We start from the raw sequence: 57671 nt of genomic DNA, 5'->3' as shown, positions 1-57671 counted from the left end.
GGCCTTCGCCCAGCAGGAAAGCGTCGCCAAGCCGCGCCGCGCCACCCGCGAGAAAATTGCCCGGGCCTTTGGCATTCGCGCCGACCAGCTGGAGCTGTAAGCTGCACGCCATTACCGGATCAAAGGAACGCTCATGAGCATCTGTGGCATCGAAATCAAAGGCAGCGAAGCCATCTTCGCCATCGCCTCCCTGCCGGGCGACACCCTGCAGCATGTGGCCATCGCCACCAAGAAAATCGCCCTCGAAGACGACGATGAAGCGGCCAATGTCAAAGCCTTTGCCACCCAGGTCGCGGCCTTTGTCCGTGACAACGGCATCAGCCGCATCGCCATCAAGAAGCGCAGCAAAAAAGGCGAATTCGCCGGCGGCCCGACCACCTTCAAGATCGAAGGCGTGTTTCAACTGCTGGAACACTGCGACGTGACCCTGCTCTCGCCGCAGACCATCAACGCGCAGAACAAGAAGCACAGCTTCGAGCTGCCAGGCACCCTCAACAAATACCAGCACGAAGCCTACAAAGCCGCCTGCTCGGCCCTCCTGAAAAAATAAAGAGGTCGCCGCTGCCGAGCCCGCGAGGCGGCATTGGCCCGAAGCAACAACCTCCCGGCACCAGACACTCCAGGGCGCCTGATCCGGCCAGCGCAGCCTCGCCAGCTCGGCAGCGGCTACTGGTTTTGGCGTATGGGCGTTATGCGCTCTGGTGTTGTCGCCGATCCTCGCGCGGGCACTTGGCAAACCTGGCGCGGTAGCTGCGGGTGAAGTAGGACGGGGATTCAAAACCGCAGGCGATGCTGACTTCCAGCACGCTGAGGTCGGTCTGGCGCAGCAGTTGCCGCGCCTTATCCAGGCGCAGGCCGAGGTAGAAGTTGCTCGGTGTGTCGTTGAGGTGCAGGCGAAACAGGCGCTCCAGTTGCCTGCGGGTGACGTTGATCGATTCAGCCAGGGCCAGGGTGCTCAGCGGCGGTTCGCTGTGCTGCTCCATCTCGCCAATCACCTGCACCAGCTTGCGATTGCTGATGCCGTAGCGGCTGGCAACCTCCATGCGCTGGTGATCCTGGCGCGGGCGGATGCGGCCAAGCACGAACTGCTCGCTGACCTGGACCGCCAGCGGCGCGCCATGGGCCTGGCCAATCAGGTCGAGCATCATGTCGATGGACGCGGTGCCGCCCGCCGAGGTGATACGCCGTCGGTCGATTTCGAACAGCTCCTGGGTCACCCACAGCTGTGGATAAGACTCCTTGAACGCCTCGATGGCTTCCCAATGCAGGGTCAGGCGATGGCCTTCCAGCAGGCCGGCCTCGGCCAGGACCACGCTGCCGGTATCGATCCCGCCCAACGTCACGCCTTCCAGGTCAAGACGGCGCAACCAGTGCACCAGAGGTGCGGTCAGCGACTTCAACGGCTCGAAACCGGCCACCACCCACAGCGTTGCGCCCTTTTTCAAGGGTTCCAGCGCCCCATCGGCATTGACCGACATGCCATTGCTGGCCAGCACCGCCCCGCCGTCGGCGCTCAGCACCTGCCAGCGATACAGCTCGCCGCGAAAGCGGTTGGCCACCCGCAGCGGCTCGATGGCGGAAATAAAGCCAATGGCGGAGAAGCCCGGCATCAGCAGGAAGTAAAACGCCTGGGACATGAAACGCACTCGCAAGACGGGTGGCGTGGGGGCCTGTGATACGCCAATTGCCGTTCCCCGACAAGGGTCCAGGTCGCTGCAGTGCAAGAGCGGGTCGCCGCTGTGCGCTTTCCCTGGGCAGCAGCTGCGTACCTTGGCATCACCGGCGCACAAAGACCCCGGGGCCCACAATAACGACCTGCCGAGGGAACCTCCATGAAACGACTGATCAGCAGCTGTGTTCTTGCACTCAGCGGTACCGCTTTCCTGAGTTCCGGCGCCATTGCCGCGGACGCCGCCAGTTGCCAGAACGTGCGCCTGGGCGTGGTCAACTGGACCGACGTCATCGCCACCAGCGCCATGACCCAAGTGCTGCTCGACGGCCTCGGCTACAAGACCAAACAGACCAGCGCCTCCCAGCAAATCATTTTTGCCGGCATTCGCGACCAGCGCCTGGATCTGTTCCTCGGCTACTGGAACCCGCTGATGACCCAGACCATCGCCCCCTTTGTCGAGGCCAAGCAGGTCAAGGTCCTGGCCGAACCCAGCCTCAAGGACGCCCGCGCGACCCTGGCGGTGCCCACTTACCTGGCGGACAAGGGGCTGAAGACCTTCGCCGACATCGCCCGTTTCGAAAAAGAGCTGGGCGGCAAGATCTACGGCATCGAACCCGGCTCGGGGGCCAATACCCAGATCAAGGACATGATCGCCAAGAATCAGTTCGGCCTCGGCAAGTTCCAACTGGTGGAGTCCAGTGAAGCCGGGATGCTGTCGGCGGTGACCCGCGCGGTGAAGCGCAACGAAGCCATCGTCTTCTTCGGCTGGACGCCGCACCCGATGAACGTCAACCAGAAGATGACCTACCTCTCCGGCAGCGACGATGCCCTGGGCCCGAACGAAGGCATGGCCACGGTCTGGACCGTGACCGCGCCGAACTACGCCGAACAATGCCCGAACGTCAGCCGGCTGCTGAGCAACCTGACCTTCAGCGCCGAAGACGAGAGCCGCATGATGCAACCGCTGCTCGACCACAAGGACGCCCTGGAGTCGGCCAAGCAGTGGCTCAAGGACCATCCGCAGGACCGCGAGCGTTGGCTTGAAGGCGTCACCACCTTCGATGGCAAGCCCGCCGACCAGCACCTGCAACTGACCCGCCAATAACCCCGATGCCCCGCCGCCTCGCAGCCGCTTCCAGGCTGCGAACGGCAGCCTCACGCCCAAACATCACGCCTGCAAGGAACCCGCACCATGAACCACGACGTCATCATCACCTGCGCACTCACCGGTGCTGGCGACACGACCGCCAGGAGCCCCCACGTCCCGGTCACCCCCAAGCAGATCGCCGCCGCGGCCGTGGAAGCGGCCAAGGCCGGCGCCACCGTGGTCCATTGCCACGTGCGCGACCCACAAAGCGGCACGTTCAGCCGTGACGTGGCGCTGTACCGCGAAGTCATGGAGCGCATTCGCGAGGCGGACATCGACATCATCGTCAACCTCACCGCCGGCATGGGTGGCGACCTGGAGATCGGCGCCGGAGAAAACCCCATGGCGTTCGGTCCCAACACCGACCTGGTGGGCCCGCTGACGCGCCTGGCCCACGTCGAGGCGCTGCTGCCGGAAATCTGCACCCTGGACTGCGGCACCCTGAACTTCGGCGACGGCGACACCATTTATGTCTCCACCCCGGCGCAGCTGCGGGCCGGCGCCAAACGCATCCAGGAACTGGGGGTGAAGGCCGAACTGGAAATCTTCGACACCGGGCACCTGTGGTTCGCCAAGCAGATGATCAAGGAAGGCCTGCTGGACAACCCGCTGTTCCAGCTGTGCCTGGGTATCCCCTGGGGCGCCCCGGCCGACACCACCACCATGAAAGCCATGGTCGACAACCTGCCGGCCGATGCGGTGTGGGCCGGTTTCGGCATCGGCCGCATGCAAATGCCGATGGCCGCACAGGCGGTGTTGCTGGGCGGCAACGTGCGGGTCGGGCTGGAGGACAACCTCTGGCTGGACAAAGGCGTGCTGGCGACCAACGGCCAACTGGTGGAGCGTGCTACAGAAATCCTCAGCCGCCTCGGCGCGCGGGTCCTGACCCCGGCCGAAGGGCGGGCCAAGATGGGACTGACCCAGCGCCGCTGACCCGCCTCCCGACAACACCGGCTTGCACAGCCCCTCGCACCCTTTTTTCAGGAATTTGCCATGCGTTTTATCACCGACATCAAAACCTTCGCCGCCCTGGGCAGCGGTGTCATCGGCAGCGGCTGGGTGGCGCGCGCCCTCGCCCATGGCCTGGACGTAGTGGCCTGGGACCCGGCCCCCGGCGCCGAAGCAGCCCTGCGGCAACGGGTGGCCAATGCCTGGGGCGCCCTGGAGCAACAAGGCCTGGCACCGGGCGCCGCGCAACAACGTCTGCGTTTTGTCGCCACCATTGAGGAGTGCGTGAAGGACGCCGACTTCATCCAGGAAAGCGCCCCGGAACGCCTGGAGCTGAAGTTGCAGTTGCACCGCCAGATCAGCGCCGCAGCCAAGCCCGATGCACTGATCGGCTCCAGCACCTCGGGGCTGTTGCCCAGCGAATTCTACGAAGGTGCGACCCACCCGGAACGCTGCGTGGTCGGCCACCCCTTCAACCCGGTGTACCTGCTGCCACTGGTGGAAGTGGTGGGCGGCAAACACACCGCGCCCGAGGCGGTGCAGGCGGCAATGCAGGTCTATGAATCCCTGGGCATGCGCCCGCTGCATGTGCGCAAGGAGGTCCCGGGATTTATCGCCGACCGCCTGCTGGAAGCCCTGTGGCGCGAGGCATTGCACCTGGTCAATGACGGCGTGGCCACCACGGGTGAAATCGACGACGCGATCCGCTTCGGCGCCGGCCTGCGCTGGTCGTTCATGGGCACCTTCCTCACCTACACCCTGGCGGGTGGCGATGCCGGCATGCGCCACTTCATGGCCCAGTTCGGGCCGGCGCTGCAACTGCCCTGGACCTACCTGCCCGCCCCGCCACTGACCGACAAGTTGATCGACGATGTGGTGCAAGGCACCGGCGAGCAGTTGGGCGAACGCAGCATTTCGGCCCTGGAGCGCTATCGTGATGATTGCCTGCTGGCGGTGCTCGATGCGGTCAAGGCTACCAAGGCCAAGCACGGCATGAACTTCAGCGACTGACCCGACGGGGCGGGGCCGCTGCGCCTCGCCCGATTCTCTTCCCCCTGGAACTCAGCCCATGCCCGTACTGATCACCTACAGCACCCCCGTCCTGGCCGAATGGGTCGATTACAACGGCCATCTGCGCGACGCCTTTTACCTGCTGATTTTCAGCTACGCCACCGACGCCCTGATGGACCGCCTGGGCCTGGACAGCGAGAACCGCGAAGCCAGCGGCCACTCGCTGTTCACCCTGGAGCTGCACCTGAATTACCTGCATGAAGTGAAGCTCGGCACCCAGGTCGAGGTGCACACCCAACTGATCGCCCACGACCGCAAACGCCTGCACCTCTACCACAGCCTGCACCAGGTCGGTGACCCGCAGATGCTGGCCGGCAACGAACAGATGCTGCTGCATGTCGACCTCGCCGGCCCGCGCTCGGCACCGTTCAGCGCGGCGGTACTGGGCCGTCTGCAAGCCATCGCTGCCGAGCAATCGGAGCTGCCGGCCCCGGCGTATCTGGGGCGAGTCATGGCCTTACCGGCGGAAAAATGAACCCGGGGCGACGCAACGCCCGAAGCTCCATCAGCAGCTTTCGCCCAGGCAAAAAAAGCCCCGATCAAGCCGTGACAGGATCGAGGCAGGGAGTGCTTTGCCAAGGAGCTGCAGCAAGAGGGTGACCAAACCGTCGTGACATCAGCTGGGCCCAGTCTGCCCACTCTCAGCGGGCGCAAGTTAGCCGAAAACGACCTGTTCATAGGTAATCGGGCCATGGCGACGATTTGCCCTTGCCGACTCCCGGGCGGCCTACCAGAATCGCTCCACCACCCCGCTCCCTGAATAAGGATAAGAGTCATGATGCACGCGGATCTGATTGATCAGGATGACCTGCTCGGCCAACTCCGGGCCCTGGGTTTCGAGATGCCGGCCGGCGCCACCGCCGACCAGGCGTGTGAGTACGCGGTGCGCGGCTTGAGCGAGGCGCGGGTCCGGGCGCTCAAGGGCATGGTCGAGCAGATGCTGACCGGCAACGCGACCATTCTTCCGGCGGTGCGCCAGGCCATCGACCAACAGTTGCTGCCGGCCCTGGCTCAGTACCGCAACAGTCACGCCTGAGCCGTCGCCGGCCAAGGATCCACGGGTGTAGAGTGCGGTTCTTTTCAGCCCTCTGGAACCCGCCTCATGTCGCGAATCGAACCCTGTCAGTCAGCCCAGCAGACGGGCTGGCTGGAGCTGCGCCAGGCGCTCTGGCCGGACAGTTCGCGCCAGGAGCACCTGGACGAAATCACTGATCTGCTGGGTGACCCGCAGCGCTATATCAACCTGCTCGCCTACACCGCCGATGGCCACCCCGTGGGCCTGGCCGAAGCCTCGCTGCGCCGCGATTACGTGAATGGCACCGATCATTCGCCAGTGGTGTTTCTGGAAGGGCTCTATGTGGTCGCCGAGCAGCGGCGCCAGGGCATTGCCGAGCAATTGATCGACGCCGTCGCCCAATGGGGACGGGATCAGGGCTGCGGGGAAATGGCCTCGGATACCGGCCTGGAAAACCTGCTGAGCCAGACCGTGCACAAGGCGCTCGGTTTCGAGGAAACCGAGCGCGTCGTGTACTTCAAGAAAACGCTGTGACTACAGGCGCACGCTGGCGAAGGTCGACTCGTTGCGCGCCTGGCTCAGGGCCGACAGCGGGCCCGACAGCGGCGCCAGCACCAGGGCCTGCGGAATCGGCATCATCGCCACTTGCTGGGTGGTGTTGGAGCCGACGCGTTCGTCACGCGGCGGAATGCCGAAGTATTCGCGGTAGCACTTGGAGAAGTGCGGCGTGGAGACAAAACCGCAGACCGACGCCACTTCGATGATCGACATCGGCGTTTGCTTGAGCAGTTGCCGGGCGCGGATCAGCCGCAGCTTGAGGTAATAGCGCGACGGCGAGCAGTGCAGGTATTTCTGGAACAGCCGTTCCAGCTGACGCCGCGACACGGCGACGTACACCGCCAGCTCGTCGAGGTCGATCGGCTCTTCGAGGTTGGCTTCCATCAGCGCGACGATTTCCTGCAGTTTCGGCTGGTTGGTGCCGAGCATGTGCTTGAGCGGCACGCGCTGGTGATCCTGCTCGTTGCGGATGCGTTCGTAGACGAACATTTCCGAGATCGCGGCGGACAGTTCACGGCCATGATCGCGGCTGATCAAGTGCAGCATCATGTCCAGCGGCGCGGTGCCACCGGAGCTGGTGAAGCGGTTGCGGTCGAGGGTAAACAGGCGGGTGCTCATGGCGACCCGGGGAAAGGCTTCCTGCATCGACGCCAGGCATTCCCAGTGCACGCTGCAATCGAAACCGTCGAGCAGGCCGGCGCACGCCAGGGCCCAGCTGCCGGTGCACACCGCACCCAGGCGCCGTGACTGGCGGGCCTGGCTTTGCAGCCAGGACACGTGCTCACGGGTCACGGTGCGCTGGATACCGATGCCGCCGCAGACAATCACGGTGTCGAGGACGGGCGCTTTGTGCATGGAGGCGTCGGGGGTGATCTGCAGGCCATCGCTGGCCCAGACTTGCCCACCGTCGACGCTGAGGGTGGTCCAGCGATACAGCTCGCGACCGGACAGCTGGTTGGCCATGCGCAGTGGTTCGACTGCCGAGGCCAGGGAAATCAGCGTGAAATTGTCCAGCAGCAAAAAGCCGATGGATTGAGGCGCACGGTTCTGGGGTTGAGCCCCTGAGTTGAACGACGTCATCGCGGTATCTCCTCACACAAAGCGGGTGATGGCCTCAGGCGGAGGCTCTTGTTATTGCCATCATTCTCTTGCAGAGAAGGGCTTTGTCATGACAGAGCAATTGCCATGCCTAAAGTTGAATAGCCATTCAATAACTCCTGAAAACGACATGGCGGGGTGTCTATATAAGCCACGTGCGCAGTAGGGGTTATAAGTACCGAGCATCACCCCCGACGCCCTCGCCCGGGGCCTGTGAGCAGTTCGGTAGCACTTGTGGGAACAGCGTCGCGGGGCGCTGGCGGGGAGTGTCACCACAAGCACGGGGGGCAGGCGGTCAGGGCCGGATTGGATTCCGGCCCCGGGAAAGGGGCTTATCTGTTTGCGACGCGCTAAAAGGTGGCGCAGTGGGGGTGGCGTGTTCCTTTAGCGCGCAGCGGCGACCGGCGAAAAAATGAGCACGCACCCGATATCAGCACTCCACCGCACTCACCGCCAAGCCACCGCGTGAGGTCTCCTTGTATTTGTCGTGCATGTCGGCGCCGGTATCGCGCATGGTGCGGATCACCCGGTCCAGGGAGATAAAGTGCTGGCCATCGCCGCGCAGGGCCATTTGCGCGGCATTGATCGCCTTGACCGCGGCAATCGCGTTGCGCTCGATGCACGGCACTTGCACCAGGCCGCCGACCGGGTCGCAGGTCAGGCCAAGGTTGTGCTCCAGGCCGATTTCAGCGGCGTTGCACAATTGCTCCGGGGTCGCGCCGAGGATCTCCGCCAGCCCGGCCGCCGCCATGGCGCAGGCCGAACCGACTTCGCCCTGGCAACCGACTTCGGCCCCCGAGATCGACGCATTCTTTTTACAGAGGATGCCCACCGCCGCAGCACCGAGGAAATAGTCGACCACGTTGGCCTCGGTCACCACTTCGCTGAACTTCATAAAGTAGTGCAACACCGCCGGGATGATGCCCGCCGCGCCGTTGGTCGGTGCGGTGACCATGCGCCCGCCGGCAGCGTTCTCTTCGTTGACCGCCAGGGCGAACAGGTTGACCCACTCCATGGCCGACAGGGTCGAGCCAATGACATTGGGCTTGTTCAGCTCCTGCAAGCTGCGGTGCAGACGCGCCGCGCGCCGCCGCACATTCAGCCCGCCGGGCAGGATGCCTTCGTGCTTGAGGCCCTGCTCGACGCAGTCCTGCATGGCCCGCCAGAGGGTCAGCAGGCCACTGCGAATTTCCTCCTCGGAGCGCCAGACTTTTTCATTGGCCAGCATCAGTTCCGCGACCCGCAGGTTGTGGGTCTGGCACAGGTTCAGCAGCTCCACCGCGCTGGAGAAGTCGTAGGGCAATTCGGTGCGATCCAGGTCGACCACGCCGCTGCTGGCCTGGGCCTGGTCGACGACAAAACCGCCGCCGACCGAATAGTAGGTGTCGCGATGCAGCTCGGCGTTTTCGCCGAGCGCGACCAGGGTCATGGCATTGGGGTGGAACGGCAGATTTTCGTCGATCAGCTGCATGTCTCGGGCCCAGATAAAGGGGATCGGCAGGCGGCCGTCCAGCAGCAGGGTCTGGGTTTCGCGCAGCCGCTCGATGCGCGGGCCGATCTGCGACGGGTCGATTGCGTCCGGCCACTCGCCCATCAGGCCCATGATCACCGCGTTGTCGCTGCCGTGGCCGATTCCGGTGGCCGACAGCGAACCAAAGAGTTGCACCTCGACCCGCTGCACCTGCTCCAGTAGCTGCTTTTCCCTTAGCGATTGCACGAACAAGGCGGCGGCGCGCATGGGGCCGACGGTGTGGGAACTGGAGGGACCGATGCCGATTTTGAACAGGTCGAAAACACTGATAGCCATGACAGCAAAACTCCTCGAATGAGCACACTCCGGGCGGCGCAGCGCCCGCTGACGGAGCTGCTACGCTCAAGCTGCAATCCGCCGAGATGGGCGCATCATCAGGCTTTTTCCACGGTGCTCGACGTCTGACACCGACTCACCCATGCCCAGCAACGCCGCAACCCGAGAACCTAGGGTTTTGGCCGCTTTTTGCGGTGCAGAGCGGCAAAAAGTCCTGAAAAAAGCTGTAAACGACCTCACTGACACTGGATGCGACCCTCCCTGTACTGGATACGACGCACCCTGTAGGCGTCAGATTTTCACTGGTACATGATCAGTCTCGACTCGATTGCAAGGCACCGTGGCACAGCTGTCCCACGCGCCCCAACCGCCACGCTTATAAGTGCGGTAAGAACGCCGCCTAAAAGAAGACACCCAGGAGTCCCCCCCGATGAAAGGTTCCCCCTCGTTGTTGTTGGCCGCCATGCTGAGTCTGCCGCTTCTGGCACAAGCCGCAGAACCGGCGCAATGCAGTACCGTTAACTTCTCCGATGTTGGCTGGACCGACATCACCGTGACCACCGCCACCACCAGCGTGGTCCTCGATGCACTGGGCTACAAAACCAAGACCACGATGATTTCCGTACCGGTGACCTACAAGTCCCTGGCCGACGGCAAGAACATGGACGTGTTCCTCGGCAACTGGATGCCGACCATGGAAAACGACATCAAGGCCTACCGTGATGCCGGCACCGTCGACACCCTGCGCGCCAACCTGGAGAACGCCAAGTACACCCTGGCGGTCCCGGAAGAGCTGTACAACAAGGGGCTCAAGGATTTCGCCGACATCGCCAAATTCAAGAAGGAGCTGGACGGCAAGATCTACGGGATCGAGCCCGGCAACGACGGCAACCGCCTGATCCAGAGCATGATCGACAAGAACGCCTTCGGCCTCAAAGACGCTGGGTTCAAGGTGGTCGAGTCCAGCGAGGCCGGCATGCTGTCCCAGGTCGATCGTGCCCAGCGGCGCAACACCGCCGTGGTATTCCTGGGTTGGGAACCGCACCCGATGAACACCCGCTTCAAGATGAAGTACCTCACCGGGGGTGACGAGTTCTTCGGCCCCAACTTCGGCCAGGCCACCATCTACACCAACACGCGCAAGGGTTACGCCCAGGAATGCAGCAACGTCGGCCAGTTGCTGAAGAATCTGTCGTTCACCCTGAACATGGAAAGCACCCTGATGGGCAACGTGCTGGACGACAAAATGAAGCCGGATGTGGCCGCCAGGGCCTGGCTGAAAAACAACCCGCAAGTGCTGGATACCTGGCTCGCCGGGGTCACCACCATTGATGGCAAACCCGGCCTTGAGGCGGTCAAGGCCAAGCTTGCACAGGCTGCTAACTGAGTCACTCGCTTACGCCGGGCGGGCCAGTTCCGCCCGGGCTGTTTTTTCCTTGCATGCGGACGTTCACTACCATGCTGACTGATCATAAAATCCCTCTAGGCCAGTACATCGCTGCCTTCGTTGAATGGTTGACGCAACACGGCGCCAGCACATTCGATGCGATCGCCACGACCCTGGAAACGATGATCCACGGCGTGACGTTTGCGCTGACCTGGTTCAACCCGCTGGCATTGATCGGGCTGATCGCCTTGCTCGCGCACGTCATTCAACGCAAATGGGGCCTGACCGCCTTTGTCGTGCTGTCGTTTCTGCTGATCCTGAACCTGGGCTACTGGCAGGAAACCATGGAAACCCTGGCCCAGGTGCTGTTCGCCACCCTGGTCTGCGTGGTCATCGGCGTGCCGTTGGGCATCGTCGCCGCGCACAAGCCGATGTTCTACACCATGATGCGTCCGGTACTCGATCTGATGCAGACCGTACCGACCTTCGTCTACCTCATTCCTACCCTGACCCTGTTCGGTCTGGGGGTGGTGCCCGGGCTGATTTCCACGGTGGTGTTCGCGATTGCCGCGCCGATCCGCCTGACCTACCTGGGTATCCGCGATGTCCCGCAAGAGCTGATGGATGCCGGCAAGGCCTTTGGCTGCTCGCGTCGCCAGTTGCTGTCGCGTATCGAATTGCCCCACGCCATGCCGAGCATCGCCGCCGGGATCACTCAGTGCATCATGCTCTCGCTGTCGATGGTGGTGATCGCCGCGCTGGTCGGCGCCGATGGCCTGGGCAAGCCGGTGGTCAACGCACTCAACACCGCCGATATCGCGTTGGGCTTCGAAGCCGGGCTGGCCATTGTGCTGCTGGCGATCATGCTCGACCGGATCTGCAAACAACCCGACGCCAAAGTAGGGAGCGACGCATGAGCATTATTCGCTTCGATAACGTAGACGTTATCTTCTCCAAGGATCCCCGCGAGGCCCTGAAACTGCTGGACCAGGGCATGACCCGCAACGAGATCCTGAAAAAGACCGGCCAGATCGTCGGTGTGGAAAAAGCCAGCCTCGATGTGGAAAAAGGCGAAATCTGCGTGCTGATGGGCCTCTCCGGCTCCGGCAAATCCAGCTTGCTGCGCTGCATCAACGGCTTGAACACCGTCAGCCGTGGGCACCTGTTCGTCGAGCACGAAGGCAAACAGATCGACATCGCCGCCTGCACCGCCGCCGAACTGAAGATGATGCGCACCAAGCGCATCGCCATGGTGTTCCAGAAGTTCGCCCTGATGCCCTGGCTGACCGTGCGCGAGAACATCAGCTTCGGCCTGGAAATGCAGGGCCGACCGGAGAAGGAACGGCGCAAGCTGGTGGACGAAAAGCTCGAACTGGTGGGCCTGACCCAGTGGCGCAACAAGAAACCCGATGAGCTCTCCGGCGGCATGCAACAGCGTGTGGGCCTGGCCCGCGCCCTGGCGATGGACGCCGATATCCTGCTGATGGACGAACCCTTCTCGGCCCTCGACCCGCTGATTCGCCAGGGCCTGCAGGACGAGTTGCTGGAACTGCAACGCAAGCTGAGCAAGACCATCGTCTTCGTCAGCCACGACCTCGACGAAGCGCTGAAACTGGGCAGCCGCATCGCCATCATGAAAGACGGGCGGATCATCCAGTACAGCAAGCCGGAGCAGATCGTGCTCAACCCGGCCGACGACTATGTGCGTACGTTCGTGGCCCACACCAATCCGCTCAACGTGCTCTGCGGGCGCAGCCTGATGCGCACCCTGGACAACTGCAAACGCATCAACGGCTCGGTATGCCTCGACCCGGGCGGCGACTCCTGGCTCGACCTGGCCGAAGGCAACACCATCAAGGGCGCACGCCAGAACGGCGCCAGCCTCGACCTGCAGAACTGGGCACCCGGCCAGGCGGTGGAAGGCCTGGAGCGCCGGCCAACCCTGGTGGATTCCAATATCGGCATGCGCGACGCCTTGCAGATCCGCTACCAGACCGGCAACAAACTGGTGCTGCACGACAACCACAAAGTGGTGGGGATCCTTGGCGACAGCGAGCTCTACCATGCGTTGCTGGGCAAGAACCTGGGGTAATCCCCCGGACATGAAAACGCCGCGAGGATCGCGGCGTTTTCATTGATGCAGCACTCATTGTGTGTGTGGCGAGGGAGCTTGCTCCATCGCCACAAGGTCACACCGCCCTTTTCAACCCTCAGCTATAGACACGGCCAAGGAGCTGCCGATGGCTTTCAAACTGATCGAGCACGTCCCGGGTGATCTGCTCCGGGGTGAAGCCCATCAGGTCGTATTCCTGGCTGCCGTTGTGCAGGTAAACCTCGGCGCGGTAATAGCGCGTGCGCTCTTCCTCGGCCTCGGTGGACTCGCTCGGCGTGGCCAGATAGCCATCCAGGCTCACCTCGTAGACAAACGGGTTGCCCTCTTCCATCTCGATCCGCACGCCCATGCAGCGCTTGGATTTGCCCAGCAGGGTCTGCACGTCCAGACCTTGGGCACGCAGCAATTGCGCGGCTTCTTCCAGGGCCGGGGTGACTTTCTTGTCCATAAAGCGCTGCACCACCGACTGGGTCGGTTGCAGGTCCAGGGCGGTCAGGCGCTCGCTGAAACCACGACGCCCACGTTCCGCCAGTTGCGCCTGCTCCTGTTCGATCTGCACGTCCTGGCGCATGGCCTTGTGCAAACCGAACATGAAGAAGATCAGCACCACCGAGAACGGCAGCCCCGCCAGCACCACCATGGTTTGCATGGCTTCGAAGTTGCCGGCGAACAGCAGGCCGATGGTCACCAGGGTGATCACCGCCGACCAGAAGATCCGCAGCCAGTGCGGCGCGTCTTCGTCAACATTGCCGCCTTTGCAGGACAAGTTGGCCATCATCACCGCGCCGGAGTCGGCCGGTGTCAGGAACAGCACGAAGCCGACGAAAATCGACACACCGATCACCACCTTCGACGCCGGGTAGTGCTCCAGCAATTGGTAGATGGCCATGGACGGCTGTTCCAGCGCCGTCTTCCCAAGCTCCACCGCCCCATGGTTCATCACCAGGTCCAGGGCCGAGTTACCGAAGATCGACAGCCACGCCAGGGTAAAGCCCAGGGGAATCAGCAATACGCCCGCCACCAGTTCACGCACCGTACGGCCACGGGAAATACGCGCGATGAACATGCCGACAAAAGGTGCCCAGGAAATCCACCAGGCCCAGTAGAACAGGGTCCACAGGCCCAGCCAGCGATCGGACTTGGCGCTGTCGCCCTCGTACACATAGAGGTCGAAGGTTTTCAGCACCACGCCGTTGAGGTAGTCGCCGATGTTCTGCACAAAGCCGTTGAGCAGGTGCAGGGTCGGGCCGAACAACAGCACGAAAATCAACAGGCCGCTGAACAGCACGATGTTCAGGTTGGACAGGCGGCGGATACCGTTTTCCACGCCCGATACCGCGGCGATGGTGGCCACGGTGCTCATGACGATGATCACGATCAGCAGGTTGGTGTTGCTGTGTTCCATGCCGAACAGGTTTTCCAGCCCCGACGACACCTGCATCGAACCGATGCCCAGGTTGGTCACCAGGCCCAGCAGGGTCACGAACATGCCGAAGCCGTCCACCGCGTGGCCCGCCGCGCCCTTGACCCAACGCTCGCCCACCAGCGGATACAGCGCCGAACGCAAGGCCAGCGGCTGGTTATGCCGGTAGGCAAAATAGGCCACGGCCAGCCCGACCAGGGCATAGATCGCCCAGCCATGCAGGCCCCAGTGGAGGAATGTCAGCTGCACCGCCTGGCGCGCGGCCAGGTTGCTGCCAGCGACACCTTCGGGCGGGTTGAAGTAGTGATCCAGCGGCTCGGACGCACCGAAGTACAGCAGCGAGATGCCGATACCGGAAGAAAACAGCATGCCGGCCCAAGCGCCGTAGCTGAAATCCGGGGTGTCGTCCTTGCTGCCCAGCTTGAGCTTGCCGTAGGACGAAAACGCCAGGCCCACCACGAACACCAGGTAGGCGGCGATCACCACCATGTAGTACCAGCCAAAGCTGCGGGACAGCCAGGCCTGGGCAATGCCCAGCATGCTGCCGGCCTCTTTCGGGGCGATGATCAGAATGGTGGTCAACAACAGAATCAACGCGGTAGAGGTGTAAAACACCCAACCGTTGACCCGCACCTTCTCTGGTGGGGTCTTTATAAGGGAGGCAGAACTCATTGCACAGATGCTCCAGGCAGTGCGAGAGAAGAACGCAAGGCAACGCGATACCCGACCAATCGGTTAGTTGGCAGCCGACCGGCGGGTGATATAAAGACACCCCGAAAAAAAACCGAAACCGCAGAAGTCACATTGAGCACCGGTATCCAAGGCTTGCCACGAGCTGTTCGTTCGTCACTGGCCCCAAGAGCGTCCCGCCCCGTCAACACGTCCGTTCCAGCCGGTTCTTGCCATGCCACCTGTCAGTTTTGGAGCTATTTCGGAGGTCGTTTTTCCGCCCTCTACACGCAGGAAAAACCTGTAGGCAGCGACGATTTGTCGCAGATCTTATTCTTTGTTGATTGAACGTTCAATCAAAACAAAATAGACTGGCCCCTACGCCGGTAGCCGTTCTACGTCTGCCGGCAGGCCTAAGGAGAGGTGCAAGATGCCCAAGGTCGGTATGCAACCCATACGCCGCCAGCAATTGATCGAAGCCACGTTACAGGCGGTCGATCAGGTCGGAATGGGGGACGCCAGCATTGCGCTGATCGCCCGTTTGGCCGGTGTCTCGAACGGCATCATCAGTCACTACTTTCAGGACAAGAACGGCCTGATTGCCGCCACCATGCGGTACCTGATGAACGCCCTGATAGAGAACGTCACCGAGCGCCGTCAGGCGCTGAAAGATGACAGCCCGCGGGCCCATCTGCAGGTGATTATCGAAGGCAACTTCGACGCCAGCCAGGTCAATGGCCCGGCAATGAAAACCTGGCTGGCCTTCTGGGCCACCAGCATGCACCACCCGTCTTTGCACAGGTTGCAGCGGATCAACGATCACCGCCTGTATTCCAACCTGTGTTGCCAGTTCCGCCGTGTCCTGCCGCTGGATCAAGCACGCAGCGCAGCACGAGGCCTGGCAGCCCTGATTGACGGTTTGTGGTTGCGCGGCGCGCTGTCCGGAGACGCCTTCGACACCACGCAGGCGCAACAGATCGCTTACGAATACATGGATTTCCAATTGGCTAAGCAGGAGCGCTAGAGCACACAGAGACGCTCGGCCCCCTGAACTGCCGCTGATCCGCGATGCCCCAGCTACAAGGCCCGCCCAGCGGTTAACGCCAACCACTTATGCACTTGCGAGGACTATATGGCCCGTTTCGAACTGCAAAAACTCTACATCGACGGCGGTTATACCGACGCCAGCAGCGACGCCACCTTCGAAGCCATCAACCCGGCTAACGGTGAAGTCCTCGCACAAGTGCAACGTGCGACCAAGGACGACGTCGAGCGCGCCGTGGTCAGCGCCGAAAAGGGCCAGAAAATCTGGGCCGCCATGACCGCCATGGAGCGTTCGCGCATCCTGCGTCGCGCCGTCGATATCCTGCGTGAGCGCAACGACGAACTGGCCGCCCTGGAAACCCTGGACACCGGCAAATCGTTCTCCGAAACCAAATACGTCGACATCGTCACCGGCGCCGACGTGCTGGAATACTACGCCGGCCTGGTGCCCGCCATCGAAGGCGAGCAGATCCCACTGCGTACCACCTCGTTCGTCTACACCCGTCGCGAGCCCCTGGGCGTCGTAGCCGGTATCGGCGCCTGGAACTACCCGATCCAGATCGCCCTGTGGAAATCCGCTCCTGCCCTGGCGGCCGGCAACGCGATGATCTTCAAGCCAAGTGAAGTCACCTCGCTGACTACCCTGAAACTGGCCGAGATCTACACCGAAGCCGGCCTGCCGGACGGTGTGTTCAACGTCCTGACCGGCAGCGGCCGTGAAGTCGGCACCTGGCTGACCGAGCACCCGCGCATCGAGAAAATCTCCTTCACCGGCGGCACCGACACCGGCAAGAAAGTCATGGCCAGCGCTTCCAGCTCCTCGCTGAAAGACGTGACCATGGAACTGGGTGGCAAGTCGCCGCTGATCATTTTCGACGACGCCGACCTCGATCGCGCCGCCGACACCGCGATGATGGCCAACTTCTACAGCTCCGGTCAGGTCTGCACCAACGGCACTCGCGTGTTCGTACCGAGCCACCTGAAAGCCGCTTTCGAAGCCAAGATCGTCGAGCGCGTTGCACGCATCCGCATCGGCAACCCGGAAGACGAAAACACCAACTTCGGCCCGCTGGTCAGCTTCGCCCACATGGAAAGCGTGCTCGGCTACATCGCCAAGGGCAAGGAAGAAGGGGCCCGCGTCCTGTGCGGCGGCGAGCGTCTGACCCAGGGTGACCTGGCCAAGGGTGCGTTCGTGGCGCCCACCGTCTTCACCGACTGCACCGACGAGATGACCATCGTCCGCGAAGAAATCTTCGGCCCGGTGATGAGCATCCTGACCTACGAAACTGAAGAAGAAGTCATCCGTCGTGCCAACGACACCGACTTCGGCCTGGCTGCCGGTATCGTCACCAAGGACCTGAACCGCGCCCACCGCGTGATTCATCAGCTCGAAGCCGGTATCTGCTGGATCAACGCCTGGGGCGAATCCGACGCGAAGATGCCGGTTGGCGGCTACAAGCAGTCGGGCGTGGGCCGTGAGAACGGCATCAGCTCGCTGAATAACTTCACCCGCATCAAATCGGTACAGGTTGAGCTGGGCGATTACGCCTCGGTGTTCTAAGACCCGATTGAGCCTGGCATGGCCCCTGTGGCGAAGGAGCTTGCTCCCGTCGGGCTGCGAAGCAGCCCCATTCCAGGCACCACCGTTCTTTCAGACAGAACTCGAGCGCTGACTTTGCGACTGCTGCGCAGTCGAACGGGAGCAAGCTCCCTCGCCACAAAAGCAGCCTGAACCAACTTTTACGAGGGTGCATTTATGTCCCAAGAATACGACTACATCATTGTGGGTGCCGGTTCCGCCGGTAACACCCTGGCGACCCGTCTGACTGAAGACGAAGGCGTCACCGTGCTGCTGCTCGAAGCAGGCGGCCCGGACTACCGTTTCGATTTCCGCACGCAAATGCCGGCCGCCCTGGCGTTCCCGCTGCAGGGCCGACGCTACAACTGGGCCTACGAGACCGATCCCGAGCCGCACATGGACGGCCGCCGGATGGAATGCGGTCGCGGCAAGGGCCTGGGTGGCTCGTCGCTGATCAACGGCATGTGCTACATCCGCGGCAACGCGATGGACTATGACAACTGGGCGAAACTGCCAGGTCTGGAAGACTGGGATTACCTCAACTGCCTGCCGTACTTCCGCAAGGCCGAAACCCGCGACATCGGCCCCAACGACTACCACGGTGGCGAAGGCCCGGTCAGCGTGACCACGCCCAAGGCCGGCAACAACCCGCTGTTCCACGCCATGGTCGAAGCCGGCGTGCAGGCAGGTTACCCACGCACCGAAGACTTGAACGGCTACCAGCAGGAAGGTTTCGGTCCGATGGACCGCACCGTCACACCTAAAGGCCGTCGTGCCAGCACCGCTCGCGGTTACCTGGACACCGCCAAAAAGCGCTCGACCCTGACCATCGTCACCCACGCCCTGACCGACAAAGTACTGTTTGAAGGCAAGCGTGCAGTGGGCGTGCGTTACCTGATCGGCGCCGCCGAAGAGCGCGTTGAAGCCCGTGCCCGCAAGGAAGTGCTGGTGTGCAGCGGCGCCATTGCCTCGCCGCAAATCCTCCAGCGCTCCGGCGTCGGCCCGGCCAAGCTCCTGGAAAGCCTCGACATCCCGGTGGTCCACGACCTGCCGGGCGTCGGTGAAAACCTGCAGGACCACCTCGAGCTGTACCTGCAATACGCCTGCACCCAACCGGTGTCGCTGTACCCGTCGCTGCTCTGGTACAACCAGCCGGCCATCGGTGCCGAGTGGCTGTTCAACGGCACCGGCATCGGCGCCAGCAACCAGTTCGAAGCGGGCGGTTTCATCCGTACCCGTGAAGAATTCGAGTGGCCGAACATCCAGTACCACTTCCTGCCGGTGGCGATTAACTACAACGGCAGCAACGGTGTGAAAGAGCACGGTTTCCAGGCGCACATGGGCTCCATGCGTTCGCCAAGCCGTGGCCGGATCCAGCTCAAGTCGAAGAACCCGCGCGAGTACCCGAGCATCCTCTTCAACTACATGGCCACCGAGCAGGACTGGCAGGAATTCCGCGATGGCATCCGCCTGACCCGGGAAATCATGCAACAGCCTGCACTGGACGCGTTCCGTGGCCGGGAAATCAGCCCGGGCATCGACGTCCAGACCGACGAGCAACTGGATAAATTCATCCGCGAGCACGCCGAAACCGCGTTCCACCCGTCCTGCTCGTGCAAGATGGGCACCGACGAGATGGCCGTGGTCGATGGCGAAGGCCGCGTGCATGGCATGCAGGGCCTGCGGGTGGTCGATGCGTCGATCATGCCGATCATCACCACCGGCAACCTCAACGCGCCGACGATCATGATCGCCGAGAAAATCGCCGACAAGATCCGTGGCCGCCAGCCTCTGCCACGCAGCACCGCCGACTACTTCGTGGCCGGCGACGCCCCGGTACGTGGCAAGCCGCTGCGTGACGTGAGCCGCACCGCGCAGTAAAACAGCCTGGCGCCGACCGCAACGGTCGGCGCCATCGCGGTCTCCCCGCCTCCCACGCCACACCCCATCCAGCCCATTGCACCGACTGCGTCCTTGATCGCAGCCTTGGGCAGCGGCTACAGTTCTGCACCTGTCTCGCCCATCCCCAGCGCACCGCGGACATTATCCCGAGCCCACCGTCGCCTGTTACCTATCGCGGCCGGTTTGCTGGCGATAGGGCCCGCAGCGCGCCGCGCTTCACCAGGAGGTCACCCATGTTCGACTTTCACCCCCAGCTCAAGCAGCGCTTCGCTGCCTTGCGCACGGGCGGCGAATTTTTCTCGCTGCGCTATGTACGTGAATCCGGCCAGCACCTGTCGGTGCGCAAGAACGTGGCCGAACCGCCCAGCCTGAGCCGTGATGAAGGCGCGATGCTCACCGTGCGGGTCAACGGCGTCGAAGCCTATGCCGCCACCAACGACCTGTCCCAGGCCGGCCTGCAAGCCGCCCTGCAACGGGCCGAACAGCAAGCGCGGCTGATCGCCGGGCATGCCCTGCTCGACTTGCGCCAGCAGGCGGTGTCCAGTGACCGCGCTGACTACTTTTCACCCAACCTCGACCAACCCTTCCCTTCCCTGAGCGATTGCTACCAGATGCTCAGCGAGGAATCCGCCGCCGTGCCCAAAGACGAGCGCCTGGTCAACTGGCAGGTGAGCATCGGCATCACCCAGGTCGAGCAGATCTACCTCAACAGCGCCGGCGCCGAGTTGCGCCAGGCCCAGCGCTTCGTCTACCCGGGCCTGGATGTGACCGCCTACGACGGCAGCGACAGCCAGACCCGGACCCTGGGCCGCGACAACTTCGGCCAGCAGGGCGGCGCCGATGTCATCAGCCGCTGCGGCCTGCTGGGCGCCGGGGCCCAGGTCGCCGACCAGGCGCTGCAATTGCTGCTGGCGCCCAATACCCCCCAGGGCCCGCGCGACCTGCTGCTGATGCCGGACCAGATGATGCTGCAGATCCACGAGTCCATCGGCCACCCGCTGGAGCTGGACCGGATCCTCGGCGACGAGCGCAACTACGCCGGCACCAGCTTCGTCAAAGCCCAGGACTTCGGCAGCCTGCAATACGGCTCGCCGCTGCTCAACGTGACCTTCGACCCGGAGATCCCCGAAGAGCTCGCCAGCTACAGCCACGACGATGACGGCAGCGCCGCCAGCAAGCAGTTCCTGATCCGCGAAGGCTTGCTGCTGCGTCCCCTGGGCGGTGCGCTGTCGCAATTTCGCGCCGGCCTGAAGGGTGTCGCCAACAGCCGTGCCTGTGGCTGGAACCGCGCGCCGATCGACCGCATGGCCAACCTCAATATCGAGCCGGGCGAGCACTCCCTGGAACAACTGATCGGCGGTATCGAGCACGGCATCCTGATGTCCACCAACCGCTCCTGGTCGATTGACGATGCGCGCAACAAATTCCAGTTCGGCTGCGAATGGGCGCAGTTGATCGAGAACGGCCAGCTCAAGGGCGTGGTGAAGAACCCCAACTACCGGGGGATCTCCGCGCAGTTCTGGCGCAACCTCAGTGCCGTTGGCGACCGCAGTACCTTCAAGGTGCTGGGCACGCCCAATTGCGGCAAGGGCGAGCCGAACCAGGTGATCCGCGTCGGCCATGCTTCGCCGGCCTGCGTATTTCACAACATTGATGTGTTTGGGGGAGATGCCTGATGAGCACCGATATGAGTCAGGCCGAACAGTTCAAGGCCCTGGTCGACTGGCTGCGCGACGCCCTGCGCGAGCCGGAGCAGTTCAGCCTGAGCTACGCCGCCGAGTCCTCGGCATTCATTCGTTTCAACCACGCCCGGGTACGCCAGGCCGGGCACGTGCAGCAGGCCAGCCTGGAATTCAAGTTGATCGACCAGGGCCGCCACGCCGACCTCAGCATCACCCTGGCCGGCGACCCGCAGGTGGATCTGCAACGCCTGGCCGAAGGCCTGCAACAACTGCGCGAAACCCTGCCGTTATTGCCTGCTGACCCGTACCTGCTGCTCAACCACAACGGCTGGCACAGTCAGAACGTGCAGGAGCGGCCACTGCCCGACACCGAGCAGGTGGTGGCGGAAATCGGCCGCGCCGCAACGGGCCTGGACCTGGTGGGGTTCTACGCCGCAGGCCCCGTCAGCCGCGGTTTTGCCAGTTCGGCCGGGGCCTTTGGCTGGCACCAGGCCAATAGCTTCAACTTCGACTTCAGCCTGTTCCACGACAACGGCCAGGCGGTCAAGGCCTGCTACGCCGGCGACCTGTGGAACAGCGCCGACTTCGCCAGGCGCTTCGAGCAGGCACGGGAGCAACTGGCGTTTCTCGGGCGGCCGCTGCGCACCCTGGCCCCCGGGCAATACCGCGCGTATCTGGCGCCAGCGGCCCTGGAAGAAATCGTCGGCATGCTCAGTTGGGGCGGCTTCTCGGCCCAGGCCATCGCCAGCAAGCACAGCCCGCTGCAGAAGCTCTACGCCAACGAGGCCAGCCTGAGCCCGCTGGTGTGGCTCGACGAACAGGTCAGCGGCTCCTTGAGCCCGGCCTTCTCCGATGAGGGCTACCCGAGCGAAGACGTGGCGCTGATCACCGCGGGCGCCGCCAGCGGCCAACTGACCAGCTCGCGCAGCGCCGCCGAATACGGCCTGACCACCAATGGCGCCAGCGGCGGCGAATACCCCGGCGCGTTGAGCATGCGCGGCGGGCAATTGCCGCAGCAGGAGATTCTCAAGCAACTGGGCACCGGCCTGTACATCAGTAACCTGTGGTACCTGAACTACTCGGACCAGCCCGCCGCGCGCCTGACCGGCATGACCCGCTTCGCCACCTTCTGGGTGGAAAACGGCGAGATCCAGGCCCCGGTCAGCACCATGCGTTTCGATGACAGTGTCTACAGTCTGCTGGGCACGCAGCTTGAGGCCCTGACCCAGGAGCGCGAGCTGCTGCTGTCGCCCAGTACCTATGGCCAGCGCCAGACCGCCTCGACGCACCTGCCCGGAGCGCTGATCAGTCGCCTGACCCTCACTCTTTGAAAACAGCTGCAAGCGCGAAGCTTCAAGCTTGTGGCTCAACGCTTGCCGCTTGAAGCTGCTCCTTATAGAGGTCCTATGCCCGAACGCCCGGTTCTAGATGCCACCACCGCCCGCTGGCTGCCTTGGGTGGTGGCCATCGCGTTTTTCATGCAGTCCCTCGACGGGACCATCCTCAATACCGCCCTGCCGGCCATGGCCCGGGACCTGGCGGAAAACCCGTTGCGCATGCAGGGCGTGGTGATCGCCTACATGCTCACGGTGGCGCTGCTGATTCCGGCTTCCGGCTGGATCGCCGACCGCTTCGGCACCAAGAAGATTTTCTTTGGCGCCATCTTGCTGTTCAGCGTCGGCTCCCTGCTCTGCGCCATGTCCAACACCTTGAGCCAGCTGATCGGCGCCCGGGTGATCCAGGGCCTGGGCGGCGCCCTGATGCTGCCGGTGGGCAGGCTGGTGGTGCTGCGCGCCTACCCGCGTTCGGAGCTGGTGCGGATCATGGGGTTTATCACCATCCCCGGCCTGCTCGGCCCGCTGATCGGCCCGACCATGGGCGGCTGGATGGTGCAGTACATGACCTGGCACTGGATCTTCCTGATCAACCTGCCGGTGGGTGCCATCGGCTGCTACGCGGTGTGGCGGTTTATCCCCGACCTGCGCGGCAGCGAACGCACGCGCTTCGACGGCCTGGGCTTCCTGCTGTTTGGCGCGGCGATGGTGCTGATCACCATTGCCATGGAAGGCCTGGGCGAACTGCACCTGCCGCACCTGCGGGTGATGTTGCTGCTGTTTGCCGGCCTGGCCTGCCTGGCCGCGTACTGGCTGCGCGCCGGGCATATCGAGAACCCGCTGTTTGCGCCTTCGCTGTTCAAGGTGCGGACTTTTGCCGTGGGCATTCTCGGCAACCTGTTCGCCCGCCTGGGCAGCGGCGCCCTGCCGTTCCTGGTGCCGTTGCTGCTGCAGGTGGCCCTGGGTTACTCGCCGTCCCAGGCCGGGATGAGCATGTTGCCCCTGGCGGCCGCGGCCATGCTCGCCAAGTCCGTGGCCCGACCGCTGATCGAGCGCCTGGGCTACCGCGTGGTTCTCACCGGCAATACCCTGGCCCTGGGGCTGATGCTGGCGAGCATGGGCCTGGTCACCGAGCACACGCCTTATCCGCTGCTGCTGGGGATGCTGGCGGTGCTGGGGGCGATCAACTCGCTGCAATTCACCGCGATGAACACCGTGACCCTGATCGACCTCGACGACGCCTCGGCCAGCAGCGGCAACAGCCTGCTGTCGGTGGTCGCGCAGTTGTCCCTGAGCCTGGGCGTAGCCTGCGCCGGTGCCCTGCTCGGCGGCTTTACTGCCGAAGTCGGCAACGACGGGGTGGATACCGTGCTCGGCGCCTTCCAGCTGACCTTCCTTACCGTGGGCATCATGGCGATGCTGGCCGCCGCCATCTTCCTGCAGCTCTCGCCCAAGGACGGCAAACGCAGCAAACCGGTGGAAGAACATATCGAGCATTGATCGGTAAATAGGCGACACGCTGCGCTGGCCAACAACGCGACAGGCCCGGTATACACCGGCGCCTGGGCCTGCCAGCGCAGCCTTCGGCAGCGGCAACGGCAATGGCTGCTCGTCCAGAATTTGCAGGTTCGGCGAGCGAGGCTGCTACACTGCGCGACATTTTGTTTTGCAGGCCAGTCCCGTGACCACCATCGCCACCGCTTTTAATACTTTGCCGCTGTCCGCCGCCATGCTGGCTAACCTCGACTCCCTCGGTTATGCCCAGATGACGCCGATCCAGGCGCAAAGCTTGCCGGTGATCCTCAAGGGGATGGATCTGATCGCCCAGGCCAAGACCGGCAGCGGCAAAACCGCAGCCTTCGGTATCGGCCTGTTGAACCCGATCAACCCGCGTTACTTCGGTTGCCAGGCCCTGGTGCTGTGCCCGACCCGTGAGCTGGCCGACCAGGTGGCCAAGGAAATCCGTCGCCTGGCCCGCTCCGAAGACAACATCAAGGTCCTGACCCTGTGCGGCGGCGTGTCCCTCGGCCCGCAGATCGCCTCCCTGGAACACGGCGCACACATCATCGTCGGCACCCCGGGTCGCATCTCCCAGCACTTGCGCAAGGGCTCGCTGAAACTCGACGGCCTCAACACCCTGATCCTCGACGAAGCCGACCGCATGCTGGACATGGGCTTCTACGACCCGATCGAAGAAATCATCGCCCACACCCCCGAGCGCCGGCAGACCCTGCTGTTTTCCGCCACCTACCCGGTGGGCATCAAGCAGCTGGCCTCCAAGTTCATGCGCGACCCACAGCAAGTGAAGGCCGAAGCCTTCCATGCCGACAGCCAGATCGAACAGCGCTTCTACGAGATTTCCCCGGAAGAGCGCATGGACGCCGTGGTCAAGGTGCTCAACCACTTCCGCCCGCAGTCCTGCGTGGCCTTCTGCTTCACCAAGCAGCAAGTGCAGGAAACCGTCGACCACCTGACGTCCAAGGGCATGTCCGCCGTGGGCCTGCATGGCGACCTGGAACAGCGCGACCGTGACCAGGTGCTGGCGATGTTCGCCAACCGCAGTACCTCGGTACTGGTGGCCACCGACGTCGCCGCGCGCGGCCTGGATATCGATGCCCTGGACATGGTGATCAACGTCGAGCTGGCGCGGGATTCGGAAATCCACATCCACCGCGTCGGCCGTACCGGTCGGGCTGGCGAGAAAGGCATTGCCATCAGCCTGGTCGCACCGTCCGAGGCCCATCGCGCCCAGGCCATCGAACAGCTGCAGAAGTCCCCGCTGAACTGGGACCAGCTGGACAACCTGCCTTCCCAGGGCGGCGGTCCACTGCTGCCGGCCATGAGCACCCTGTGCATCGGTGCCGGGCGCAAGGACAAAGTGCGCCCGGGCGACATCCTCGGCGCCCTGACCGGCGATGCCGGGATCCCCGGTGCCCAGGTTGGCAAGATCGCGATCTTCGACTTCCAGGCGTATGTGGCGGTCGACCGCACCATCGCCAAGCAGGCCCTGCAACGCCTGAACGACGGCAAGATCAAGGGCCGCTCGCTGCGGGTCCGGATTCTCTGATCCCGGCCCTCTGATAGAGGGTCTAAAGGTGGGAGCTTGCTGTGGCGAGGGAGCTTGCTCCCGCCCGAGCGCGCAGCGCTCGCAAACCCTGCGGCCGCAGCTTGACTGACCCGCCGCGCCGCCCCAGTAAGCTCCCGCGCCACAGACACCCTGCACCGCTCGACCCCAGAATTTTAGAGGACACCGTTTTGCGCTCTACCGAAGTCGTGATCATTGGCGCTGGCGCCGCAGGCCTGATGTGCGCCCTGACCGCTGCCGGTCGTGGACGCCAGGTGATGTTGCTCGACCACGCCAACAAGGCGGGCAAGAAAATCCTGATGTCCGGCGGTGGCCGCTGTAATTTCACCAACATGTACACAGAACCGGGCAATTTTCTCTCGCAGAATGCGCACTTCTGCAAATCCGCCCTGGCCCGCTACACCCAGTGGGATTTCATCGCCATGGTGGCCAAGCACGGCGTGCCGTATCACGAGAAAAAACTCGGCCAGTTGTTCTGCGATAACAAGTCCAGCGACATCCTCGGCATGCTGCTCGACGAGTGCGACCAGGCCGGCGTCAGCCTGCACCTGGATACCTCCATCGAGCAGATCGAAAAGCTCGAACACGGCTACCAGTTGCACACCACCCTCGGCCCGTTGCAGTGCACGTCCCTGGTGATCGCCACCGGCGGCCTGTCGATCCCGACCCTGGGTGCCACCGGCTTTGGTTACCAGGTGGCCCGCCAGTTCGGCCACGAGCTGCTGCCGACCCGCGCCGGGCTGGTGCCGTTCACCATCACCGACCAGCTCAAGGAGCTGTGCGGCGAGCTGTCCGGAACCTCGGTGGACTGCCTGGTGAGCTGCAACGACCAGAGCTTTCGCGAGAACATCCTGTTCACCCATCGCGGCCTCAGCGGCCCGGCGATCCTGCAGATTTCGTCATTCTGGGAGCCGGGCGACACCGTGGAGATCAACCTGCTGCCGGACCACGACGCCCTCGACTGGCTGAATCAACAGCAGGCCGAACGCCCCAACAGCGAATTGAAAACCCTGCTCGGCGAGATCTTCACCAAGAAGATGGCCAACCTGCTGGCGGACAACTGGTTCGTCTCCAAGCCGATGAAGCAATACACCCACGCCGAAATCGCCGAAATCGCCGAGAAACTGGCGAGCTGGACACTGGTGCCGGCCGGCACCGAAGGCTACCGCACGGCCGAAGTGACCCTGGGCGGCGTCGACACCCGCGAAGTGTCGTCCAAGACCATGGAGTCGCTGAAAAGCCCGGGGTTGTACTTTATCGGCGAAGTGCTGGACGTGACCGGGCACCTGGGGGGCTTCAATTTCCAGTGGGCCTGGGCTTCGGGTTACGCCGCCGCGCAGTACGTCTGAGGCGGCGACTCTTGCCGCGGGAGGCGTGAGCGGTACAAGGAAGGAACAGATTTTGCTCCAGGATGTGACGACGCCATTGCGCCGTCGTCAATACTGGCTCAATTTACCCAGATCGCCGCGGAAGGCCCTCCCCACTTCATGTCCTCGACCTCTTTTCGCCACTCCCTGCGCCGTCTTTGGGCACTGGATAAATTCAGCTACAGCGTGCGGGTGTTTATCGCCCTGACCGGCAGCATGGCGCTGTGCTGGTACCAGGACGAGATGGGCTTGCTGATCCCGCTGTTCCTGGGGATTATCGCCAGCGCCCTGGCCGAGACCGACGACAGCTGGCAGGGCCGCCTCAACGCCCTGGCCGTGACCCTGGTGTGCTTCAGTGTCGCGGCCTTCTCGGTCGAATTGCTGTTCCCCTACCCCTGGATATTCGTCATCGCCCTGGCGTTGGCCAGCTTCGGCCTGACCATGCTCGGTGCCCTCGGCGAACGTTACGGCGCGATTGCCTCGGCGACCCTGATTCTGTCGGTCTACACCATGATCGGCGTGGATCAGCGCGGCGGGGCGGTCACCGACTTCTGGCACGAACCGGTGCTGCTGGTGGCCGGCGCCGCCTGGTACGGCCTGCTCTCGGTGCTGTGGCAGGCGCTGTTTTCCAACCAACCGGTGCAACAGAGCCTGGCCCGGCTGTTTCGCGAGCTGGGGTATTACCTGAAGCTCAAATCGTCGCTGTTCGAGCCGATCCGCCAGCTGGACGTCGAAGCCCGGCGCCTGGAACTGGCGCAGCAGAACGGCAAGGTGGTGGCGGCACTCAACGCGGCCAAGGAAATAATCCTGCACCGGGTCGGCAATGGCCGGCCGGGGTCCAAGGTCAGTCGCTACCTGAAGCTGTACTTCCTGGCCCAAGACATCCACGAGCGAGCCAGCTCCTCGCACTACCCGTACAACGCCCTGGCCGAGGCGTTCTTCCACAGCGACGTGCTGTTCCGCTGCCAGCGCCTGCTGCGCCAGCAAGGCAAGGCCTGCCGGGCCCTGGCCGAGTCGATCCAGCTGCGCCAGCCATTCGTCTACGACGCCAGCTTTGCCGAAGCCCTGAGCGACCTGCATGCCTCCCTGGAACACCTGCGGATCCAGAGCAACCCGGCCTGGCGCGGGTTGCTGCGCTCGCTGCGGGCCCTGGCGGCGAACCTCGGGACCCTGGACCGCTTGCTCAGCGATGCCAGCAACCCCGACGCCCTGGCCGACGCCACCGACAGCAGCCTGCTGGACCGTTCGCCGCGCAACCTGAAGGATGTCTGGCTGCGCCTGCGCACCCAGCTGACGCCGACGTCGCTGCTGTTTCGCCATGCCCTGCGCCTGCCGCTGGCGCTGACCATCGGCTACGGCATGGTGCATTTGATTCACCCGTCCCAGGGCTACTGGATCATCCTCACCACGCTTTTCGTGTGTCAGCCGAACTACGGCGCCACGCGGCGCAAGCTCGGCCAGCGGATCATCGGCACCGCCATCGGCCTGACCGTGGCCTGGGCCCTGTTCGACCTGTTCCCGAGCCCGCTGGTGCAGTCGTTGTTCGCGATCGCCGCCGGCGTGGTGTTCTTTATCAACCGCACCACGCGCTACACCCTGGCGACGGCGGCCATCACCCTGATGGTGCTGTTCTGCTTCAACCAGGTCGGCGACGGTTATGGGCTGTTCTTGCCGCGCCTGTTCGATACCCTGCTGGGCAGCCTGATCGCCGGCCTCGCGGTATTCCTGTTCCTGCCCGACTGGCAGGGCCGACGCCTGAACAAGGTGCTGGCCAACACCCTGACCTGCAACAGCATCTACCTGCGCCAGATCATGCAGCAGTACGCCGCCGGAAAAAGCGACGACCTGGCCTACCGCCTGGCCCGACGCAACGCCCACAACGCCGATGCGGCGCTGTCCACCACCCTGGCCAATATGCTGATGGAACCCGGGCACTTCCGTAAGGAAGCGGACGTCGGCTTCCGCTTCCTGGTGCTGTCCCACACCTTGCTCAGCTACCTCTCGGGCCTCGGCGCCCACCGCGAGACCCAGCTGCCGGCCGAAGTCCGCGAACACCTGATCGAAGGCGCCGGGGTCAGCCTGGCGGCCAGCATCGACGAAATCGCCCAGGGCCTGGCCAGCAAAACCCCGATCGCCATCCAGAGCGATGCCGAAGAAGCCCTGGCCAATGAGCTGGAGCAAATGCCGGATGAAATCGACGAAGGCCAGCGCCTGGTGCAAAGCCAACTGGCGCTCATCTGCCGGCAGCTCGGCCCCCTGCGAACCCTGGCCGTCCACCTCATAAGAGCAGAGTGAGGCAGCGGCAAGAGGTACGGCTCCAGCTTGTGGCTTGCTGCTAACAGCTTGCCGCTGCCCCTCTCCTACATACCGTGTTCGCGCAAGAGCCGGTCGTAACTGCCATCGGCTTTCATCTTGGCGATTTCGCGGTCGAAGCCGGCGACGATCTTGGCGTGGTCCGGGTTTTTCAGGCTGACCAGGATATGCAGGCTGTTTTCGCTCAGGGGCTTGGGCAGGAACTCCACGGCATTGCGCACTCGCGGTGATTCCCGGGCCAGGTAATAGCGGGCGACGTACTCGTCTTCCAGGGTCAGCTGAACCCGGTCGGCCGCCAGCATGCGCACCGCCATGGCGAAGTTGTGCACCGGGACTTTCTGCAACAGTGGGTCGTTGTCGAATTCGGGGGAGTAGGCGTAACCGCGGACCACGGCAATCGGGTATTCGTGCAACTGCTTGAGGTCCTGGTATTCCAGAGGGGCGTCCTTGCGCTTGATAAAACGCACCCGGTTCAGCAGGTACTCGGCGGAGAACTGCCCCAACTGGGTTCGCGCATCGTTGTACCAGGCGTTGACCAGCACGTCGTAGCGGCCCTCGCCCACCCCCATCAGCGCCCGGGCCCAGGGCACCTGTTCGAACTCGCTGGGGTAGCCAGCACGGGCCAGGGCGGTGCTGACGATATCCGTGGCCAGGCCGCCATTGACCAGGGTGGCATCGGTAAACGGCGGCCAGACGTCGGCCACCAGGCGCAGCTTTTCCGCGGACGCGCTCTGGCCCAGCAACAGCAATCCAATCAAAGCAAACGCTCGATGCAATCGCGGCATGCTCAAAGATCCTTAGCGGGCGCGGAGCCCTGCGTGATTTCGGCGGAACCCGAGGTTCTGCTGGCCACTGCGTGGCCACATCCCGGACCTAACATTAGCTCATGGGAGCCAGTGCAAAGCGCTCGATTGCAGATTACACAAAGAAGACAGAACCCATCCAAAACAATGATGGCATTTTGATCTACCTCACATAAATCCTCGCCCCCTACCGCCCCGCGCAAGACATCCTGGAGAGGGACGCTTAGTATCGCTGCACAGTTTTTGACAGGACGTGAACATGACAATCGATTGGGTCTGCAAACACCACACTGACCTGGGCAAGGAACAGTTGTACGCCATTCTGCAGCTGCGCACCGAGGTGTTCGTGGTCGAGCAGAAATGCGCCTATCAGGAAGTCGATGGCCTGGACCTGGACGGCGACACCTGCCACCTGATGGCCTGGGACAACGACCGCCTGGTGGCGTATCTGCGCCTGCTTGACCCGACATCCCAGGGCGGCGATGTGGTGATCGGCCGCGTGGTCATCGCCCCCGAAGCCCGCAGTCAGGGCCTGGGCCACACCCTGATGGAGCACGCCCTGGTGCAGGCCGAGAAGTACTGGCCCGGCACGCCGATCTACCTCTCGGCCCAGGCACATTTGCAGGGCTACTACGGCCGCTACGGCTTCAGCGTGGCGGGTGAGGAATATGTCGAAGACGGCATCCCCCACATCGGCATGCGCAAGGCTTGAGTCGACGCGGCTTCGGCGGTGTTCAGGGGTAGCCCAGCACCGCCTTGATCTGTGGCAGGTGGCTGGCGATCCAGCCCTTGTCGATCGCGCCCCAGTCCTGCACCTGGTAGCGCCCGGCGTGGTTGCGCGCCCCATCCTGCTGCTCGAACTCGCAGACGATGTCCAGGTCCGCCAGGGCGGCGATGGTGTCCTGGGCGGTGCGCCGGGGCATGCCCGTGGCCTCGGTCAGCGCCGGCACACTGCTGGCCAGCCCGCTGTCGATCAGGTACGCCACGTACAAGCGCCGGTAAAAGCTGCTTTTGGTCTTGCTCACATCCATCGCCTACTCCTTGTTGCTTGGGTTATCCCACCACGTCCGCCTTGCCCTGCAGGTCACGCCAGGTGAGGTAGACCCGCAGGTCGAATTCCAGCTGGTGATAGCCCGGCAGCATGTGCTCGCAGAGCTTGTAGAACGCTTTGTTATGGTCCGATTCCTTGAAGTGCGCCAGTTCGTGCACCACGATCATGCGCAGAAACTCCGGGGCGGCCTCCTTGAACAGCGAAGCGATGCGGATTTCCTTCTTGGCCTTGAGCTTGCCGCCCTGCACCCGGGAAATCGCCGTGTGCAGGCCCAGGGCGCGGTGGGTCAGGTCCAGGCGGTTATCGAACAGCACCTTGTCCACGGCCGGCGCGTTGCGCAGGTATTCCTGCTTGAGCTCCAGCACATAGCCGTACAGCGCCTTGTCGCTCTGCACCCCATGCTTTTGCGGATAACGCTGGCTCAGGTAGTCGCCCAAGCGCCCCTGGGCGATCAATTGGCGGATTTGTTCTTGAAGAGCGGCCGGGTAGGCCTGGAGGTATTTCAAGGCGGTCATGGGGCGGCAACAGAGTCACGAAAGGTCGCCAGTGTAGCGAATTCAGCCCGGTAACGCGCTCCAGTCGAAGGGCTGGGCAAAGCGCTGGGCGTCGCTGGCCATCAGCGGCCGCGCCACCAGGAAGCCCTGCACGTACTGGCAACCGTTGGCTTGCAGCCATTGATATTGCTCGAGGGTTTCCACGCCCTCGGCAATCACCAGCAGCCCGAACTGCTTGCACAAATCGATGGTGCTGCGGGCTATCGCCGCGTCGCGCGGCGAATCCGGCAGGCGCGCGATCAGGTGCCGGTCGAGCTTGAGGGTATCGAGCTCCAGGTCGCACAGATGGGCCAGGGAACAGATGCCCGAGCCAAAGTCATCCAGCGCCACCCGCACCCCAAGGTGACGCAGCAGGCGCAACTGTTTGCGCGTCTCGTCAGGGTTTTGGAGCAGGGCCTCCTCGGTGACCTCGACCTCCAGCTGCCGGGGCTGCAGGCCGTGACGCTCAAGGACCTGGCGCAATTCGGTGACCAGGTTGGGCAAGCCGAACTGGGTGTTGCTCAAGCTGATGGCCAGCACCATGTCCTCGCTGAACAGGCCCTGCCAGCGCCGGCGCTGGGCGCCGCCGCGGTGGTAGATCCAGCTGCCCAGGCGACTGATCAGCCGCGCCTCTTCCAGCAACGGCAGAAACAGCCCCGGCGGGACGTCGCCGACACTCGGGTGCTGCCAGCGCAGCAACGCCTCGAAGCCACGCAGGCGGCCGTCGGCAACCGCCACCTGGGGTTGATACACCAGGTTGAATTCCTTGTGCTTGATGGCGTTGCGCACGCTGTCCTCAAGCATCAGCCGCGAGCGCGCCCGGCCGTTCATTTCATGATCGTAGTAGCGATACTGCTGGCGCCCGGCACGCTTGGCCTCGTACATGGCGATGTCGGAGGCACGCAGCAGGCCATCGAGGTCGGCGCCGCAATCGGGGTAGGTGGCAATGCCGATGCTGACGCCGAGGACGATATCCAGGCCATCGATCTGCTGACAGATCGACACCCGTTCGATGAGTTTTTCCGCGATCTTTGCTGCCTGTTCCGGCTGTTCCAGGTCCAGCAAGGCGGTGAATTCATCCCCCCCCATGCGCGCCAGGATGTCGAACGAACGCAGGCAGGCTCGAAACTGCTCCGAGACCCAGCGCAGGACCCGGTCACCGGCATCGTGCCCCAGCGAATCGTTGACCCGCTTGAAGCCGTCCAGGTCCAGGTACAGCAGCACCAGGGACTTTCCCGGGCGCTCCTGGCGCAGCAGCAGGTTCTCCACCGTCTGGTAAAACCCCCGACGGTTGAGCAGGCCGGTCAAGGGATCGGTCACGGCCTGGTATTCCAGTTGCTGGTGCAGATGACGCACCTCGGACATGTCCAGCACCGTGACCACCATGGCCTTCTGCTCAGTGGACAGCGGCGCGCAGGACAGGGCCACCGAGACGTGCTGCCCGGTGCGGGTACAGAGCGTGGCGTCATGCAGGCGATAGGTTTCGCCCCGGGCATAGCTGGCGTAGAACTCGGAGTCGCGCCAGACCGGCATCTGCGGTTTTTGCACAAAACTGAGCAGCGCACTGCCTTCCAGGCTGTTGTCCTGGGCTTCGAGCAGACGCGAAATCGCCGGGTTGGCAAACTCGATAAGCCCGCCCTCGCCCACCACCAGGATGCCTTCGGCGGCATTGGCCAGCACCGAGGCGTTGAACGCCCGGGCGGCTTCCAGTTCGTGGCTCAGGCGCTGCAAGGCGCGGCGGTTGCGCTGCTGTTCCAGCAGGGTCTGCACCTTGGGCTTGAGGATTTGCGGATCGAAAGGCTTGAACAGGTAATCCACGGCGCCGCTGGCGTAGCCCTTGATCACCGCGGCCTGGGATTGTTCGTTGGCGGTCAGGAAGATGATCGGGGTCAGGCGCGTGCGCTGGCTGCCACGCATCAGTCGCGCCACTTCGAAGCCGTCCATGCCGGGCATCTGCACATCCAGCAGCACCAGGTCGACCTCGTGTTCAAGCAGCAGGTTGAGGGCCTCGATACCGGATGCAGCCGTCATGACCTGCCAGTCCTGGCGCTGCAGCAGCGCCCGCATGCTGATCAGATTCTCGGGGTAATCATCAACGATCAAAAGGACTGAGCTGCCATCACCTGGCTTGGGTTGCGCGCATTCCATGCTGCTTCTCTTGTGTGCGTAAGGCCGGAAACCGAAGAAAACCGGACAAAAACTGAGTCTTCACTCTAGACCCGGATCCGGCAAAGCAGAAGCTGTCAAAAGGACATCACCGTGCCAAAGCAGCGGGCACCCGACTAACGGTCACCGGCGAAAGCCCCGTCTCAAGGGAAAAAACGCAGCAGGACAAAGGCTTGACGTCAAGCATCCGCCAGACGGGCGTTAACCGCGATGCCTTCTACGTTATAAAGACCACCCTGAAAAACCGCAGGCTAAAGCCTTGCGTGCCTGCGCCTGCCTCAACCGTGGAAACCCCCGAGCATGATCGACCTGGCAACCTGGAACCTCAGCGTTCCCGTCGGCAACCCGCCGGCCACCATCGACACACCACGACTGGTGAGTGGTTTCAAGGATCAGTACTTCCACTCCAACACCGGCACCTTGTTCTTCTGGTCCCCCGTGACCGGCTCCAAGACCGAGAACGCCATCTACCCGCGCACCGAACTGCGCGAGACCTACTCCAACGGCACCCTGCGCAACTGGACCTACCCCGACGCCGACAACCTGCTGTACGCAACCCTGGCGGTGAACCAGGTGCCGTCCTCGGGCAAGATCGTCATCGGCCAGATCCACGCCTACAACAGCACCAAGCCGCTGGTGAAGGTCGAGTACCAGTACAAGACCAGCAAGCTGAGCGGCAATATCGTGGCCAAGGTGCGCATGCGCCCGGACGACAAGGAAGGCCGGGTCATCACCATCGCCGAGAACGTCAAGCTGGACCGCGAGTTCTCCTACCTGATCCACCTCAGCCGCAGCGGCACCCTGAGCATCAGCGCCGCCGGTTACCAGTGGGACAACAAGATCAGCGCCACCTGGCGCGACAAGCCGCTGTACTTCAAGGCCGGGGTCTATGTGCAGGACAACACCGGCTACACCAGCGAAGGCGGCAAGGTGACCTTCTACAAGCTGGACATCGACCACAACAAAGGCTGAAACCGACCCACAAAAAAGCCCGCATCGCTGCGGGCTTTTTCGGTACTACGCCGGGGCTTAGTTGACCTTGGCGTTCAGCTCACCCTTGAGGTAGCGCTGGAACATGGCTTCCAGGGAAACCGGCTTGATCTTCGAAGCATTGCCGGCGGTGCCGAAGGCTTCGTAACGGGCGATGCACACGTCGCGCATGGCGGTCACGGTAGCGCCGAAGAATTTGCGCGGGTCGAACTCGCTCGGGTTGGTGGCCATCAGGCGACGCATCGCACCGGTGGACGCCAGGCGCAGGTCGGTGTCGATGTTGACCTTGCGTACGCCGTGCTTGATGCCTTCAACGATTTCTTCAACCGGCACGCCGTAGGTTTCTTTGATGTCGCCGCCGTACTGGTTGATGATCGCCAGCCACTCTTGCGGCACCGAAGACGAACCGTGCATCACCAGGTGAGTGTTGGGAATGCGCTTGTGGATCTCTTTGATGCGGTCGATGGCCAGCACGTCGCCGGTAGGTGGCTTGGTGAACTTGTAGGCGCCGTGGCTGGTGCCGATGGCGATGGCCAGGGCATCGACCTGGGTGCGCTTGACGAAGTCGGCGGCTTCTTCCGGGTCGGTCAGCATCTGGCTGTGATCCAGCACGCCTTCGGCGCCGATACCGTCTTCTTCACCGGCCATGCCGGTTTCCAGGGAACCCAGGCAGCCCAGCTCGCCTTCTACCGACACGCCGCAGGCGTGAGCCATGGCCACGGTTTGCTGGGTCACGCGCACGTTGTAGTCGTAGTCGGTCGGGGTCTTGCCGTCTTCGCCCAGGGAGCCGTCCATCATCACCGAGCTGAAGCCCAGCTGGATGGAACGCTGGCAGACGTCAGGGCTGGTGCCGTGGTCCTGGTGCATGCACACCGGGATGTGCGGGAATTCTTCGATCGCGGCGAGGATCAGGTGGCGCAGGAAAGGCGCACCGGCGTATTTGCGGGCACCGGCCGAAGCCTGGACGATCACCGGGGAGTCAGTCTTGTCAGCGGCTTCCATGATGGCGCGCATCTGCTCAAGGTTGTTGACGTTGAAAGCTGGAACGCCGTAGCCGAATTCGGCTGCGTGGTCCAGCATCTGGCGCATGCTGATGAGTGCCATTGTGTGTGTCTCTCCCGATCGAGGGTCGTTAATCGTGCAAGCCTGCCGTAGCGGCGGCTGCTATTCAAGTTATTGCAGATCGGGGGTCAGCCCGCCCTGCCTGATTCAAGTAAAACGCTGTTTCGTGTCCTGCCAACCCCTGTAGCGAGCGAGCCTGCTGGCTCGGACGTCGCCACCGGGGCCGGTTTTATTGAGCCTTGCAGCCGCGGCCGATCAGATCGTTGGTGGCGACCCAGTAAACCAGGCCTTCCTCACCTTTTTCGTGAAACGCCAGCATCTCGTTGCTGTACAGCGCGCCCGAAGCGCCCGGCTCCAGCTTCAGGCGGTAGACCTGATCGGCCCCGCCCAGGCGCACATCGACTTCCTTGCGGCTGCTGTCGGTGTAGCGCCAGACCACCTGTGCCTGGCTGTCGCAGACCCAGGTGGTCCAGGTGTCGGCGGGTGGCGACTTGAACAGATCCAGGTTGGCGCAACCTGCCAGCAATGCCAGCGCCGCCACGGCGATAAAGCCTTTCATCGGTGTTCCTCGGCTGGCGGCAGCAGGCCGCCGGCACAACGCGTAATCAATGAGACCCATCAAGGACAACCATGTTCCTTGGTCCGGGACGGGGTTTCGTATTTGTCCAGGCCATCAGGGCCCAGACGCTTGTTAATCACCGGCGCCGTCTCGGCCTGCCAATCGGCCTGGTAGCAGCCGTTATCCGGCGCCCCTGGCTCGACCGCAGGTTTGGCCTCGGGGGTGCTGGAGCACCCCGCCAGCAATCCGACACCGATCAACAGCATTAACGTCTTGACCATGTGAACACTCCTTTGCCTGGCCAATGGGGCTTCAGCCCTTGGCCCGTGCTTCCAGGACTTCCACGGCGGGCAGCACCTTGCCTTCGACGAACTCGAGGAACGCGCCGCCGCCGGTGGAAATGTAGGAGATTTGCTCGGCCACACCATATTTGTCGATGGCCGCCAGGGTGTCGCCACCACCGGCAATCGAGAATGCCGAGCTGTCGGCGATGGCCTGGGCCAGGACTTTGGTGCCGTTACCGAACTGGTCGAACTCGAACACGCCGACCGGACCGTTCCAGAGGATGGTCTTGGACGACTTCAGCAGCTCGGCGAAATGCGCGGCGGTTTGCGGGCCGATGTCGAGGATCATGTCGTCGGCCGCCACATCGGCGATCAGCTTGACCGTGGCTTCGGCGCTTTCGGCGAACTCCTTGGCCACCACCACGTCGACCGGCAGCGGGACGCTGACCTTGGCCGCGATTTCACGGGCGGTGTCCAGCAGGTCCGGCTCGTACAGCGACTTGCCGACCGGGTGACCGGCAGCGGCGAGGAAGGTGTTGGCAATGCCGCCGCCGACGATCAGTTGATTGCAGATCTGGCTCAGGCTGTTGAGCACGTCGAGCTTGGTCGACACCTTGGAGCCGGCAACGATGGCCGCCATCGGTTGCGCCGGGGCGCCCAGGGCCTTGCCCAGTGCCTCCAGCTCAGCAGCCAGCAATGGGCCGGCCGCCGCGACCTTGGCGAACTTGGCCACGCCATGGGTCGAGCCCTCGGCACGGTGAGCAGTGCCGAAAGCGTCCATCACGAACACGTCGCACAGCGCCGCGTATTGCTGGGCCAGTTCGTCGGCGTTCTTTTTCTCGCCCTTGTTGAAGCGCACGTTTTCGAACAACACGATGTCACCGGCCTTGACCTCGACACCGTCCAGGTAATCGGCCACCAGCGGCACCTCACGGCCCAGGGCCTTGCTCAGGTAGTCGGCGACGGGCTTGAGGCTGTTCTCGGCGGAGAACTCGCCTTCGGTCGGACGGCCCAGGTGCGAGCAGACCATCACTGCCGCGCCTTTTTCCAGGGCCAGCTTGATGGTCGGCAGCGAGGCCAGGATTCGCGCATCGCTGGTGACAACACCGTCCTTGACTGGGACGTTGAGGTCTTCACGGATCAGTACGCGCTTACCTTGCAGATCGAGGTCGGTCATCTTCAACACGGTCATGGGTCGCAATTCCTGGGTTACTGCTGTTGAGAAGCAGGGAGTAGAGGGGCAGAAAGTGGAGCAGCTGTTTGCAGATAATGTCCTGCAACGTCCAGCATTCGGTTGGCAAACCCCCATTCGTTGTCGAACCAGGCCAGGATGTTCACCAACCGGGGGCCGGAAACACGGGTCTGACTGGCGTCGACGATCGCCGAATGCGGGTCATGGTTGAAATCACAGCTGGCGTGCGGCAGTTCGGTGTAGGCCAGCAACCCCTTGAGCGGGCCGCTGGTGGCGGCCTCGCGCAGGATCCGGTTGACCTCGCCGGCATCGGTATCACTCACGGTTTGCAGGGTGATATCGAGGCACGACACGTTCACCGTCGGCACGCGCACTGCTTTGGCCTGAATTCGCCCGGCAAGTTCCGGCAGCAGCCGTTCGATGCCTCGGGCCAGACCGGTGGACACCGGGATCACCGACTGGAACGCCGAACGGGTACGGCGCAGGTCTTCGTGGTGATAGGCGTCGATCACCGGCTGATCGTTCATCGCCGAGTGAATGGTGGTGATCGATACGTATTCCAGGCCGATCGCCTGATCCAGCAGGCGCAACAGCGGCACGCCGCAGTTGGTGGTGCAGGAGGCGTTGGACACCAGCAGCTCGCGGCCAGTCAGGCAATCCTGGTTGACGCCGTAGACGATGGTGGCGTCGACATCCGACTCACTGGCCATCGGCTGGGAAAACAGCACCCGCGGCGCACCGGCATCGAGGAAGCGCTGGCCATCGGCCCGGGTGTGGTAGGCGCCGGAGCACTCCAGCACCAGATCGACGCCCAGGGACGCCCAATCGATGCCTTCGGGGGTAGCACTGCGCAGGACCTTCACGCAGTTGCCATTGATATGCAGACAATCGCCATCGACCTTCACCTCGCCGGGGAACCGGCCATGGGTGGAGTCGAAGCGTGTCAGGTATTCGATGCTGGCCATGTCGGCCAGGTCGTTGATTGCAACAATTTCGAACCCGGCCGCAGCCCCTCGCTCGAACAGAGCACGCAAGACGCAACGACCAATCCGGCCGTAGCCGTTGAGTGCAACTTTGTAGGGACGCGGTTGAGGCATGGGGTTCTCAATCAGGTACAGGTAGACACACAGGTTATGCGCCAACCCTTGCAGGAGCTGGCTTGTGTGGCGAGGGAGCTTGCTCCCGCTGGAGCGCGCAGCGCTCCCAGACCGGTTGCCGAGGTGTATCTGATACCTCTCGACAGGTTGGTCTGGGGCCGCTTCGCGCTCCAGCGGGAGCAAGCTCCCTCGCCACTACAAGCTCACTCCTACATAGAGGAGCGGTGCGTTTTAGTCTTCCAGCAGTTCTTCAGCCTGACCCAGGATGTTCTCCAGGGTGAAGCCGAACTCTTCGAACAAGGCTGGCGCAGGCGCCGACTCGCCGTAGGTGGTCATGCCAATCACGCGGCCTTCCAGGCCCACGTACTTGTACCAGTAGTCCGCGTGCGCGGCCTCGATGGCGATACGGGCACTGACCTGCAACGGCAGGACCGACTGCTTGTAGCCGGCATCCTGGGCATCGAACACGCTGGTGCACGGCATGGAAACCACGCGCACCTTGCGCCCCTGCTCGGTCAGCTTATCGAACGCCTGAACCGCCAGGCCCACTTCCGAACCGGTGGAGATCAGGATCAGCTCAGGCTCGCCTGCGCAGTCCTTCAACACGTAACCGCCACGGGCGATATCGGCGATCTGGCCGGCATCGCGGGTTTGGTGCTGCAGGTTCTGACGGGAGAAGATCAGCGCCGAAGGGCCGTCCTTGCGCTCGATGGCCAGCTTCCAGCACACGGCCGATTCCACGGCATCGGCTGGACGCCAGGTGTCGAGGTTCGGGGTGCTGCGCAGGCTGGTCAGTTGCTCGATCGGCTGGTGAGTCGGGCCATCTTCGCCCAGGCCGATGGAGTCGTGGGTGTAGACGAACACCACGCGTTTCTTCATCAAGGACGCCATGCGCACCGCGTTGCGGGCGTATTCCATGAACATCAGGAAGGTCGCGCCGTAAGGCACCAGGCCGCCGTGCAGGGCCACGCCGTTCATGATCGCGCTCATGCCGAACTCGCGAACGCCGTAGTACATGTAGTTGCCGCTGGCGTCTTCAGCCGACACGCCTTTGCAGCCTTTCCACAGGGTCAGGTTGGAACCGGCCAGGTCAGCGGAGCCGCCCAGCAGTTCAGGCAGCAGTGGGCCGTAGGCGTTCAGGGCGTTCTGGCTGGCTTTGCGGCTGGCGATGGTTTCGCCCTTGGCCGCGACTTCAGCGATGTAGGCCGAGGCCTTTTCGGCGAAATCGGCAGGCAAGTCACCGGCCAGGCGCCGGACCAGCTCGTTGGCCAGCTCAGGGAAGGCGGCGGAGTAGGCAGCGAAGCGCTGATCCCACTCGGCTTCGACCGCGCGGCCAGCTTCCTTGGCGTCCCACTCGGCGTAGATATCGGCCGGGATTTCGAACGGAGCGTAGTTCCAGTTCAGCGCCTTGCGGGTCAGGGCGATTTCCGCGTCACCCAGTGGGGCGCCGTGGCAGTCTTCCTTGCCTTGCTTGTTCGGCGAGCCGAAACCGATGGTGGTCTTGCAGCAGATCAGGGTCGGCTGCTCGCTTTTGCGCGCGGTCTCGATGGCGATCTTCAGTTCTTCAGGATCGTGGCCGTCGACGTTGCGGATCACCTGCCAGTTGTAGGCTTCGAAACGCTTCGGGGTGTCATCGGTAAACCAGCCTTCGACTTCGCCGTCGATGGAGATGCCGTTGTCATCGTAGAAGGCAATCAGTTTGCCCAGGCCCAAAGTACCGGCCAGGGAGCCCACTTCGTGGGAAATGCCTTCCATCATGCAGCCATCACCCAGGAACACGTAGGTGTGGTGATCGACAACGTTGTGCCCCGGGCGGTTGAACTGCGCCGCCAGGACTTTCTCCGCGAGGGCGAAACCCACGGCGTTGGCCAGGCCCTGGCCCAACGGACCGGTGGTGGTTTCAACACCCGGGGTGTAGCCGAACTCCGGGTGACCCGGGGTGCGGCTGTGCAGTTGGCGGAAGTTTTTCAGGTCTTCGATCGACAGGTCATAGCCGGTCAGGTGCAGCAGCGAGTAGATCAACATCGAGCCGTGGCCGTTGGACAGCACGAAGCGGTCACGGTCGGCGAAAGCCGGATTACTCGGGTTGTGCTTCAGGTAGTCACGCCAAAGTACCTCGGCGATATCCGCCATACCCATCGGGGCACCGGGATGGCCGCTGTTGGCTTTTTGCACGGCATCCATGCTGAGGGCACGAATGGCGTTGGCACGCTCACGACGGCTGGGCATCGCTGATCTCCTAGGGTTTGAATAAAACGAAACGGAAAAAAGACGCGCATTTTCCCTCAGCCCGTAGGCGGGGGCAATGACAGATAGTCGTTCTGGCAGGTTTTTCCTGTGGATAAAGCGCTTATCGCCTGATGAAACCTTTCTGCATTTCGTCTTTAGAGAGCAAAGGCTGCTTCAAGTGCCATTTATCTACCAATATCAAAACTTTTTGATATTGGTCTTGCGGGGTTTTATGGGCGTCACTAGACTGCGCCACTATGAATTTACGTGTGCCTTCCATTCGCCATGACGACTGCGATGAACTGGCGGCCTTGTGCAAGGCCGGCGGCGATCCGCTGCGATTGAATGTATTGCGCGCGCTGACCAACGACTCGTTCGGTGTACTGGAGCTGGCGCAGATCTTTGCCATCGGCCAGTCCGGCATGAGCCACCACCTCAAGGTCCTGGCCCAGGCCGACCTGGTGGCGACCCGCCGCGAGGGCAATGCGATCTTCTATCGCCGTGCCCTGCCCAACACCGAGCAACTGGGCGGCAGGCTGCATGCGGCCCTGCTCGATGAAGTCGACCAGTTGGCCCTGCCCTTTGACGTACAGGCGCGGATCGGCCTGGTGCATCGGCAACGGGCAACGGCCAGTCAGGACTTTTTTTCCCGGGTCGCGGAGAAGTTTCGCGCCCAGCAGGACCTGATCGCAGGACTGCCCCAGTACCGCGAGAGCTTGCTTTCGTTGCTGGATCAGCTGAATTTCGGCAGCACCGCCACGGCCATCGAAGTCGGCCCGGGCGACGGTGGCTTTCTGCCGGATCTGGCCCGCCGCTTCCATCAGGTCACCGCGCTGGACAACAGCCCGGCGATGCTGGATCTGGCGCGCCAGCTGTGTGAACGCGAAGCGCTGGCTAACGTCAGCCTGCAGTTGGCCGATGCACTCAATGGCGTAGGCCTGAGCGCCAACTGCGTCGTGCTGAACATGGTTTTGCATCATTTCGCAGCGCCCGCCGAAGCCATGAAACACATGGCCGGCCTGCTGCAACCAGGCGGTAGCCTGTTAGTGACAGAGTTGTGCAGCCACAACCAGAGTTGGGCCAGGGAGGCCTGCGGTGATCTCTGGCTGGGCTTTGAACAGGAAGATCTGGCCCGTTGGGCCACCGCTGCGGGACTGGTTCCCGGGGAAAGCCTGTATGTAGGCTTACGTAATGGTTTCCAGATTCAGGTCCGCCATTTTCAGCGGCCGGCTGGCGACACTCACCATCGGTAAATTTAGGAAACCGTCGAGATGAGCGAATACTCCCTTTTCACCTCCGAGTCCGTGTCTGAAGGGCATCCGGACAAAATCGCCGACCAGATTTCTGACGCGGTGCTGGACGCCATCATTGCTGAAGACAAGTTCGCCCGCGTGGCTTGCGAGACTCTGGTGAAAACCGGCGTGGCGATCATCGCCGGCGAAGTCACCACATCGGCCTGGGTCGACCTGGAAGAAATCGTCCGTAACGTGATCCTGGACATCGGCTACAACAGCTCCGACGTCGGCTTCGACGGCGCGACCTGCGGCGTGATGAACATCATCGGCAAGCAGTCCCCCGACATCAACCAGGGTGTAGACCGCGCCAAGCCTGAAGATCAGGGCGCCGGCGACCAGGGCCTGATGTTCGGCTACGCCAGCAACGAAACCGACGTGCTGATGCCGGCCCCGATCACCTTCTCGCACCAACTGGTGCAGCGCCAGGCCGAGGCCCGCAAATCCGGCCTGCTGCCTTGGCTGCGTCCCGACGCCAAGTCGCAAGTGACCTGCCGTTACGAAGGCGGCAAGGTGGTGGCGATCGACGCCGTCGTCCTGTCGACCCAGCACAACCCTGACGTGTCGTACAAAGACCTGCGCGAAGGCGTGATGGAGCTGATCGTCAAGCACGTGCTGCCAGCCGACCTGCTGACCAAGGACACCCAGTTCCACATCAACCCGACTGGCCAGTTCATCATCGGTGGCCCGGTGGGCGACTGCGGCCTGACCGGTCGCAAGATCATCGTCGACAGCTACGGCGGCATGGCCCGTCACGGCGGCGGCGCGTTCTCCGGCAAGGATCCATCCAAGGTTGACCGTTCGGCCGCCTACGCCGGTCGCTATGTGGCCAAGAACATCGTCGCTGCCGGCCTGGCCGAGCGCTGCGAGATCCAGGTTTCCTACGCTATCGGCGTCGCTCAACCGACTTCGATCTCGTTGAACACCTTCGGCACCGGCAAGATCAGCGATGACAAGATCGTCAAGCTGGTACGTGACGTGTTCGACCTGCGTCCATACGCCATCACCACCATGCTCGACCTGCTGCACCCGATGTACCAGGAAACCGCGGCTTACGGCCACTTCGGTCGCACCCCGCAAACCAAGACCGTGGGCGAAGACACCTTCACCACCTTCACTTGGGAAAAAACCGACCGCGCCGAGGCCCTGCGCGCCGCTGCCGGTCTGTAAGCTTCACCTGGCAACATCCAAAGCCCCGCACGGTTCGCCCTGCGGGGCTTTTTTGTAGCCGAAGGTTTCCCTGCCGGCCTCTGGCCCGGGGCTTACCGGCGGCCTCCCGCCCCCCGAAACAACCGGCAACCAGCCGAGCGCCCCGTGCCTCCCGCAGCGGCCTAACCTTGGTCGACATCACACCCGAGCAAGGACGCTCCCCATGTTGCCCAGACTGCAATGGTTGATCAGTTTCACCCTGGCCCTTCTCGTACTGCCGGCCATGGCCGCCTGCCCGGATTGGCCCGCCGCCCGCGCCACGGAAGAAATCAGCGCCCTGCAACGGCAACTGCAAGCCTGGGACGAGGGCTATCACCGCCAGGGCCAGTCCGCGGTGGCCGACGAGCTGTACGACCAGGCGCGGCAACGCCTGAACACCTGGCGCCAGTGCTTCAGCGTCGCGCCCACCGCTGACCAGCCGCTGCGCAGCGCTGCTGGCGACGTGGCCCACCCGATCCCCCATACCGGCCTTGAGAAACTCGCCGACGACCAGGCCGTGCAGGCCTGGCTGCAAGGCCGGCGCCAGGTCTGGGTGCAGCCGAAGGTCGACGGCGTGGCGGTGACCCTGATCTACCGTCGCGGCCTGTTGCAGCAGGCCATCAGCCGTGGCGACGGCCTGCGTGGCCAGGACTGGAGCGCCGCTGCGCAACTGATCGAAGCCATTCCCAAACGACTGCCCCAACCGGTGGACCTGCTGCTGCAAGGCGAGCTGTACTGGCGCCTGGAAGCCCACGTTCAGGCCGAAGCCGGCAGCCGCAATGCCCGCAGCCAGATCGCCGGGCTGATGGCACGCAAACAGCTGCGGGTGGAAGAGGCACGGCAGATCGGCCTGTTTGTCTGGGACTGGCCACAGGGCCCGAACACCCTGCCCGAGCGCCTGGCGCAGTTGAGCAGCCTGGGGTTCGCCGAAAGCCGCGAGTACAGCCACCCCGTCACCGACCTTGACGACGCCCGACGCTGGCGCGACCACTGGTATCGCGCGCCCCTGCCCTTTGCCAGCGACGGCATTGTGTTGCGCCAAAGCCTGCGCCCGCCCGCGCAGCGCTGGCAGGTCAAGGCGCCGTACTGGCTGGTGGCCTGGAAGTACCCCTACCGGCAAGCCCTGGCCACGGTCCGCAAGGTGCAGTTCAAGGTCGGCCGCACCGGGCGCATCACCCCTCTGCTGGAACTGGAGCCGGTGCGCCTGGATGACCGACAGATCCGCCGGGTCAGCAGTGGCTCGCTGCAGCGTTGGCAAGCGCTGGATATCCGCCCCGGCGACCAGGTGGCCATCAGCCTGGCCGGGCTGACGGTGCCACGCCTGGACAGCGTGGTGCTGCGTGCGGCGCAACGGGCGCCGATCAGCGTGCCCGACCCCGAAGCCTTTGATTACCTGAGCTGCTGGCAGCCGCTGCCGGGATGCGAAAGCCAGTTCCTGGCACGCCTGACCTGGCTCAGCGGCAAGCAGGGGCTGGACCTGCCCCATGTCGGCAGCGGCACCTGGGAGAAACTGATTGAAACAGGTCGGATCAAAGGCTTGGTCGATTGGTTGACCCTCGACCACGCAGAGCTTGCTAACATTGCCGGCTTTGGCGAACGCAGCAGCGCACGCCTGCTCGACAGCCTGCAAGGCGCCCGTCAGCGACCTTTCGCACGCTGGCTGAAGGCCCTGGGCCTGCCGCCCAGCGGCACGGCCAGCCTGCAAGGCCCGTGGCAGGTCCTGGCGAGCAAAAGTACCGAACAATGGCAGGCCGAGGGCAACATCGGCCCCAAACGCGCCGCACAGTTGAGCGCGTTTTTGCAGAGCCCGCAGATGCGGGCTGTCACTGAAGAATTGAGAACCGCCGGGGTCGAAGGGTTTTGAAAACTGATCGATCCGTGGTGTTGAACCCCAAGGGCACGACTACGCTCCAAGAGCCCAACCGTCTGCCCACCTGATAGCGACCTTACGGAGCCTTTATGAAACTGTTTTCACCGCTCGCGCTTTTGACCCTTTGCAGCCTGGTGGCCGCCCCGGTGCTGGCCACAGAGCAGGCCCCGGAACTCACCGGCTGCGCCGCCAAGCGCCAGGCCATCAGCACCCAGATTGAGCAGGCCAAGGCCCACGGCAACAGCGAACAACAGGCTGGCCTGGAAAAAGCCCTGAGCGAAGTCACTGCGAACTGCACCGACGCCTCGCTGAAGAAGGAGCGGGAAAACAAGGTGCTGGATGCCAAGCACGAAGTCAGCCGCCGTCAGGCCGACCTGGATAAAGCCATGAAAAAAGGCGATTCGGAGAAGATCAACAAGCGCAAGGACAAGCTCGCCGAATCCCGCAAGGAACTGCAGCAAGCCCTGGACGAACTGGATAAATAAGCCGCTGACGGGCTTTCACGCCAAACCTTGACTCAGGACCGTCTGTGGCGAGGGAGCTTGCTCCCGCTTGCCTGGGCAGCAGGCACCGCCTCAAGCTCCGGGGCTGGCCGCTGCCGACGCGACAGGCGCCCCTGCCCAGGTCGCCTTGTTTAAAGCGGGATCAGTGATCACGAAACTCTTTATGGCAAGCACTGCACGCATCTTCGACTTTCTGCACCGCCGGGCCGAGATTGGCGGCCTTGTACGGCTGGACCTGGCTTGCGATCACCAATTCACCGGTGGCCGCCTCAAGGTTGCGCGCCAGCTCCTGGAAGCGCGCCTGCTTGCGCCAGACATCGTCGGTGGCGCTGGTATGTTGCTCTTCCTTGACCTGGGGAAAGTGCTTCCACGGTTCGTGGGACAGGCTGTCGAGCTTGACCGCGCCCTCGGCGAAACGCGCACCGTCGAAGGCGATCCGCCCGCGAAGCATGCCGCCCAGGTCTTCACCGGTCTTGAGCATCTGTTTGAAGATCGCCTTGCGCTGCCCCAGGGGCGAGTTCGGATCGACTCCACCGCAGGCAGAAAGCGTCAGGCAGGCCAGCAATACAACAGCAAGTCTTTTAAGAATCATGGTGGCTCAAGGTTCGGGAAAACGGCGGCCAGTATCCTCGCCTGCCCGGCAAAGACCAATAGCCCTATTAACAATAAGGGTTGCCCGAGCGCCTGCACGGCTCGCGCAATCGTCAAAGGAAGTACCGCATGAATCTCAGTTTCAGCGCCTGGCGCCGTCACCTGGCCTGGGCCCTGCCGACCCTGGCCCTGCTGGCCGGGTGCAACGGCAACGACACCGAAACGCCCAAGACCCACGCCCTCGCCACCTACGTCAGCGCACCCTGGGAGGCCCTGCCGCAGGTCGCCGACAATGACCTGCTGGCCGGCTTCGGCTCCTGGCGCAGTGCCTGCACCCGGCTCAAGGCCGACACGATCTGGGGACCGACCTGCGCCGCGGCCGCCACTGTGCCGCAGACACCCGCCGCCATTCGCGGCTTTCTTGAACAACACCTCCAGGTCTACGGCCTGCGCTCGGCCAATGGCAGCAGCACTGGCCTGATCACCGGTTACTACGAACCGGTCTACCCCGGCAGCCTGACCGCGACCAAGACCGCCAATGTGCCGGTGTACGGCGTGCCGGACGACATGATCATCGTTGCCCTGGACAGCCTCTACCCCGAACTCAAGGGCAAGCGCCTACGCGGCCGGCTTGAAGGCCGGGTGCTCAAGCCCTACGACGACGCCGCCAGCATCGAGACCAAGGGCGTCAAGGCTCCGGTGATCGCCTGGCTGACCGACCCGATGGACCTGCAGTTCCTGCAGATCCAGGGCTCGGGCCGGATCCAGCTGGCCGATGGTCGCCAACTGCGCATCGGCTATGCCGACCAGAACGGCCATCCTTATCGGCCGATTGGCCGCTGGCTGGTGGATCAGGGCGAGCTGAAAAAGGAAGAAGTCACCATGGGTGCCATCGCGGCATGGGCCAAGGCCCATCCGGCCCGCATTCCCGAGCTGCTGGGGAGCAACCCCAGTTATGTGTTCTTCAACCGCAACCCGGACAGCAACGAAGGCCCGCGCGGGTCGCTGAATGTGCCCCTGACCTCAGGCTACAGCGTGGCGGTGGATCGCAAAGTGATCCCCCTGGGCAGCCTGTTGTGGCTGTCCACCACCCGCCCGGACGGCAGCAGCCTGGTGCGTCCGGTGGCCGCCCAGGACACCGGCGGCGCCATCACTGGCGAGGTGCGTGCGGATCTGTTCTGGGGGACGGGGGATGCGGCCGGGCAACTGGCCGGCGACATGAAGCAGCAAGGACAGATCTGGATGCTCTGGCCCAAGGGCGCGGCGCTGCCGGCCGTTCCGGAAGTGGCCGACAGCAAATAACCTCGCCGCTCACCTCCACGCCGCCCGCAACTTGGCAGGCGGCGACCCTCGGGGAATGCAGCCCGGGGTCGCGCAACAGCGATCAGATCGAAACGAAGAAGAAGCTGGCAATCAGCGCCATGCCCACGAACCACACCACCGAGCGCAGCATGGCCCAGTCCGCCAGGTAGCAGATGATGTACAGCAGGCGACTGGTGATGAACAGCACCGCCAGCACGTCGATGGTCACCAGCTGCGCCACGTTGGCGACATGGGCAATGATCACCGCCGCCGCAAAGGCCGGGGTCACTTCGAAGCTGTTGAGCTGGGCGGAGTGGGCACGCTTGGCGAAGCCTTCAAGGGTCGCCAGGAACGCACGCGGATCGTGGTTCTGCCGTGGCCCGAACTTGCCGCCACTGAACTTGGCGACACCGGTGCACAGGTACGGCAGGAGGATGGCGATAAATACACACCAGAAGGCAACGGTCATGGCAGGGTCCTTTTTTAAAGTTAGGGGGGACGGGTCAGAACTTCATCACCAGCATGCCGATCAGGACCAGCCCACAGGCTAAGAGCCGTGGCCGCCCGAAAGGTTCTTGCAAGTAGCGCATGCCGAACAACACCACCAGGATCACGCTGATCTCGCGCAACGCCGCCGCTTCGGCAATCGAGCCAAGCTGCATGGCCCAAAGCACCAAAGCGTAGCTGAACAATACGCAAAATCCGACGCACAGCCCCAGCCGCCACTGTTCGCGCCAGAACAAGGCGAATGCCGGGCGCCTGCGGACCAGCGCCAGCAAGGGAAAGGGCCAGGCACTGAGCAGCGTGACCCAGACCAGGTAATCCAGAGGGTGCGACCAGCGCCGCAGGGCCTGGCCGTCGATAAAGGTGTAGCAGCCGATGCACAGGCCAATCAGCGCCACCACCGGCAGCATCGACCACGGCAAACGCTCGCCGCCACCGCCCTGCCACAAAAGGCAAAGCATGCCGAAGGGGATCAACAGAATGCCGAGGATCTGCTGGGTGCTGAGCACTTCTGCGGCAAATATCAGGGTCAGGGCCAGCACCACCAGGGGCGATAGCCCGCGCATCAGGGGGTAAACCAGCCCCAGGTCGCCGACCCGGTAGGCCTGGATCAACAGGTAGCGATACAGCAGTTCAAAGGCGGCGGAGGCCAGGATCCACGGCCAGATCGCGGCGGGTGGCAGCTCGACGAAACCCAGCATCAAGGCCACGAACAGCAGCGCCACAGTGTCCATGCACGCCACCACCAGCAACCGCTCGGCACTGAATTTGATCAGGGTGTTCCAGGCCGCATGCAGCAGCGCTGCCACCAGAACCAGACTTGTCGCCAGCACTTCAAACTCCCTGTTTGATAGAGGAGAAACGTTTCACCTAGCCCTTTCGGCTGTTTATACTGGCGCCGACCACGCCGCACTCAGTTGCGCAGAGACCTATTCCAATAATGCCTGCCGCCGCTCGACCCTCCGGGGACGGGAACTGGCATGCGCATGCCTGATCAGAGCGTCAAGACTACAGACTTATGGCAGCTGCAAGTGGCAAGCGGCGAACCTCAACCTTGAAACTTGCAGCTTGAGGTCCGAAGCTTGCTGCCGCCCCCCTGTCACCCTCGCTGTTCATCCAAAGGAGTCCGGATGCTTGAACTTGTCGCTGCATTTATTTGCCTGACCACCCTGCTCACCTACGTTAATTTCCGCTTTATCGGCCTGCCGCCGACCATCGGCGTGATGGTGACCGCACTGCTGTTTTCCCTGCTGCTGCAAGGCCTGAGCGTTCTTGGCTACCCCGGGCTCGAAGAGCACGTGCAGCAACTGATCGGCCAGATCGACTTCGGCGACCTGCTGATGAACTGGATGCTGTCGTTCCTGCTGTTCGCCGGCGCCCTGCACGTCAACCTCGGCGACCTGCGCAGTTATCGCTGGCCCATCGGCCTGCTGGCCACGGTTGGCGTTCTGGTCGCCACGGTGGTGATCGGCAGCCTGGCCTACTGGATCTTCGGCCTGTTCGGCTGGCACGTGAGCTTCCTCTACTGCCTGCTGTTCGGCGCGCTGATTTCACCCACCGACCCGATTGCCGTGCTCGGCGTGCTGCGTACCGCCAACGCGTCCAAACCGTTGAAGACCACCATCGTCGGCGAGTCGCTGTTCAACGACGGCACTGCGGTGGTGGTGTTCACCGTGCTGCTGGGCATCGCCCAGCTGGGTGAAACCCCGACGATTGGCGCGACCGCCATGCTGTTCGCCCACGAGGCCATTGGCGGCGTGGTGTTCGGCGGGCTGATCGGCTACCTGGTGTACCTGATGATCAAGAGCATCGAGCAGCACCAGATCGAAGTCATGCTGACCCTGGCCCTGGTCATCGGTGGCTCGGCGATGGCCACCGAACTGCACGTATCGGCACCGATCGCGATGGTGGTGGCGGGGCTGATCATCGGCAACCTGGGGCGCAACCTGGCGATGAACGACATGACCCGGCGCTACCTCGACGGTTTCTGGGAATTGCTCGATGACATGCTCAACGCCCTGCTGTTCGCCCTGATCGGCATGGAGCTGCTGCTGTTGCCGTTCTCCTGGCTGCACCTGCTGGCGGCGAGCCTGCTGGCGCTGGCGATCCTGCTCTCGCGCCTGCTCACCGTGGCCCCGGCCATCCTCCTGCTGCGCCGCTGGCGCACGGTGCCGCGCGGCACCATCCGGGTCCTGACCTGGGGTGGCCTGCGCGGCGGGGTTTCGGTGGCACTGGCGCTGGCCCTGCCCCTGGGCCCGGAGCGCGACCTGTTGCTGAGCATCACCTACATCGTGGTGCTGTCGTCGATCCTGTTGCAGGGCCTGAGCATCGGCAAACTGGTACGCCACGTGACCAACGATGCACCGGCGCCAGCCAGCAAGGCAGACGCTCACTGATCATTTTTTGATCTCTCGCGGATCGGGCGCCGGTGCCCGGTCCACGGTTTTATTGGGCTTGCCACTCTCGCTGCGCACCTGGGCATGGCTGATCAGGGCAAAGATGCAGCTGCCGCCGATGATATTGCCCGCCAGGGTCGGCCCGGCGAACACCAGCCAGAAATCCTTCCACGGCAACTCTCCGGCAAACACCAGGTACGAGACCTCGGCCGAACCGACCACGATATGGGTGAAGTCACCCAGGGCCATCAAGTAAGTGATCAGGACAATGATCCAGATCTTGGCGCTCTCCATGGACGGGATCATCCAGACCATGGTGGCAATCATCCAGCCGGAAATAATGCCCTTGGCGAACATCTGGCCACTGTCGTTTTCCATGACCTTGCGCCCGATATCGAGGAAGGCCATATCGGTCTTGCTGTCGAAAATCGGCAGGTGCAGCATCACGTAGGCCACCAGCAGGGTGCCGCACAGGTTACCCACCAGCACCACGCTCCACAGCCGCAGCAGGCGCCCGAAGTTGTTCAGGGTCGGCTTGCTCATCACCGGCAGCACGGCGGTCAGGGTGTTTTCGGTAAACAGTTGCTGGCGCGCCAGGATCACCGCGAGAAAGCCCGCGCAGTAGCCGAAGCTGGCGATCACCTTGAAGCCCTCGGTGTCGGGCAGGCGCGAATTGAGCAGGCCCATGCCCATCAACGACAGGCCCATGGTCAAGCCGGCAGCCAGGGCCGACCACCACAGCGCGGCGACGCTGCGCTCCAGTTCCTGGTCGCCCTGGGTGCGGATGATTTCATGCAGGACCGCCGCGCGAGGCGGTTGGTTGCGGTCGACGTCGTGCTGCTCTTCGGCCGACAGGCCGGGGGTCTTGCCGTCTTTTTGGGTGTCCATAAGGCTCCTGAACCAGGCGGGTCATTTAGCTACGACCTGCGCGGTTCAGGGCTGTTCAGTGGCACCCGGTGTTTTGTCGCAAAGGTTTCACTCGACGGCGGCGTCGTCCTGGAACTGGTCCTTCACGTACTTGATTTCGGTGCGCCCGTGGGGCGCCGGCAAGCCGTCTTCGCCGAGGTTGACGAAGACCATCTTCTCCACCGTGAGGATGGATTTGCGGGTGATCTTGTTGCGCACTTCGCAGGTCAGGGTAATCGAGGTGCGACCGAACTCGGTGGCGGTAATCCCCAGCTCGATGATGTCGCCCTGGCGCGAGGCGCTGACAAAGTTGATTTCCGAGATGTACTTGGTGACCACGCGCTGATTGCCCAGTTGGACGATGGCGTAGATGGCCGCCTCTTCGTCGATCCAGCGCAACAGGCTGCCCCCGAATAGCGTGCCGTTGGGGTTGAGGTCTTCGGGCTTTACCCATTTGCGGGTGTGGAAGTTCATGGGGGGCTCCGGGGTTGGGGGGAGGTTAGTGATGATTGTGGATGGCCCCCAGCTTCCAGCTTCAAGCTCAAAGCTGCAAGTTAAAAGCCGGTCCGCGCTGACTTGCGGCTTGCCACTTGCCGCGCAAACCCAGCTATAATCGCCACCGTTTCAAAACGGTCATCTGGATTTGATACCGTTTTCCCGCCACCTGTCCGAGGGGCGCTGCAGCAGGTTTACCTGTCAGGCTCGGATGGGGCGTTGCTGGCCACAGTCGGCCAGATACCAAACGCACAACGGCGCCCATTCGCATAACTACGAATGGAGGCTCTTCATGAGCGCTGTTATCACGCCTGCAGATTTTAACGATTACAAAGTCGCCGACATGTCCCTGGCTGCCTGGGGCCGTCGCGAAACCATCATCGCCGAATCGGAAATGCCGGCCCTGATGGGTCTGCGCCGCAAGTACTCCGCCGAGCAGCCGCTCAAGGGCGCGAAGATTCTTGGCTGCATCCACATGACCATTCAGACAGCCGTGCTGATCGAAACCCTGGTTGCCCTGGGTGCCGAAGTACGTTGGTCGTCCTGCAACATTTTCTCGACTCAAGATCAGGCCGCTGCGTCCATCGCTGCTGCCGGCATCCCGGTTTTCGCCTGGAAAGGCGAGACTGAAGAAGAGTACGAGTGGTGCCTGGAGCAGACCATCCTCAAGGATGGCCAGCCATGGGACGCCAACATGATCCTCGACGACGGCGGCGACCTGACTCAGCTGCTGCACGACAAGTACCCACAGGTGCTGGACCGCGTTCACGGCGTGACCGAAGAAACCACCACTGGCGTGCACCGCCTGCTGGACATGCTGGCCAAGGGCGAGCTGAAAATCCCGGCCATCAACGTCAACGACTCGGTGACCAAGAGCAAGAACGACAACAAGTACGGCTGCCGTCACAGCCTGAACGATGCGATCAAGCGCGGCACCGACCACCTGCTGTCCGGCAAGCAAGCGCTGGTCATCGGCTACGGTGACGTGGGCAAGGGCTCGGCCCAGTCCCTGCGTCAGGAAGGCATGATCGTCAAGGTTTCCGAAGTTGACCCGATCTGCGCCATGCAAGCCTGCATGGACGGTTTCGAACTGGTTTCGCCGTTCATCGACGGTATCAACACCGGCACCTCCGACTGCATCGACGCAGCCCTGCTGGGCAAGATCGACCTGATCGTGACCACCACCGGCAACGTCAATGTTTGCGACTCGAACATGCTCAAAGCCCTGAAGAAGCGCGCTGTTGTCTGCAACATCGGCCACTTCGACAACGAAATCGACACCGCTTTCATGCGCAAGAACTGGGCATGGGAAGAAGTGAAGCCTCAGGTACACAAGATCCACCGTACCGGCCCTGGCGCGTTCGACGCCCAGAACGACGACTACCTGATCCTGCTGGCCGAAGGCCGCCTGGTGAACCTGGGTAACGCTACCGGTCACCCAAGCCGCATCATGGACGGCTCGTTCGCCAACCAGGTTCTGGCGCAGATCTTCCTGTTCGGCCAGAAGTACGCCGACCTGTCGCCAGCCCAGAAAGCCGAGCGCCTGACCGTTGAAGTACTGCCGAAGAAACTCGACGAAGAAGTGGCCCTGGAAATGGTCCGTGGCTTCGGCGGCGTCGTGACTCAACTGACCAAGACCCAGGCCGACTACATCGGCGTGACCGTCGAAGGTCCGTTCAAGCCGCACGCTTACCGGTACTAAGCAGCGGCGAGCTTCGAGCTGCAAGCGGCAAGTTAGAGCGGTTGGCTGACTTGCGGCTTGTGGTGAGGGGCTTGCTCCTTCATTGCTCTCTTTAAGCAGTTGTGAGCTTCAAGCTGCACGCTACAAGAATAGGCACACCGCCTCCTTGCAGCTTGCAGCTTGAAGCTTGCGGCTGGAGGCCCCCTCCATGTCCCAAGACCGTCGCTACAGCTTCGAGTTCTTCCCGACCAAGACCGATGCTGGGCATGAAAAACTGCTCGCCACTGCCCGTCAGCTGGCCACGTACAACCCCGATTTCTTCTCCTGCACCTACGGTGCCGGTGGCTCGACTCGCGATCGCACGATCAACACCGTGCTGCAGCTTGAGAGCGAAGTAAAAGTCCCTGCCGCGCCGCACCTGTCCTGCGTCGGCGACAGCAAGGACGACCTGCGCGGCCTGCTCAACCAGTACCAGGCTGCCGGGATCAAGCGCATCGTCGCCCTGCGCGGCGACCTGCCTTCGGGCATGGGCATGGCCAGCGGTGAGCTGCGCCACGCCAACGACCTGGTGGAGTTCATTCGCCAGGAAACCGGCGACCACTTCCATATCGAAGTCGCTGCCTACCCGGAAATGCACCCGCAAGCGCGCAATTTCGAAGACGATCTCAATAACTTCGTGCGCAAGGCCAACGCCGGCGCCGACAGTGCGATCACCCAGTACTTCTTCAACGCCGACAGCTACTTCTACTTCGTTGAACGCGTGCGCAAGCTGGGTGTGAACATTCCGATCGTGCCGGGCATCATGCCGATCACCAACTACAGCAAGCTGGCGCGCTTCTCCGACGCCTGCGGCGCCGAGATCCCACGCTGGATCCGCAAGCAGCTGGAAGCCTACGGCGACGACACCCAGAGCATTCAGGGTTTCGGCGAGCAGGTGATCAGCGAGATGTGCGAACGCCTGCTGCAAGGCGACGCGCCAGGCTTGCACTTCTACACCCTGAACCAGGCTGAGCCGAGCCTGGCGGTGTGGAACAACCTGAAGCTGCCACGCTGATCGACCCAGGTTGAACACCCAAGGGCCCTGGCGAAACCAGGGCCCTTTTTCATGCTGGGTCCTTGAGCTAGAGCGGTCAGCACTGCCTCTAGCTATTTCATCGGGTCACGGCGTAATCTCGCGCCATGTTTGTCATCTTCCGGTTGCTGACCGCCCTTCTCTGCACTTGCCTGAGCCTTGCGGCCCACGGCGAGAAGCTGCGCATTGTCACCGATCCCTGGCCGCCCTACGCCTACGAGGAAAACGGCAAGGCCATGGGCCTGGACTACGAGGCCACGGCCATTGTCTTCCAGCGCCTGGGGATCGAAGTGCAATGGCAGTTCCTGCCGTGGAAACGCTGCCTGGCCATGCTGGAGCAGGGTCAGGCCGACGCGGTGCTGGATATCTTTCATCGCGAAGAACGGGAAAAAAGCCTGCTCTACCCCAGCGAACCGCTGTCGGAAGTGGAGTTCGTGATGTTCTACGCCAACCAGCGCCCGCACCCGTTCAGCCGCCTGGAAACCTTGAGCGGCCTGACCATCGGCACCTCCCCCGGCTACCTGTACACCGACGAATTCAACGACTCGCCGCTGTTCAAGCGCGAGCCCGCGCCCACCCAGGAAGCCAACTTCGGCAAGCTGCTGCTGGGACGGATCGACCTGGTGATCACCGATCGCCGGGTCGGCCAGTACCTGCTCGACACCTTGAAAGTGCGCGACCAGATCACCGAAAACCCCATGGTGCTGGTGCGCCAGGGGCAGTTCCTGGCCGTGCGCCGCAACGCCGGCATGGACTTGCTGGTGCAGCGCTTTGCCGCCGAACTCAAACGCTTCAAGCAGGAACCGGCCTACGCCGAGCTCAATGCCCGCTATGGCGGCACTCGCGCCCCGGGGCCTTCGAAGGCGACCCTGCACTCCACCTCCGATAAAACCGTTGAGCAGCAGGAAAGCAGCGCACGGTGATTGCTCTGTTATACTCCGGCCTTTCCGCCAGGCTCACGCCCGGACGCTCGTTCCTGTTCAAGGCATCTCGATACCGCTACAGCGCAGCCAATACGGCCCGCGCGGGCTTTTTCGGGCACGTCTTCAGGACTGAAGCTGGACCGGACGGGATTGCGTCCTCTTAAACGCCATTCGCGCCAGGCAAGACTATCCCTCTGGGCCAAGCCCTAACTAAAACAGGATTACTCATGTCCTTTGCTTCCCTCGGTCTCTCCGAGGCTTTAGTCGGCGCGATCGAAGCCGCCGGCTATACCCAGCCTACTCCGGTGCAACAGCGGGCCATTCCCGCCGTGTTGCAAGGTCGCGACTTGATGGTTGCGGCGCAGACAGGTACTGGTAAAACCGGCGGTTTCGCCCTTCCGATCCTGGAACGGTTGTTTCCCAACGGTCACCCGGACAAATCCCAGCGTCACGGCCCGCGCCAACCGCGCGTCCTGGTCCTGACCCCAACCCGCGAACTGGCCGCCCAGGTGCATGAGAGCTTCAAGCTCTACGCCCGCGACCTGAAGTTCGTCAGCGCCTGCATCTTCGGCGGCGTCGGCATGAACCCACAGGTGCAAGCCATGGCCCGTGGGGTTGATGTGCTGGTTGCCTGCCCGGGCCGCCTGCTCGACCTGTGCGGTCAAGGCAGCGTCGACTTGTCCCACGTGGAAATCCTCGTGCTGGACGAAGCCGACCGCATGCTCGACATGGGCTTTGTGCACGACGTGAAGAAAGTCCTCGCGCGCCTGCCAGCCAAACGCCAGAACCTGCTGTTCTCCGCGACCTTCTCCAAGGACATCACGGACCTCGCCGGCAAGCTGCTGCACAACCCCGAGCGCATCGAAGTCACGCCGCCGAACACCACGGTCGAGCGCATCGAGCAACGGGTATTCCGCCTCGCCGCCAGCCACAAGCGTGCCCTGCTGGCGCACCTGATTACCGCCGGCGCCTGGGAACAGGTCCTGGTCTTCACCCGTACCAAGCACGGCGCCAACCGCCTGGCCGAGTACCTGGACAAACACGGCCTGAGCGCTGTCGCCATCCACGGTAACAAGAGCCAGAACGCCCGCACCAAAGCCCTGGCCGACTTCAAGGCCGGCGAAGTGCGGATCCTGGTTGCCACCGATATCGCCGCCCGTGGTCTGGATATCGACCAGCTGCCACACGTGGTCAACTTCGAGCTGCCGAACGTCGACGAAGACTACGTGCACCGCATCGGCCGTACGGGCCGTGCCGGTCGTTCGGGCGAAGCGATTTCCCTGGTCGCCCCGGACGAAGAAAAACTGCTGAAAAGCATCGAGCGCATGACCAAGCAGAAAATCGCCGACGGCGACCTGATGGGTTTTGACGCCAGTGCCGTTGAAGCCGAGAAGCCTGAAGTGCGTGAACGTCCGGACGTGCGCAACCCGCGCAATGCCCGTGGCCCGCGTGGCGATGGCCCGAACGGCGGTGGCGGCGGCGGTGGCCGTAAAGACAAGGGCAAGGACAAGGGCGGCAAGGACAAACCTGCCGCTCGTGGCGACCGCCCGGCTCGCGAGCAGAAACCTCGCGAAGGCACCCCGGCCCGCGAACAGCGCCAGCCAACCCCACGTGCAGCTGCTGACCGCGCGCCCGACGAGTTCCTGGACGACGATATCGATAACTTCGGTAACCGCGTCGACTACGTCCCGCAGCAGAAGCCGGCTCAAGGTCGCGGCCGCCGTCCAGGCGCCCCGGCACAAGGTGCAGGCGCCGGTGCAGCGCCGCG

General features: G+C 63.2%; 51 protein-coding genes and 1 riboswitch (1 of these 52 running past the window's edge). Of the genes, 32 read left to right on the top strand and 19 right to left on the bottom strand.

Going from position 1 to position 57671, the window contains the following annotated elements:
* Both CF161_RS04420 and CF161_RS04415 read left to right on the top strand, forming a co-directional pair.
* Positions 1–100 carry the end of a helix-turn-helix domain-containing protein gene (locus tag CF161_RS04420; protein WP_020295362.1) on the top strand. The gene continues 227 nt to the left of window position 1, outside the view, so the window shows 100 of its 327 coding nt (coding positions 228–327); the start codon falls outside the window, past its left edge; the stop codon is at positions 98–100.
* A gap of 33 nt (positions 101–133) precedes the next feature.
* Positions 134–550 (top strand): DUF3010 family protein, encoded by a 417-nt coding sequence (locus CF161_RS04415; RefSeq protein ID WP_020295361.1) that lies wholly within the window; start codon positions 134–136, stop codon positions 548–550.
* Positions 551–689: 139 nt separating this feature from the next.
* On the opposite strand, the gene CF161_RS04410 is transcribed toward CF161_RS04415, so the two are convergent.
* On the bottom strand, positions 690–1637 hold the full coding sequence (locus tag CF161_RS04410) for a GlxA family transcriptional regulator (RefSeq protein WP_020295360.1): 948 nt from the start codon (positions 1635–1637) through the stop codon (positions 690–692).
* A 195-nt stretch (positions 1638–1832) separates the two neighbouring features.
* Here CF161_RS04410 and CF161_RS04405 point away from each other — a divergent pair, with 195 nt between their 5' ends.
* The 6 genes from CF161_RS04405 to aac(6') all read left to right on the top strand — a co-directional run bounded on the left by CF161_RS04405 (position 1833) and on the right by aac(6') (position 6387).
* A complete protein-coding gene (locus CF161_RS04405) occupies positions 1833–2777 on the top strand; it encodes a choline ABC transporter substrate-binding protein (protein WP_020295359.1) in 945 nt (314 codons plus the stop codon).
* Between the two features lie 87 nt (positions 2778–2864).
* A complete protein-coding gene (locus CF161_RS04400) occupies positions 2865–3752 on the top strand; it encodes a 3-keto-5-aminohexanoate cleavage protein (protein WP_020295358.1) in 888 nt (295 codons plus the stop codon).
* A 60-nt stretch (positions 3753–3812) separates the two neighbouring features.
* Positions 3813–4778: an L-carnitine dehydrogenase gene (locus CF161_RS04395; RefSeq protein ID WP_020295357.1), complete on the top strand. Its 966-nt coding sequence runs from the start codon at positions 3813–3815 to the stop codon at positions 4776–4778.
* 58 nt (positions 4779–4836) lie between these two features.
* Entirely contained in the window at positions 4837–5313 is a 477-nt protein-coding gene (locus tag CF161_RS04390; protein WP_020295356.1) for a thioesterase family protein, read from the top strand.
* Positions 5314–5613: 300 nt separating this feature from the next.
* A complete protein-coding gene (locus CF161_RS04385; RefSeq protein WP_020295355.1) occupies positions 5614–5874 on the top strand; it encodes a hypothetical protein in 261 nt (86 codons plus the stop codon).
* Between the two features lie 66 nt (positions 5875–5940).
* Positions 5941–6387 (top strand): aminoglycoside 6'-N-acetyltransferase, encoded by a 447-nt coding sequence (gene aac(6') / locus CF161_RS04380; protein ID WP_020295354.1) that lies wholly within the window; start codon positions 5941–5943, stop codon positions 6385–6387.
* On the opposite strand, the gene CF161_RS04375 is transcribed toward aac(6'), so the two are convergent.
* Positions 6388–7491, bottom strand: a complete 1104-nt coding sequence (locus CF161_RS04375; RefSeq protein WP_020295353.1) for a GlxA family transcriptional regulator — start codon at positions 7489–7491, stop codon at positions 6388–6390.
* Between the two features lie 448 nt (positions 7492–7939).
* Positions 7940–9316, bottom strand: a complete 1377-nt coding sequence (locus CF161_RS04370; protein ID WP_020295352.1) for an L-serine ammonia-lyase — start codon at positions 9314–9316, stop codon at positions 7940–7942.
* Between the two features lie 430 nt (positions 9317–9746).
* On the opposite strand from CF161_RS04370, the gene CF161_RS04365 reads away from it, so the two are divergent.
* The 3 genes from CF161_RS04365 to choV all read left to right on the top strand — a co-directional run bounded on the left by CF161_RS04365 (position 9747) and on the right by choV (position 12795).
* Positions 9747–10703 carry a choline ABC transporter substrate-binding protein gene (locus tag CF161_RS04365; RefSeq protein ID WP_020295351.1) on the top strand — a complete coding sequence of 319 codons (957 nt, stop codon included), beginning with the start codon at positions 9747–9749 and terminating at the stop codon, positions 10701–10703.
* Positions 10704–10774: 71 nt separating this feature from the next.
* Positions 10775–11620, top strand: a complete 846-nt coding sequence (gene choW / locus CF161_RS04360; protein WP_020295350.1) for a choline ABC transporter permease subunit — start codon at positions 10775–10777, stop codon at positions 11618–11620.
* Positions 11617–12795 carry a choline ABC transporter ATP-binding protein gene (gene choV, locus CF161_RS04355; protein ID WP_020295349.1) on the top strand — a complete coding sequence of 393 codons (1179 nt, stop codon included), beginning with the start codon at positions 11617–11619 and terminating at the stop codon, positions 12793–12795. The genes choW and choV overlap by 4 nt, the downstream gene beginning before the upstream one ends.
* 118 nt (positions 12796–12913) lie before the next feature.
* On the opposite strand, the gene CF161_RS04350 is transcribed toward choV, so the two are convergent.
* Complete coding sequence (locus tag CF161_RS04350; protein WP_256206343.1) at positions 12914–14854, bottom strand: BCCT family transporter; 1941 nt, start codon at positions 14852–14854, stop codon at positions 12914–12916.
* 484 nt (positions 14855–15338) lie between these two features.
* On the opposite strand from CF161_RS04350, the gene betI reads away from it, so the two are divergent.
* The 9 genes from betI (at position 15339) to yccS (ending at position 29196) form a co-directional block, all read left to right on the top strand.
* A complete protein-coding gene (gene betI, locus CF161_RS04345; RefSeq protein ID WP_020295347.1) occupies positions 15339–15932 on the top strand; it encodes a transcriptional regulator BetI in 594 nt (197 codons plus the stop codon).
* 108 nt (positions 15933–16040) lie between these two features.
* Positions 16041–17513: a betaine-aldehyde dehydrogenase gene (gene betB / locus CF161_RS04340; RefSeq protein WP_020295346.1), complete on the top strand. Its 1473-nt coding sequence runs from the start codon at positions 16041–16043 to the stop codon at positions 17511–17513.
* Positions 17514–17708: 195 nt separating this feature from the next.
* A complete protein-coding gene (gene betA / locus CF161_RS04335; RefSeq protein ID WP_020295345.1) occupies positions 17709–19412 on the top strand; it encodes a choline dehydrogenase in 1704 nt (567 codons plus the stop codon).
* Between the two features lie 254 nt (positions 19413–19666).
* Positions 19667–21109 (top strand): TldD/PmbA family protein, encoded by a 1443-nt coding sequence (locus CF161_RS04330; protein WP_020295344.1) that lies wholly within the window; start codon positions 19667–19669, stop codon positions 21107–21109.
* A complete protein-coding gene (locus CF161_RS04325; protein WP_020295343.1) occupies positions 21109–22446 on the top strand; it encodes a TldD/PmbA family protein in 1338 nt (445 codons plus the stop codon). The genes CF161_RS04330 and CF161_RS04325 overlap by 1 nt, the downstream gene beginning before the upstream one ends.
* 75 nt (positions 22447–22521) lie before the next feature.
* Positions 22522–23949: a multidrug transporter subunit MdtD gene (gene mdtD, locus CF161_RS04320; protein WP_020295342.1), complete on the top strand. Its 1428-nt coding sequence runs from the start codon at positions 22522–22524 to the stop codon at positions 23947–23949.
* Between the two features lie 229 nt (positions 23950–24178).
* Complete coding sequence (gene dbpA, locus CF161_RS04315; protein ID WP_371106511.1) at positions 24179–25516, top strand: ATP-dependent RNA helicase DbpA; 1338 nt, start codon at positions 24179–24181, stop codon at positions 25514–25516.
* A gap of 188 nt (positions 25517–25704) precedes the next feature.
* Entirely contained in the window at positions 25705–26883 is a 1179-nt protein-coding gene (locus CF161_RS04310) for an NAD(P)/FAD-dependent oxidoreductase (protein ID WP_020295340.1), read from the top strand.
* Positions 26884–27021: 138 nt separating this feature from the next.
* Positions 27022–29196, top strand: a complete 2175-nt coding sequence (gene yccS / locus CF161_RS04305) for a YccS family putative transporter (RefSeq protein ID WP_020295339.1) — start codon at positions 27022–27024, stop codon at positions 29194–29196.
* A 65-nt stretch (positions 29197–29261) separates the two neighbouring features.
* On the opposite strand, the gene CF161_RS04300 is transcribed toward yccS, so the two are convergent.
* Positions 29262–29999, bottom strand: coding sequence for an ABC transporter substrate-binding protein (locus tag CF161_RS04300; protein WP_020295338.1), 738 nt, complete (start codon positions 29997–29999; stop codon positions 29262–29264).
* Between the two features lie 277 nt (positions 30000–30276).
* On the opposite strand from CF161_RS04300, the gene CF161_RS04295 reads away from it, so the two are divergent.
* Entirely contained in the window at positions 30277–30729 is a 453-nt protein-coding gene (locus tag CF161_RS04295; protein WP_020295337.1) for a GNAT family N-acetyltransferase, read from the top strand.
* Positions 30730–30751: 22 nt separating this feature from the next.
* Here the strand turns inward: CF161_RS04295 and CF161_RS04290 are convergent, their stop codons facing one another.
* From CF161_RS04290 to CF161_RS04280, 3 genes are read right to left on the bottom strand one after another with little or no spacing between them, the layout of a single operon-like run.
* On the bottom strand, positions 30752–31048 hold the full coding sequence (locus CF161_RS04290) for a helix-turn-helix domain-containing protein (protein ID WP_020295336.1): 297 nt from the start codon (positions 31046–31048) through the stop codon (positions 30752–30754).
* Between the two features lie 22 nt (positions 31049–31070).
* Positions 31071–31583, bottom strand: coding sequence for a M48 family metallopeptidase (locus CF161_RS04285; protein WP_020295335.1), 513 nt, complete (start codon positions 31581–31583; stop codon positions 31071–31073).
* A 42-nt stretch (positions 31584–31625) separates the two neighbouring features.
* Positions 31626–33749 carry a bifunctional diguanylate cyclase/phosphodiesterase gene (locus CF161_RS04280; RefSeq protein ID WP_020295334.1) on the bottom strand — a complete coding sequence of 708 codons (2124 nt, stop codon included), beginning with the start codon at positions 33747–33749 and terminating at the stop codon, positions 31626–31628.
* 318 nt (positions 33750–34067) lie between these two features.
* Here CF161_RS04280 and CF161_RS04275 point away from each other — a divergent pair, with 318 nt between their 5' ends.
* Entirely contained in the window at positions 34068–34739 is a 672-nt protein-coding gene (locus CF161_RS04275; protein ID WP_020295333.1) for a polysaccharide lyase family 7 protein, read from the top strand.
* Positions 34740–34796: 57 nt separating this feature from the next.
* Here the strand turns inward: CF161_RS04275 and fba are convergent, their stop codons facing one another.
* The 6 genes from fba to tkt form a co-directional block, all read right to left on the bottom strand.
* Positions 34797–35861: a class II fructose-bisphosphate aldolase gene (fba, locus tag CF161_RS04270; RefSeq protein ID WP_020295332.1), complete on the bottom strand. Its 1065-nt coding sequence runs from the start codon at positions 35859–35861 to the stop codon at positions 34797–34799.
* A gap of 187 nt (positions 35862–36048) precedes the next feature.
* Positions 36049–36378 (bottom strand): MliC family protein, encoded by a 330-nt coding sequence (locus CF161_RS04265; RefSeq protein WP_020295331.1) that lies wholly within the window; start codon positions 36376–36378, stop codon positions 36049–36051.
* Between the two features lie 59 nt (positions 36379–36437).
* Positions 36438–36659 (bottom strand): hypothetical protein, encoded by a 222-nt coding sequence (locus CF161_RS04260; RefSeq protein ID WP_020295330.1) that lies wholly within the window; start codon positions 36657–36659, stop codon positions 36438–36440.
* Positions 36660–36690: 31 nt separating this feature from the next.
* Positions 36691–37854, bottom strand: coding sequence for a phosphoglycerate kinase (locus CF161_RS04255; RefSeq protein WP_020295329.1), 1164 nt, complete (start codon positions 37852–37854; stop codon positions 36691–36693).
* Positions 37855–37871: 17 nt separating this feature from the next.
* Entirely contained in the window at positions 37872–38951 is a 1080-nt protein-coding gene (gene epd, locus CF161_RS04250; RefSeq protein ID WP_020295328.1) for an erythrose-4-phosphate dehydrogenase, read from the bottom strand.
* Positions 38952–39182: 231 nt separating this feature from the next.
* Positions 39183–41180, bottom strand: coding sequence for a transketolase (tkt, locus tag CF161_RS04245; protein WP_020295327.1), 1998 nt, complete (start codon positions 41178–41180; stop codon positions 39183–39185).
* Between the two features lie 257 nt (positions 41181–41437).
* Between tkt and CF161_RS04240 the strand changes: the two genes are divergently transcribed.
* The 4 genes from CF161_RS04240 to CF161_RS04225 all read left to right on the top strand — a co-directional run bounded on the left by CF161_RS04240 (position 41438) and on the right by CF161_RS04225 (position 46015).
* A complete protein-coding gene (locus CF161_RS04240; RefSeq protein WP_020295326.1) occupies positions 41438–42433 on the top strand; it encodes a metalloregulator ArsR/SmtB family transcription factor in 996 nt (331 codons plus the stop codon).
* A gap of 18 nt (positions 42434–42451) precedes the next feature.
* Complete coding sequence (gene metK, locus CF161_RS04235) at positions 42452–43642, top strand: methionine adenosyltransferase (RefSeq protein WP_020295325.1); 1191 nt, start codon at positions 42452–42454, stop codon at positions 43640–43642.
* 202 nt (positions 43643–43844) lie between these two features.
* Positions 43845–45524 (top strand): NAD-dependent DNA ligase LigB, encoded by a 1680-nt coding sequence (ligB, locus tag CF161_RS04230; RefSeq protein ID WP_020295324.1) that lies wholly within the window; start codon positions 43845–43847, stop codon positions 45522–45524.
* A gap of 95 nt (positions 45525–45619) precedes the next feature.
* Entirely contained in the window at positions 45620–46015 is a 396-nt protein-coding gene (locus CF161_RS04225; RefSeq protein WP_020295323.1) for a DUF1090 domain-containing protein, read from the top strand.
* A gap of 160 nt (positions 46016–46175) precedes the next feature.
* Here CF161_RS04225 and CF161_RS04220 read toward each other — a convergent pair whose 3' ends face one another.
* Positions 46176–46625, bottom strand: a complete 450-nt coding sequence (locus tag CF161_RS04220; protein WP_043228634.1) for a cytochrome c — start codon at positions 46623–46625, stop codon at positions 46176–46178.
* Positions 46626–46753: 128 nt separating this feature from the next.
* On the opposite strand from CF161_RS04220, the gene CF161_RS04215 reads away from it, so the two are divergent.
* Entirely contained in the window at positions 46754–47926 is a 1173-nt protein-coding gene (locus CF161_RS04215; protein ID WP_020295321.1) for a murein transglycosylase A, read from the top strand.
* An 82-nt stretch (positions 47927–48008) separates the two neighbouring features.
* On the opposite strand, the gene CF161_RS04210 is transcribed toward CF161_RS04215, so the two are convergent.
* Together CF161_RS04210 and CF161_RS04205 are read right to left on the bottom strand one after the other, a co-directional pair.
* On the bottom strand, positions 48009–48395 hold the full coding sequence (locus CF161_RS04210) for an MAPEG family protein (RefSeq protein WP_020295320.1): 387 nt from the start codon (positions 48393–48395) through the stop codon (positions 48009–48011).
* A gap of 34 nt (positions 48396–48429) precedes the next feature.
* Complete coding sequence (locus CF161_RS04205; RefSeq protein WP_020295319.1) at positions 48430–49263, bottom strand: EamA family transporter; 834 nt, start codon at positions 49261–49263, stop codon at positions 48430–48432.
* Positions 49264–49560: 297 nt separating this feature from the next.
* Here CF161_RS04205 and CF161_RS04200 point away from each other — a divergent pair, with 297 nt between their 5' ends.
* Positions 49561–50826, top strand: a complete 1266-nt coding sequence (locus CF161_RS04200) for a sodium:proton antiporter (protein ID WP_020295318.1) — start codon at positions 49561–49563, stop codon at positions 50824–50826.
* Here the strand turns inward: CF161_RS04200 and CF161_RS04195 are convergent, their stop codons facing one another.
* Both CF161_RS04195 and CF161_RS04190 read right to left on the bottom strand, forming a co-directional pair.
* Positions 50827–51714 carry a formate/nitrite transporter family protein gene (locus tag CF161_RS04195; RefSeq protein ID WP_020295317.1) on the bottom strand — a complete coding sequence of 296 codons (888 nt, stop codon included), beginning with the start codon at positions 51712–51714 and terminating at the stop codon, positions 50827–50829. It lies immediately after the preceding gene.
* Positions 51715–51801: 87 nt separating this feature from the next.
* A complete protein-coding gene (locus CF161_RS04190; RefSeq protein WP_020295316.1) occupies positions 51802–52206 on the bottom strand; it encodes an acyl-CoA thioesterase in 405 nt (134 codons plus the stop codon).
* A 190-nt stretch (positions 52207–52396) separates the two neighbouring features.
* Positions 52397–52497: riboswitch (S-adenosyl-L-homocysteine riboswitch) on the top strand.
* A 22-nt stretch (positions 52498–52519) separates the two neighbouring features.
* On the opposite strand from CF161_RS04190, the gene ahcY reads away from it, so the two are divergent.
* The 4 genes from ahcY to CF161_RS04170 all read left to right on the top strand — a co-directional run.
* On the top strand, positions 52520–53929 hold the full coding sequence (ahcY, locus tag CF161_RS04185; RefSeq protein ID WP_020295315.1) for an adenosylhomocysteinase: 1410 nt from the start codon (positions 52520–52522) through the stop codon (positions 53927–53929).
* A 187-nt stretch (positions 53930–54116) separates the two neighbouring features.
* Positions 54117–54962, top strand: a complete 846-nt coding sequence (gene metF / locus CF161_RS04180) for a methylenetetrahydrofolate reductase [NAD(P)H] (protein WP_020295314.1) — start codon at positions 54117–54119, stop codon at positions 54960–54962.
* Between the two features lie 125 nt (positions 54963–55087).
* On the top strand, positions 55088–55903 hold the full coding sequence (locus CF161_RS04175) for an ABC transporter substrate-binding protein (protein ID WP_020295313.1): 816 nt from the start codon (positions 55088–55090) through the stop codon (positions 55901–55903).
* A 227-nt stretch (positions 55904–56130) separates the two neighbouring features.
* Positions 56131–57671 (top strand): DEAD/DEAH box helicase (locus CF161_RS04170; protein ID WP_020295312.1); only part of this gene is annotated, 1541 nt, incomplete at its 3' end.

It is taken from the genome of Pseudomonas sp. CF161, from assembly GCF_000416215.1.
Classification (GTDB): domain Bacteria; phylum Pseudomonadota; class Gammaproteobacteria; order Pseudomonadales; family Pseudomonadaceae; genus Aquipseudomonas.
The sequence above is the reverse complement of the archived record's forward strand: the minus strand, read 5'-3'. Positions and strand labels throughout refer to the sequence as shown.

Coding starts and splice junctions, on each gene's coding strand:
- CF161_RS04415 (WP_020295361.1), top strand. CDS start 134: ATGAGCATCTGTGGCATCGAAATCAAAGGCAGCGAAGCCATCTTCGCC.
- CF161_RS04410 (WP_020295360.1), bottom strand. CDS start 1,637: ATGTCCCAGGCGTTTTACTTCCTGCTGATGCCGGGCTTCTCCGCCATT.
- CF161_RS04405 (WP_020295359.1), top strand. CDS start 1,833: ATGAAACGACTGATCAGCAGCTGTGTTCTTGCACTCAGCGGTACCGCT.
- CF161_RS04400 (WP_020295358.1), top strand. CDS start 2,865: ATGAACCACGACGTCATCATCACCTGCGCACTCACCGGTGCTGGCGAC.
- CF161_RS04395 (WP_020295357.1), top strand. CDS start 3,813: ATGCGTTTTATCACCGACATCAAAACCTTCGCCGCCCTGGGCAGCGGT.
- CF161_RS04390 (WP_020295356.1), top strand. CDS start 4,837: ATGCCCGTACTGATCACCTACAGCACCCCCGTCCTGGCCGAATGGGTC.
- CF161_RS04385 (WP_020295355.1), top strand. CDS start 5,614: ATGATGCACGCGGATCTGATTGATCAGGATGACCTGCTCGGCCAACTC.
- CF161_RS04375 (WP_020295353.1), bottom strand. CDS start 7,491: ATGACGTCGTTCAACTCAGGGGCTCAACCCCAGAACCGTGCGCCTCAA.
- CF161_RS04370 (WP_020295352.1), bottom strand. CDS start 9,316: ATGGCTATCAGTGTTTTCGACCTGTTCAAAATCGGCATCGGTCCCTCC.
- CF161_RS04365 (WP_020295351.1), top strand. CDS start 9,747: ATGAAAGGTTCCCCCTCGTTGTTGTTGGCCGCCATGCTGAGTCTGCCG.
- choW (WP_020295350.1), top strand. CDS start 10,775: ATGCTGACTGATCATAAAATCCCTCTAGGCCAGTACATCGCTGCCTTC.
- choV (WP_020295349.1), top strand. CDS start 11,617: ATGAGCATTATTCGCTTCGATAACGTAGACGTTATCTTCTCCAAGGAT.
- betI (WP_020295347.1), top strand. CDS start 15,339: ATGCCCAAGGTCGGTATGCAACCCATACGCCGCCAGCAATTGATCGAA.
- betB (WP_020295346.1), top strand. CDS start 16,041: ATGGCCCGTTTCGAACTGCAAAAACTCTACATCGACGGCGGTTATACC.
- betA (WP_020295345.1), top strand. CDS start 17,709: ATGTCCCAAGAATACGACTACATCATTGTGGGTGCCGGTTCCGCCGGT.
- CF161_RS04330 (WP_020295344.1), top strand. CDS start 19,667: ATGTTCGACTTTCACCCCCAGCTCAAGCAGCGCTTCGCTGCCTTGCGC.
- CF161_RS04325 (WP_020295343.1), top strand. CDS start 21,109: ATGAGCACCGATATGAGTCAGGCCGAACAGTTCAAGGCCCTGGTCGAC.
- mdtD (WP_020295342.1), top strand. CDS start 22,522: ATGCCCGAACGCCCGGTTCTAGATGCCACCACCGCCCGCTGGCTGCCT.
- dbpA (WP_371106511.1), top strand. CDS start 24,179: ATGCTGGCTAACCTCGACTCCCTCGGTTATGCCCAGATGACGCCGATC.
- yccS (WP_020295339.1), top strand. CDS start 27,022: ATGTCCTCGACCTCTTTTCGCCACTCCCTGCGCCGTCTTTGGGCACTG.
- CF161_RS04300 (WP_020295338.1), bottom strand. CDS start 29,999: ATGCCGCGATTGCATCGAGCGTTTGCTTTGATTGGATTGCTGTTGCTG.
- CF161_RS04295 (WP_020295337.1), top strand. CDS start 30,277: ATGACAATCGATTGGGTCTGCAAACACCACACTGACCTGGGCAAGGAA.
- CF161_RS04290 (WP_020295336.1), bottom strand. CDS start 31,048: ATGGATGTGAGCAAGACCAAAAGCAGCTTTTACCGGCGCTTGTACGTG.
- CF161_RS04285 (WP_020295335.1), bottom strand. CDS start 31,583: ATGACCGCCTTGAAATACCTCCAGGCCTACCCGGCCGCTCTTCAAGAA.
- CF161_RS04280 (WP_020295334.1), bottom strand. CDS start 33,749: ATGGAATGCGCGCAACCCAAGCCAGGTGATGGCAGCTCAGTCCTTTTG.
- CF161_RS04275 (WP_020295333.1), top strand. CDS start 34,068: ATGATCGACCTGGCAACCTGGAACCTCAGCGTTCCCGTCGGCAACCCG.
- fba (WP_020295332.1), bottom strand. CDS start 35,861: ATGGCACTCATCAGCATGCGCCAGATGCTGGACCACGCAGCCGAATTC.
- CF161_RS04265 (WP_020295331.1), bottom strand. CDS start 36,378: ATGAAAGGCTTTATCGCCGTGGCGGCGCTGGCATTGCTGGCAGGTTGC.
- CF161_RS04260 (WP_020295330.1), bottom strand. CDS start 36,659: ATGGTCAAGACGTTAATGCTGTTGATCGGTGTCGGATTGCTGGCGGGG.
- CF161_RS04255 (WP_020295329.1), bottom strand. CDS start 37,854: ATGACCGTGTTGAAGATGACCGACCTCGATCTGCAAGGTAAGCGCGTA.
- epd (WP_020295328.1), bottom strand. CDS start 38,951: ATGCCTCAACCGCGTCCCTACAAAGTTGCACTCAACGGCTACGGCCGG.
- tkt (WP_020295327.1), bottom strand. CDS start 41,180: ATGCCCAGCCGTCGTGAGCGTGCCAACGCCATTCGTGCCCTCAGCATG.
- CF161_RS04240 (WP_020295326.1), top strand. CDS start 41,438: ATGAATTTACGTGTGCCTTCCATTCGCCATGACGACTGCGATGAACTG.
- metK (WP_020295325.1), top strand. CDS start 42,452: ATGAGCGAATACTCCCTTTTCACCTCCGAGTCCGTGTCTGAAGGGCAT.
- ligB (WP_020295324.1), top strand. CDS start 43,845: ATGTTGCCCAGACTGCAATGGTTGATCAGTTTCACCCTGGCCCTTCTC.
- CF161_RS04225 (WP_020295323.1), top strand. CDS start 45,620: ATGAAACTGTTTTCACCGCTCGCGCTTTTGACCCTTTGCAGCCTGGTG.
- CF161_RS04220 (WP_043228634.1), bottom strand. CDS start 46,625: ATGATTCTTAAAAGACTTGCTGTTGTATTGCTGGCCTGCCTGACGCTT.
- CF161_RS04215 (WP_020295321.1), top strand. CDS start 46,754: ATGAATCTCAGTTTCAGCGCCTGGCGCCGTCACCTGGCCTGGGCCCTG.
- CF161_RS04210 (WP_020295320.1), bottom strand. CDS start 48,395: ATGACCGTTGCCTTCTGGTGTGTATTTATCGCCATCCTCCTGCCGTAC.
- CF161_RS04200 (WP_020295318.1), top strand. CDS start 49,561: ATGCTTGAACTTGTCGCTGCATTTATTTGCCTGACCACCCTGCTCACC.
- CF161_RS04195 (WP_020295317.1), bottom strand. CDS start 51,714: ATGGACACCCAAAAAGACGGCAAGACCCCCGGCCTGTCGGCCGAAGAG.
- CF161_RS04190 (WP_020295316.1), bottom strand. CDS start 52,206: ATGAACTTCCACACCCGCAAATGGGTAAAGCCCGAAGACCTCAACCCC.
- ahcY (WP_020295315.1), top strand. CDS start 52,520: ATGAGCGCTGTTATCACGCCTGCAGATTTTAACGATTACAAAGTCGCC.
- metF (WP_020295314.1), top strand. CDS start 54,117: ATGTCCCAAGACCGTCGCTACAGCTTCGAGTTCTTCCCGACCAAGACC.
- CF161_RS04175 (WP_020295313.1), top strand. CDS start 55,088: ATGTTTGTCATCTTCCGGTTGCTGACCGCCCTTCTCTGCACTTGCCTG.